Annotated in this window: 51 protein-coding genes (1 of these 51 running past the window's edge); 26 read left to right on the top strand and 25 right to left on the bottom strand. The window is 57.9% G+C overall.

The genetic code is table 11. The features are described 5' to 3' along the window. Nucleotides 1-83: 83 nt before the first annotated feature. The gene (gene tyrS, locus AC07UI_RS00005) at nt 84-1283 is read right to left on the bottom strand and encodes a tyrosine--tRNA ligase (protein ID WP_494990524.1); all 1200 of its coding nucleotides are present in this window, start codon (nt 1281-1283) and stop codon (nt 84-86) included. 210 nt (nt 1284-1493) lie between these two features. Between tyrS and AC07UI_RS00010 the strand changes: the two genes are divergently transcribed. Beyond that, a complete protein-coding gene (locus AC07UI_RS00010) occupies nt 1494-2915 on the top strand; it encodes a peptidoglycan DD-metalloendopeptidase family protein (RefSeq protein WP_494990525.1) in 1422 nt (473 codons plus the stop codon). A gap of 3 nt (nt 2916-2918) precedes the next feature. Further along, entirely contained in the window at nt 2919-4010 is a 1092-nt protein-coding gene (locus tag AC07UI_RS00015; protein ID WP_494990526.1) for an anhydro-N-acetylmuramic acid kinase, read from the top strand. Nucleotides 4011-4083: 73 nt separating this feature from the next. On the opposite strand, the gene erpA is transcribed toward AC07UI_RS00015, so the two are convergent. Both erpA and argC read right to left on the bottom strand, forming a co-directional pair. After that, nucleotides 4084-4434, bottom strand: coding sequence for an iron-sulfur cluster insertion protein ErpA (gene erpA / locus AC07UI_RS00020; protein WP_007906865.1), 351 nt, complete (start codon nt 4432-4434; stop codon nt 4084-4086). Nucleotides 4435-4547: 113 nt separating this feature from the next. Beyond that, nucleotides 4548-5582 carry an N-acetyl-gamma-glutamyl-phosphate reductase gene (argC, locus tag AC07UI_RS00025; RefSeq protein ID WP_494990527.1) on the bottom strand — a complete coding sequence of 345 codons (1035 nt, stop codon included), beginning with the start codon at nt 5580-5582 and terminating at the stop codon, nt 4548-4550. A 134-nt stretch (nt 5583-5716) separates the two neighbouring features. Between argC and hemJ the strand changes: the two genes are divergently transcribed. The 5 genes from hemJ to coq7 all read left to right on the top strand — a co-directional run bounded on the left by hemJ (nt 5717) and on the right by coq7 (nt 9401). Beyond that, entirely contained in the window at nt 5717-6148 is a 432-nt protein-coding gene (hemJ, locus tag AC07UI_RS00030; RefSeq protein ID WP_494990528.1) for a protoporphyrinogen oxidase HemJ, read from the top strand. 34 nt (nt 6149-6182) lie between these two features. After that, nucleotides 6183-7151: an NAD(P)H-dependent flavin oxidoreductase gene (locus tag AC07UI_RS00035; protein ID WP_494990529.1), complete on the top strand. Its 969-nt coding sequence runs from the start codon at nt 6183-6185 to the stop codon at nt 7149-7151. A gap of 267 nt (nt 7152-7418) precedes the next feature. Beyond that, nucleotides 7419-8207 carry an SDR family NAD(P)-dependent oxidoreductase gene (locus AC07UI_RS00040; protein ID WP_494990530.1) on the top strand — a complete coding sequence of 263 codons (789 nt, stop codon included), beginning with the start codon at nt 7419-7421 and terminating at the stop codon, nt 8205-8207. Nucleotides 8208-8287: 80 nt separating this feature from the next. Beyond that, nucleotides 8288-8626, top strand: coding sequence for a histidine triad nucleotide-binding protein (locus tag AC07UI_RS00045; protein ID WP_494990531.1), 339 nt, complete (start codon nt 8288-8290; stop codon nt 8624-8626). Nucleotides 8627-8753: 127 nt separating this feature from the next. Continuing rightward, nucleotides 8754-9401 (top strand): 2-polyprenyl-3-methyl-6-methoxy-1,4-benzoquinone monooxygenase, encoded by a 648-nt coding sequence (coq7, locus tag AC07UI_RS00050; protein WP_494990532.1) that lies wholly within the window; start codon nt 8754-8756, stop codon nt 9399-9401. A gap of 65 nt (nt 9402-9466) precedes the next feature. On the opposite strand, the gene speD is transcribed toward coq7, so the two are convergent. Both speD and AC07UI_RS00060 read right to left on the bottom strand, forming a co-directional pair. Continuing rightward, nucleotides 9467-10261: an adenosylmethionine decarboxylase gene (gene speD / locus AC07UI_RS00055; RefSeq protein ID WP_494990533.1), complete on the bottom strand. Its 795-nt coding sequence runs from the start codon at nt 10259-10261 to the stop codon at nt 9467-9469. A gap of 238 nt (nt 10262-10499) precedes the next feature. Next, nucleotides 10500-10922: an OsmC family protein gene (locus AC07UI_RS00060; protein ID WP_494990534.1), complete on the bottom strand. Its 423-nt coding sequence runs from the start codon at nt 10920-10922 to the stop codon at nt 10500-10502. Between the two features lie 238 nt (nt 10923-11160). On the opposite strand from AC07UI_RS00060, the gene crp reads away from it, so the two are divergent. Next, nucleotides 11161-11805 carry a cAMP-activated global transcriptional regulator CRP gene (crp, locus tag AC07UI_RS00065; RefSeq protein WP_494990535.1) on the top strand — a complete coding sequence of 215 codons (645 nt, stop codon included), beginning with the start codon at nt 11161-11163 and terminating at the stop codon, nt 11803-11805. On the opposite strand, the gene AC07UI_RS00070 is transcribed toward crp, so the two are convergent. The 4 genes from AC07UI_RS00070 to AC07UI_RS00085 all read right to left on the bottom strand — a co-directional run bounded on the left by AC07UI_RS00070 (nt 11802) and on the right by AC07UI_RS00085 (nt 15066). Continuing rightward, on the bottom strand, nt 11802-12503 hold the full coding sequence (locus AC07UI_RS00070) for a lipoate--protein ligase family protein (RefSeq protein WP_494990536.1): 702 nt from the start codon (nt 12501-12503) through the stop codon (nt 11802-11804). The two genes, crp and AC07UI_RS00070, sit on opposite strands and share 4 nt — an antisense overlap. Nucleotides 12504-12580: 77 nt before the next feature. After that, complete coding sequence (gene trpC, locus AC07UI_RS00075; RefSeq protein WP_494990537.1) at nt 12581-13417, bottom strand: indole-3-glycerol phosphate synthase TrpC; 837 nt, start codon at nt 13415-13417, stop codon at nt 12581-12583. After that, a complete protein-coding gene (gene trpD / locus AC07UI_RS00080) occupies nt 13414-14463 on the bottom strand; it encodes an anthranilate phosphoribosyltransferase (protein WP_494990538.1) in 1050 nt (349 codons plus the stop codon). The genes trpC and trpD overlap by 4 nt, the downstream gene beginning before the upstream one ends. Before the next feature lie 9 nt (nt 14464-14472). Then, nucleotides 14473-15066: an aminodeoxychorismate/anthranilate synthase component II gene (locus tag AC07UI_RS00085; protein ID WP_494990539.1), complete on the bottom strand. Its 594-nt coding sequence runs from the start codon at nt 15064-15066 to the stop codon at nt 14473-14475. A 410-nt stretch (nt 15067-15476) separates the two neighbouring features. On the opposite strand from AC07UI_RS00085, the gene estP reads away from it, so the two are divergent. After that, nucleotides 15477-17387: an esterase EstP gene (estP, locus tag AC07UI_RS00090; protein ID WP_494990540.1), complete on the top strand. Its 1911-nt coding sequence runs from the start codon at nt 15477-15479 to the stop codon at nt 17385-17387. A 149-nt stretch (nt 17388-17536) separates the two neighbouring features. Here the strand turns inward: estP and trpE are convergent, their stop codons facing one another. The 10 genes from trpE to AC07UI_RS00140 all read right to left on the bottom strand — a co-directional run bounded on the left by trpE (nt 17537) and on the right by AC07UI_RS00140 (nt 29903). Beyond that, nucleotides 17537-19012: an anthranilate synthase component I gene (gene trpE, locus AC07UI_RS00095; protein ID WP_494990541.1), complete on the bottom strand. Its 1476-nt coding sequence runs from the start codon at nt 19010-19012 to the stop codon at nt 17537-17539. A 70-nt stretch (nt 19013-19082) separates the two neighbouring features. Beyond that, nucleotides 19083-19901: a phosphoglycolate phosphatase gene (locus tag AC07UI_RS00100; protein WP_494990542.1), complete on the bottom strand. Its 819-nt coding sequence runs from the start codon at nt 19899-19901 to the stop codon at nt 19083-19085. Further along, the gene (gene rpe / locus AC07UI_RS00105) at nt 19898-20572 is read right to left on the bottom strand and encodes a ribulose-phosphate 3-epimerase (protein WP_494990543.1); all 675 of its coding nucleotides are present in this window, start codon (nt 20570-20572) and stop codon (nt 19898-19900) included. Before rpe ends, AC07UI_RS00100 begins: the two co-directional genes overlap by 4 nt. 81 nt (nt 20573-20653) lie before the next feature. Beyond that, nucleotides 20654-21802, bottom strand: a complete 1149-nt coding sequence (locus AC07UI_RS00110; protein WP_494990544.1) for an iron-containing alcohol dehydrogenase — start codon at nt 21800-21802, stop codon at nt 20654-20656. Between the two features lie 192 nt (nt 21803-21994). Then, nucleotides 21995-22819: an ABC transporter permease gene (locus AC07UI_RS00115; protein ID WP_494990545.1), complete on the bottom strand. Its 825-nt coding sequence runs from the start codon at nt 22817-22819 to the stop codon at nt 21995-21997. Nucleotides 22820-22832: 13 nt separating this feature from the next. Beyond that, a complete protein-coding gene (locus tag AC07UI_RS00120; RefSeq protein ID WP_494990546.1) occupies nt 22833-24080 on the bottom strand; it encodes an ABC transporter permease in 1248 nt (415 codons plus the stop codon). A gap of 185 nt (nt 24081-24265) precedes the next feature. After that, nucleotides 24266-25306, bottom strand: a complete 1041-nt coding sequence (locus AC07UI_RS00125; RefSeq protein ID WP_494990547.1) for an ABC transporter substrate-binding protein — start codon at nt 25304-25306, stop codon at nt 24266-24268. A gap of 50 nt (nt 25307-25356) precedes the next feature. Beyond that, nucleotides 25357-26481 (bottom strand): ABC transporter ATP-binding protein, encoded by a 1125-nt coding sequence (locus AC07UI_RS00130; RefSeq protein ID WP_494990548.1) that lies wholly within the window; start codon nt 26479-26481, stop codon nt 25357-25359. A gap of 404 nt (nt 26482-26885) precedes the next feature. Then, nucleotides 26886-27515, bottom strand: coding sequence for a response regulator (locus AC07UI_RS00135; RefSeq protein ID WP_494990549.1), 630 nt, complete (start codon nt 27513-27515; stop codon nt 26886-26888). A gap of 9 nt (nt 27516-27524) precedes the next feature. Continuing rightward, nucleotides 27525-29903 (bottom strand): PAS domain-containing sensor histidine kinase, encoded by a 2379-nt coding sequence (locus tag AC07UI_RS00140; RefSeq protein WP_494990550.1) that lies wholly within the window; start codon nt 29901-29903, stop codon nt 27525-27527. A 74-nt stretch (nt 29904-29977) separates the two neighbouring features. Here AC07UI_RS00140 and AC07UI_RS00145 point away from each other — a divergent pair, with 74 nt between their 5' ends. Then, nucleotides 29978-30973, top strand: coding sequence for an alpha/beta hydrolase family protein (locus tag AC07UI_RS00145; RefSeq protein ID WP_494990551.1), 996 nt, complete (start codon nt 29978-29980; stop codon nt 30971-30973). Between the two features lie 156 nt (nt 30974-31129). On the opposite strand, the gene AC07UI_RS00150 is transcribed toward AC07UI_RS00145, so the two are convergent. From AC07UI_RS00150 to AC07UI_RS00160, 3 genes are read right to left on the bottom strand one after another with little or no spacing between them, the layout of a single operon-like run. Continuing rightward, entirely contained in the window at nt 31130-31897 is a 768-nt protein-coding gene (locus tag AC07UI_RS00150; RefSeq protein ID WP_494990552.1) for a TerB family tellurite resistance protein, read from the bottom strand. A gap of 1 nt (nt 31898) precedes the next feature. Further along, nucleotides 31899-32573: an N-acetylmuramate alpha-1-phosphate uridylyltransferase MurU gene (gene murU, locus AC07UI_RS00155; protein WP_494990553.1), complete on the bottom strand. Its 675-nt coding sequence runs from the start codon at nt 32571-32573 to the stop codon at nt 31899-31901. Further along, on the bottom strand, nt 32570-33595 hold the full coding sequence (locus AC07UI_RS00160) for an aminoglycoside phosphotransferase family protein (protein WP_494990554.1): 1026 nt from the start codon (nt 33593-33595) through the stop codon (nt 32570-32572). The genes murU and AC07UI_RS00160 overlap by 4 nt, the downstream gene beginning before the upstream one ends. Nucleotides 33596-33725: 130 nt before the next feature. Between AC07UI_RS00160 and AC07UI_RS00165 the strand changes: the two genes are divergently transcribed. The 11 genes from AC07UI_RS00165 to AC07UI_RS00215 all read left to right on the top strand — a co-directional run bounded on the left by AC07UI_RS00165 (nt 33726) and on the right by AC07UI_RS00215 (nt 47933). Continuing rightward, entirely contained in the window at nt 33726-36539 is a 2814-nt protein-coding gene (locus AC07UI_RS00165; protein ID WP_494990555.1) for an LPS-assembly protein LptD, read from the top strand. Beyond that, nucleotides 36520-37836 carry a peptidylprolyl isomerase SurA gene (surA, locus tag AC07UI_RS00170; protein ID WP_494990556.1) on the top strand — a complete coding sequence of 439 codons (1317 nt, stop codon included), beginning with the start codon at nt 36520-36522 and terminating at the stop codon, nt 37834-37836. Before AC07UI_RS00165 ends, surA begins: the two co-directional genes overlap by 20 nt. Further along, on the top strand, nt 37833-38822 hold the full coding sequence (gene pdxA / locus AC07UI_RS00175; RefSeq protein WP_494990557.1) for a 4-hydroxythreonine-4-phosphate dehydrogenase PdxA: 990 nt from the start codon (nt 37833-37835) through the stop codon (nt 38820-38822). Before surA ends, pdxA begins: the two co-directional genes overlap by 4 nt. Then, nucleotides 38819-39637, top strand: a complete 819-nt coding sequence (gene rsmA / locus AC07UI_RS00180) for a 16S rRNA (adenine(1518)-N(6)/adenine(1519)-N(6))-dimethyltransferase RsmA (protein WP_494990558.1) — start codon at nt 38819-38821, stop codon at nt 39635-39637. The genes pdxA and rsmA overlap by 4 nt, the downstream gene beginning before the upstream one ends. A 123-nt stretch (nt 39638-39760) precedes the next feature. Continuing rightward, the gene (gene apaG / locus AC07UI_RS00185; RefSeq protein ID WP_494990559.1) at nt 39761-40141 is read left to right on the top strand and encodes a Co2+/Mg2+ efflux facilitator ApaG/CorD; all 381 of its coding nucleotides are present in this window, start codon (nt 39761-39763) and stop codon (nt 40139-40141) included. After that, a complete protein-coding gene (locus AC07UI_RS00190) occupies nt 40141-41022 on the top strand; it encodes a symmetrical bis(5'-nucleosyl)-tetraphosphatase (RefSeq protein ID WP_494990560.1) in 882 nt (293 codons plus the stop codon). Before apaG ends, AC07UI_RS00190 begins: the two co-directional genes overlap by 1 nt. Nucleotides 41023-41055: 33 nt before the next feature. Continuing rightward, nucleotides 41056-41385 (top strand): thiosulfate sulfurtransferase GlpE, encoded by a 330-nt coding sequence (gene glpE, locus AC07UI_RS00195; protein ID WP_494990561.1) that lies wholly within the window; start codon nt 41056-41058, stop codon nt 41383-41385. Between the two features lie 297 nt (nt 41386-41682). Then, the gene (locus AC07UI_RS00200) at nt 41683-43605 is read left to right on the top strand and encodes a PrkA family serine protein kinase (RefSeq protein ID WP_494990562.1); all 1923 of its coding nucleotides are present in this window, start codon (nt 41683-41685) and stop codon (nt 43603-43605) included. Between the two features lie 209 nt (nt 43606-43814). Beyond that, on the top strand, nt 43815-45086 hold the full coding sequence (locus AC07UI_RS00205) for a YeaH/YhbH family protein (RefSeq protein ID WP_494990563.1): 1272 nt from the start codon (nt 43815-43817) through the stop codon (nt 45084-45086). Next, on the top strand, nt 45083-46645 hold the full coding sequence (locus AC07UI_RS00210; protein ID WP_494990564.1) for a SpoVR family protein: 1563 nt from the start codon (nt 45083-45085) through the stop codon (nt 46643-46645). Before AC07UI_RS00205 ends, AC07UI_RS00210 begins: the two co-directional genes overlap by 4 nt. Before the next feature lie 64 nt (nt 46646-46709). Then, on the top strand, nt 46710-47933 hold the full coding sequence (locus AC07UI_RS00215; RefSeq protein WP_494990565.1) for a multifunctional CCA addition/repair protein: 1224 nt from the start codon (nt 46710-46712) through the stop codon (nt 47931-47933). Nucleotides 47934-48043: 110 nt separating this feature from the next. On the opposite strand, the gene folK is transcribed toward AC07UI_RS00215, so the two are convergent. Then, a complete protein-coding gene (gene folK / locus AC07UI_RS00220) occupies nt 48044-48562 on the bottom strand; it encodes a 2-amino-4-hydroxy-6-hydroxymethyldihydropteridine diphosphokinase (RefSeq protein ID WP_494990566.1) in 519 nt (172 codons plus the stop codon). Further along, nucleotides 48553-48906 (bottom strand): dihydroneopterin aldolase, encoded by a 354-nt coding sequence (folB, locus tag AC07UI_RS00225; RefSeq protein ID WP_494990567.1) that lies wholly within the window; start codon nt 48904-48906, stop codon nt 48553-48555. The genes folK and folB overlap by 10 nt, the downstream gene beginning before the upstream one ends. A 74-nt stretch (nt 48907-48980) precedes the next feature. On the opposite strand from folB, the gene plsY reads away from it, so the two are divergent. Further along, nucleotides 48981-49550 (top strand): glycerol-3-phosphate 1-O-acyltransferase PlsY, encoded by a 570-nt coding sequence (gene plsY, locus AC07UI_RS00230; RefSeq protein ID WP_494990568.1) that lies wholly within the window; start codon nt 48981-48983, stop codon nt 49548-49550. A 54-nt stretch (nt 49551-49604) separates the two neighbouring features. Here the strand turns inward: plsY and tsaD are convergent, their stop codons facing one another. Then, nucleotides 49605-50630, bottom strand: coding sequence for a tRNA (adenosine(37)-N6)-threonylcarbamoyltransferase complex transferase subunit TsaD (gene tsaD / locus AC07UI_RS00235; protein ID WP_494990569.1), 1026 nt, complete (start codon nt 50628-50630; stop codon nt 49605-49607). 199 nt (nt 50631-50829) lie between these two features. Here tsaD and rpsU point away from each other — a divergent pair, with 199 nt between their 5' ends. The 4 genes from rpsU to AC07UI_RS00255 all read left to right on the top strand — a co-directional run. Further along, the gene (gene rpsU / locus AC07UI_RS00240; protein ID WP_002551877.1) at nt 50830-51045 is read left to right on the top strand and encodes a 30S ribosomal protein S21; all 216 of its coding nucleotides are present in this window, start codon (nt 50830-50832) and stop codon (nt 51043-51045) included. A gap of 486 nt (nt 51046-51531) precedes the next feature. Next, the gene (dnaG, locus tag AC07UI_RS00245; RefSeq protein ID WP_494990570.1) at nt 51532-53493 is read left to right on the top strand and encodes a DNA primase; all 1962 of its coding nucleotides are present in this window, start codon (nt 51532-51534) and stop codon (nt 53491-53493) included. A 67-nt stretch (nt 53494-53560) separates the two neighbouring features. Beyond that, complete coding sequence (gene rpoD, locus AC07UI_RS00250; RefSeq protein WP_494990571.1) at nt 53561-55411, top strand: RNA polymerase sigma factor RpoD; 1851 nt, start codon at nt 53561-53563, stop codon at nt 55409-55411. Between the two features lie 122 nt (nt 55412-55533). Beyond that, nucleotides 55534-57671: the 5' portion of an EAL domain-containing protein gene (locus AC07UI_RS00255; protein ID WP_494990572.1), read on the top strand. 1606 nt of this gene lie beyond the right edge of the window; only the first 2138 of its 3744 coding nucleotides appear in the window; the start codon lies at nt 55534-55536; its stop codon lies off the right edge, out of view.

Below are 57671 nucleotides of genomic sequence, written 5' to 3' on the forward strand. Positions count from 1 at the left end.
CAAGGAGTTTTCCGTTTCGACTGCGCCGGAAGTGGGGCGAATTATAGGCTTCCAGATTCTGCCGTCAAGGGTTAATTGACGCTTTATTCAGGCTTTAGCGTAATACGCGCAAAAGCCTTCTTACCAGCCTGACAAACATGGGTCGCACCCAATGCATATATATAGGTACGATCAACCACCTCACCATCTATACGCACACCACCAGAACCAAGAAGGTCGCGCGCCACTGCCGAATTCTTCACCAGGCCCGCCTTATTAAGGACGGCGGCAATCGGCATATCTTCGGCAGCAGTCAATTCGATCTCAGGCAGATCATCCGGCAACTCACCATCCTTCATGCGATTGCCAGCCGCGCGATGAGCATTCGCCGCGGCCTCTTCACCATGGAAGCGCGCTACGATTTCTTCAGCCAGCTTGATTTTTATGTCACGAGGATTGGCGCCAGCCTCTACATCAGCCTTAAATACGGCAATCTCATCCATCGAGCGGAAGCTCAGCAACTCGAAGTAGCGCCACATCAGCGCATCCGGAATAGACACCAGCTTGCCATACATCACGCCTGGCGCTTCCTGAATCCCGACGTAGTTGCCCAGAGACTTGGACATCTTCTTCACGCCATCCAGACCTTCAAGCAAAGGCATGGTGAGGATGCACTGCGCCTCCTGCCCATAAGAACGCTGCAACTCGCGCCCCATCAGCAGATTGAACTTCTGATCTGTACCGCCCAGCTCGACATCGGCACGCAGCGCCACCGAGTCATACCCCTGAACCAGCGGATAAAGGAACTCATGGATCGCGATCGGCTGATTGGTCGAGTAACGATTGTTGAAGTCGTCGCGCTCAAGCATGCGCGCTACGGTGTACTGCGAGGTGAGACGAATGAAATCCGCCGGCCCCATCTTGTCCATCCAGGTGGAGTTGAACGCCACCTCGGTCTTGGCCGGATCAAGAATCTTGAATACCTGACTCTTGTAAGTCTCGGCATTTTCGAGGACCTGCTCACGAGTCAACGGAGGACGCGTTACGCTCTTGCCGCTCGGATCACCAATCATTCCGGTGAAGTCGCCTATCAGGAAAATCACCTGATGCCCCAAGTCCTGGAACTGACGCAGCTTATTGATAAGCACCGTATGACCCAGGTGCAAATCCGGCGCGGTCGGATCGAAACCAGCCTTAATACGTAGTGGCTGACCACGCTTGAGCTTTTCGACCAGCTCGGACTCGACCAACACCTCTTCCGCACCACGTTTGATCAGCGCTAGCTGTTCTTCAACCGACTTCATAACAGACCCGCAAGGCTCAGATTCAAAGGGAACCAACCATACAAGATCGCGGACTAATTACAAGTTTTGCCCGGCGTACGGAGGCCAATCCACGAACAGAGTGTCCGCGGGCTTGCTTCACAGATGATTTGGTTATATTTTATACAGTTATTTCATCTTCATCATGTCATTCATCTTTTCCAATTCATCTTTATCAAAGTCAAATTACCTATGCTCACAGAACCGACTAAGGCGCCGCCGCTTTATCCGAAGACCCACCTGCTCGCCGCAAGTGGTATTGCCGCTCTTCTCAGCCTGGCGCTCCTGGTATTCCCTTCAAGCGATGTAGAAGCCAAAAGAACGACTCTGAGTCTTGACCTGGAAAGCCCGGTTCAGCAACTGACACAAGATCAAGACGCTTCCGATGCGGAACAAGCCACAAATGAAGCGCTAGCGCCCCCATTTGCACAAATCGAAAACAGCCCCGAAGACAGCAAGGAAACCGCTCAGGCACGGCCTGTTCCAGCGGTTGTAGAAGAGAAAAAACCCCCTCTTCACAGGGAAGTTATTGTTGCCAAAGGCGACACGCTCTCCACACTGTTCGAGAAAGTCGGTCTGCCAACGACATCGGTGCATGAAGTCCTGGCCAGCGACAAACAGGCCAAACTGTTTACTCAGCTCAAGCACGGCCAGAAACTCGAGTTCGAATTGAGCCCCAATGGCCAGTTGAACAACTTGCACAGCAAGGTCAGCGACCTGGAAAGCATTAGCCTGACCAAAGGTGCCAAGGGCTTTGCTTTCAACCGTGTCACCACCAAGCCCACAGTACGCTCCGCCTACGTTCATGGCGTGATCAACAGCTCGCTCTCGCAATCCGCCGCACGTGCCGGTCTGTCTCATAGTCTGACCATGGATATGGCCAGCGTGTTCGGCTATGACGTCGACTTCGCCCAGGATATTCGTCAGGGTGACGAATTCGATGTGATCTACGAACAAAAGGTCATCAACGGTAAAACCGTCGGCACCGGCCCGATCCTTTCCGCACGCTTCACCAACCGCGGCAAGACGTACACCGCCGTGCGCTACACCAACAAGCAAGGCTCCAGCAGCTACTACACCGCTGATGGCAACAGCATGCGCAAAGCCTTTATCCGTACTCCCGTGGACTTCGCCCGCATCAGCTCGCGCTTCTCCATGGGGCGTAAGCACCCGATCCTGAACAAGATCCGCGCCCACAAAGGTGTCGACTATGCAGCCCCTCGCGGTACGCCGATCAAGGCCGCCGGTGATGGCAAGGTTCTATTGGCCGGCCGCCGCGGTGGCTACGGCAACACCGTGATCATCCAGCACGGCAATACCTATCGCACGCTCTATGGCCACATGCAGGGCTTCGCCAAAGGCATCCAGACTGGCGGCAACGTCAAGCAGGGCCAGGTTATCGGTTATATCGGCACCACCGGGCTCTCCACTGGTCCACACTTGCACTATGAGTTCCAGGTCAACGGTGTACACGTCGACCCGCTGGGCCAGAAGCTGCCAATGGCCGACCCGATCGCCAAAGCGGAACGTGCGCGCTTCCTGCAGCAAAGTCAGCCGCTGATGGCGCGGATGGAGCAAGAGAAAGCCACCATGCTGGCTTCGAGTAAACGCTAAGTCATGGCGCTCTATATAGGTGTGATGTCCGGGACCAGCCTTGATGGCCTGGATATCGCGCTGATCGAGCAAGCACCGGCGATCAAGCTGATCGCCACGCATTACATCCCCATGCCTGAAACCCTGCGCGCCGAGATGCTTGGCTTGTGTGCCAGCGGCCCGGACGAGATTGCCCGCTCCGCCATCGCCCAGCAGCACTGGGTGCAACTGGCCGCTCAGGGCATCCGCACCCTCCTCGCTCAACAGAAACTGAAGCCTGAAGATATTCGAGCGATTGGCAGCCACGGGCAAACCATTCGCCATGAGCCTGCACGGGGCTTCACTGTCCAGATCGGCAATCCAGCCCTGCTGACCGAGCTCACCGGCATCACCGTCGTCAGCGACTTCCGCAGCCGTGACGTTGCCGCTGGCGGGCAGGGCGCTCCGCTGGTTCCAGCCTTCCACGAAGCGCTGTTTGATGAGCGTGCAGGCAATCGCGCAGTGCTGAATGTCGGCGGATTCAGCAATCTCAGCCTGATCGAGACTGGCAAGCCCGTCGCGGGCTTTGACTGCGGCCCCGGAAACGTTTTGCTTGATGCCTGGATTCACTCGCAGCGCGGCGACAACTTTGATCGCGATGGCCAATGGGCCGCCAGTGGGAAGGTAGGGCCCGCGCTGCTGAAAGCCTTGCTCAGCGACCCCTTCTTCCTGGCCAAAGGCCCAAAGAGCACCGGTCGTGAAGTATTCAATCTTGAATGGCTCCAGCAGCATCTGCGCTGCCTGCCAGAGTTTTCCGCCGAAGACGTGCAAGCGACACTGCTTGAATTGACCGCACTGACCATCGTCGAGTCATTACAAGCAGCGCAAAGCGGGACGCAAGAGCTGCTGGTCTGCGGCGGTGGCGCCCACAACGCAGCATTGATGAGCCGCCTCGCCGCCCTGCTGCCAAACACCAAAGTCAGCAGCACCGCTGCTTACGGCGTAGACCCGGACTGGGTCGAAGCCATGGCGTTTGCCTGGCTGGCCCATTGCTGCCTGGAAGGCATTGCAGCCAATCGCCCCAGCGTCACCGGTGCTCAAGGCTTGCGTGTACTCGGTGCTATCTATCCCGCTTGATCGATAGACAGCAAAACGCCGCAGAGCTCTGAAGCCATGCGGCGTTGAGTGAAACGGGTACAGCGCTGATCGATCAGATCGAGAACGAAGAACCGCAACCACACGTCGTAGTGGCATTCGGGTTCTTGATTACGAAACGAGAACCTTCCAAACCTTCCTGATAATCCACCTCGGCGCCTGCCAGGTACTGGAAGCTCATCGGATCGACTACCAGACTGACGCCTTCGCGCTCAACGATGGTGTCGTCATCGGCCACTTCTTCATCGAAGGTGAAGCCGTATTGAAACCCTGAACAACCGCCGCCCGTAACGAATACGCGCAGCTTCAAGCGATCATTACCCTCTTCATCGACCAGGCTCTTTACCTTGTGCGCGGCACCGTGGGTAAATTGCAAAGCCGTGGGGGTGAAGGATTCGACGCTCATGCTGACTATCTCCCGGCGTTACGCCGCCATAATGCGTGATGACGCGCATTATCCGCTTCTCCTAGAAAAGCGGTCAACTATTGTTATGGTATAGCAAGTAGGAGATAACTCCCTTACGGCAGCATCCCGGCGTGGGACAGGCCCAAGCGCTCATCCAGACCGAACAGGATGTTCAGGTTCTGTACCGCCTGACCCGACGCTCCTTTGACCAGGTTATCGATCACCGACAACACCACCACCAGATCACCGTCTTGTGGGCGATGAACGGCGATACGGCAGACATTGGCGCCGCGTACGCTACGGGTTTCCGGATGACTGCCCGCTGGCATGACATCGACGAATGGCTCATTGGCATAGCGTTTTTCAAATAACGCCTGCAGATCCACCGACCTGTCCACAACGGTCGCGTAGAGCGTCGAGTGAATACCACGAATCATTGGCGTCAGATGCGGGACGAAGGTCAGGCCGACATCCTTGCCGGCTGCGCGACGCAGTCCCTGGCGAATCTCAGGCAAATGACGATGCCCTTTGACCGCATAGGCCTTCATGCTTTCGGAGGTCTCGGAATACAGCGAACCAACGCTGGCACCGCGACCGGCGCCGCTGACACCCGACTTGCAGTCAGCGATCAAGCGTGTGGTATCTGCCAGCCCAGCCTCAAGCAATGGCAGGAAGCCCAATTGCGTGGCCGTTGGATAGCAACCCGGCACCGCAATCAGGCGCGCCTGTTTGATTTGCTCGCGATTGACTTCAGGTAAACCGTAAACGGCTTCTTCCAGCAGCTGTGGCGCGCCATGAGGCTGGCCGTACCACTTGGCCCATTCATCAGCATCCTGCAAACGGAAGTCTGCCGACAGGTCGATAACCTTGGTGCCCGCTGCCAGCAACTCGCCCGCCAATGCATGAGCAACACCGTGCGGTGTGGCGAAGAACACCACATCACAGGCAGCCAATGTCTCGATGTCCGGCACGCTGAACGCCAGGCCGTCGTAATGGCCTCGCAGGTTCGGGTACATGTCGGCAACGGCCAGGCCCGCCTCGGATCGGGAAGTGATCACTACCACTTCAGCTTGCGGATGCTGTGCCAACAGACGCAACAGTTCGACACCGGTGTAACCCGTGCCGCCGACGATACCGACCTTGACCATATACCTGCCCTCAACGAACCACTGGAAAGCCGTCGATAATAGGGGCCGCGCAGGCCTGCGACAACCGTCAAGGTGACGTACGGAGGCTCAAGCCTCTACTATTCGGACTACCGTGAACCTGGGAATAACTAAAAATGCTGTATCTGTGGCTCAAAGCTTTTCACATTATCAGTCTGGTCTGCTGGTTTGCCGGCCTGTTTTACCTGCCGCGACTATTCGTCTACCACGCGCAAAGTGAAGACAGCGTTAGCAAAGAGCGCTTCAGCATCATGGAGCGCAAGCTATACCGCGGGATCATGGGCCCGGCGATGATCGCCACGCTGGCATTCGGGATCTGGCTGATAAGTCTCAACCCGAGCACCTACTTCGGCCAAGGCGCCTGGATGCACGCTAAGTTGACCCTCGTGGTAATCCTGATTGGCTACCATCATATGTGCGGCGCACAGGTAAAACGCTTTGCCCGCGGCGAAAACACCCGCAGCCACGTTTTTTATCGCTGGTTCAATGAAGTGCCTGTTCTGATATTGCTGGCAATCGTAATTCTGGTCGTTGTGCGGCCGTTCTAAATCCTACTAGTCGCAACTATTCGGGGTACTTTCAATGTCGCTGCCCGCCCTGCTAGAAGAACGCTTGCGTCTGCCTGTCGTGGCAGCGCCGATGTTCCTGATTTCCAACCCGCAGTTGGTACTGGCTTGCTGTCGTAACGGCGTGGTCGGGAGCTTTCCCGCTCTCAACCAACGTGAAAGCAGCGGTTTCAAAGCCTGGCTCGAGGAAATTGAAGCAGGACTGGCGGCGCTGGAAAATCCTGCGCCCTATGCCGTGAATTTGATCGTTCACCATAGCAACCCGCGGCTTGAGGCGGATCTGGCGATCTGTATCGAACACAAAGTGCCGATTGTCATCACCAGCCTCGGCGCGGTGAAAGAGCTCGTCGATGCGGTACACAGTTATGGAGGGCTGGTGTTTCACGATGTCACAACTCGTCGCCACGCTGAAAAAGCCGCTGAAGCTGGCGTGGACGGATTGATTGCGGTCGCCGCCGGTGCTGGCGGACATGCCGGGACCTGGAGTCCGTTCTCACTGATTGCCGAAATCCGCCAGTTCTTCGACAAGACCCTGCTACTGGCCGGTTGCTTGAACCACGGCCACGAGATTCTTGCCGCACAACTGCTCGGTGCGGATCTGGCGTATTTCGGCACACGCTTTATTGGCACAACCGAAAGCCACGCACCTGAAGCTTACAAAGAGATGCTACTGAGCTCCAAGGCCGCCGACATCATTCACACCCCAGCGGTGTCCGGCGTCCCCGCAAGCTTCATGCGCCAGAGCCTGGTAAATGCCGGTTTCGATTTGGGGGTGCTGCAGGGCAAGGGTGAGGTCAACTTCGGGTCGAAACTCAAGCCCCTCAGCGACGAAGCCAAAGCCTGGAAAACCGTTTGGTCGGCTGGCCAGGGGGTAGGTGAAATTGATGATCTGCCCAGCGTCGATCAATTGGTGGCACGCCTGGACGCCGAATACCGCAGCGCGCAAGAGCTTGCCACGCGATTGCCAAAACGCTGGCCGCGCTGAGGCCGTTGGACAGCACAACAGTCAAAGCGCTGTCTTCACTCTGGCTGGTCTTGCTTGCCGCGGTGCTCATCGACGCAATCGCTGGCGGCCTTACACTCTCAAAGATGAGTACGAGAGCAGCTCGCCGAGGAGCTACGAAAACATCGAACCAGCGACAGATGCAGCCCAATCAGCTCAGCCCCCTGTAGACTCTGCGCAAGAATGAAAAGCGCTCTGCGCCTGTGACACCTTTGTCCCAGGTGCGAAGCCGTTGCGATGGAGATTTGCATGACCCGTTACGCTCTGATCACTGGTGCTTCCAGCGGCATTGGCCTGGCCATGGCCGAAGCGCTGGCAAGACGTGGCCGCAGCCTGATTCTGGTGGCCCGCCAACGTGATCAGTTGGAAAGCATTGCGATAGAACTGACCCAGCGCTTTGGCGTGGAAGTATTGTTCCGTGCCTGCGACCTCGGAGAGCCGCTGCGCCTCTCCGGCTTTTTGCTGGAGCTTGAAGAAGGTGACCGTCAGATTGATTTGCTGGTCAATTGCGCCGGCATCGGCACCTGCGGTCCGTTTCTGGCCCAGGACTGGATGACGGAACAAGACCTGATCGAAGTGAACATTCTCGCCCTCACCCGTTTGTGCCATGCCGTTGGCAACACCATGGCTCTTTATGGTGGCGGGCAGATTCTGAATGTCGCATCGATCGCGGCCTTTCACCCAGGCCCCTGGATGAGTACGTACTACGCCAGCAAGGCATATGTCCTGCATTTCTCGGAAGGTCTGCGCGAAGAGCTGAAAAAATGCGCGGTAAAGGTATCGGTGCTCTGCCCTGGGCCGACGCGCACTGCCTTCTTCCGCACCGCTCAGCTCGACGCAAGCAAGCTGGAAAGCAGCAAACTGCTGATGAGCCCCGAGGAGGTTGCGCTCTACACCGTACGCGCTTTGGAAAAGAACCGCGCAATCATTATTCCCGGGCGTCGCAACCGCTGGCGCGCCTTTGTTCCACGCCTTGGCTCACGCTGGCTCATACGAAAAATTGCCGGTGTCATCAACAAGACTTACTGCCCGCGTTAACTCACAACCATGTAAAGGGCTGGGCGCAGGCAGGTCACCTGAGTACACTCAGCCCGGACCAACACAACGGAGCAACAGCTGTGGATACTCTGTTCACCAAGATCATCAACAGAGAAATACCCGCGAAGATCATCTACGAGGATGACCAGGTACTGGCCTTCCACGATATTGCCCCACAGGCACCGGTACACTTTCTGGTCATTCCGAAGAAACCGGTCCGCACGCTTAACGACCTCACAGAGGATGACAAGGCGCTGGCTGGACATATGCTGTTCACCGCCCAACGTCTGGCCAAAGAACTTGGCTGCGAAGCAGGCTTTCGTGTGGTCATGAACTGCAATGAGCTGGGCGGGCAGACCGTCTATCACATTCATATGCACGTGCTCGGCCAGCGTCAGATGCACTGGCCTCCGGGCTGATTGCTCTAGAACCCACCTTTGCCGCACACCCTTCGCACCATTGCAGCCAAGGGTGTGCTGATCCAGCGCAGGCTTCGCCTCATCGATTGGGGTAAACTGGCCACCGTGATTCTTCCCGGAGGTAAGCATGACTACCCAACGTCACTACTCGCCGATTGACCGTCTTTTGCTGCAAGCCGACGCGGCCATGCGCACCCTGCTGCCTTTCAGCGGCCAGCCCTATCGCCCTTCACCGGCCATCGTGCAGCCTGACGCGCAGTTGAGCGATGCGGACGCCCGGCACGTTGCCGGCCTGATGCGCATCAACCATACCGGCGAAGTCTGTGCCCAGGCGCTGTATCAGGGCCAGGCCCTGACCGCCAAGCTGCCGCAGGTGCGGGCCGCGATGGAGCATGCCGCCGAAGAAGAGATCGACCACCTGGTCTGGTGCGAACAACGCATCCGCCAATTGGGAAGCCATACCAGCCTATTGAACCCGTTGTTCTACGGCATGTCGTTCGGCATTGGCGCGGTTGCCGGGCTGATCAGCGACAAAGTCAGCCTCGGCTTCGTGGCCGCGACTGAAGATCAGGTATGCAAACATTTGAATGAACACCTGGAGCAACTGCCTGCCGAAGACGAGAAGTCCCGGGCAATTCTCGAGCAGATGCGCATCGATGAAGAGCTGCACGCCGAAAGCGCCCTGGATGCCGGTGGTTTCCGCTTCCCGGCGCCAGTCAAGTTCGGCATGAGTCTGATGGCCAAGGTCATGACCAAGAGCACCTATCGGATCTAGTCTGTAACCAAAACTGCGGGCACAAAAAAGGGCGCTGAATTAGCGCCCTTTTTTTGCTTGGCAGATCAGCTCGACATGTTGCGAGCGTAGAAGATCTCCAGCATTTCGTGCTTCACCCGCTCAGTAACCTGAGCGCGCTGTTCGACCGACAAGTTGCTGGTGGCGTCGCCGAACAGGTAGTTATCCAGTTCGAAGTTCTTGAGCAGCATCTTGGTGTGGAACAGGTTCTCTTGGTACACATTCACGTCGGTCATCTGGTAACCGTCGCGGGTGTCCTCGGAGAGGTAATTCTGAATCGAGTTGATCTCGTGATCGATGAAGTGCTTCTTGCCTTCAACATCACGGGTGAAACCGCGCACGCGGTAATCCACGGTAACGATATCCGAGTCGAACTGGTGAATCAGATAGTTGAGCGCTTTAAGCGGTGAAATAACCCCGCACGTCGACACATCGATATCCACACGGAAAGTCGCGATACCGTCCACCGGATGAATCTCCGGATAGGTATGTACGGTGATGTGGCTTTTGTCGAGGTGAGCCAGGATGGTCTCGGGCAGTGGCCCCGGGGATTCTTCGATCTGGCTGTCGGTAGGTGTCACCGGCTGCTCGGAAATCAGAATGGTCACGCTGGCGCCTTGCGGATCGTAATCCTGACGGGCGATGTTCAGGATGTTGGCACCAATGATATCGACAACATCGGTAAGAATCTGCGTCAGGCGTTCGGCGTCGTACTCTTGGTTGATGTACTCGACGTAAGCCTGTTGGTCCTGCGGGGTTTCCGCGTAGCAGATGTCATAGATGTTGAAGCTCAAGGTCTTTGTCAGGTTATTGAACCCGTGGAGCTTGAGTTTGCTTTTCACCGTTAAAAACTCTCTTTGTATTGCGGCCCGGCCGCGTGATCAAGCATGCCCGTCAGATGCGAACGACGCACCTGCGTAGGACGGTTAACACCTCTTCGCGATGGCGATTTTGGTTGTCTGCTCGGGCAAGTGACCTGCCTTGAAAGCGATCACTGCCCTGAAAAAAGTGGCGCATTATGCAGACCTCGGCCAATGATCGCCAGAGTCTGCACTGCTTTTATGATACTTGAATGTCGATTCAACCGAGTTCGACAATCTCATAGTCGTGAGTAATGGCGACGCCGGCGGCACCGAGCATGATCGACGCCGAGCAATACTTCTCGGCCGACAGCTCGATCGCGCGTTTGACCTGAGCTTCTTTCAGGGCCCGCCCCTTGACCACGAAATGCAGGTGAATTTTGGTGAAGACTTTAGGGTCTTCATTGGCGCGCTCAGCCTCAAGGAAGGCTTCGCAGCTTTCCACTGCCTGGCGAGACTTCTTCAAGATGCTGACCACATCGAAATTGCTGCAACCGCCAAGGCCCAGCAGGAGCATTTCCATGGGCCGCACACCCAGGTTGCGACCGCCGCTTTCTGGCGGACCATCCATTACGACCACATGACCGCTGCCCGATTCACCGAGGAACATGGCTTCGCCAGCCCATTGGATGCGTGCCTTCATCGCCAAGACTCCACTGCTAAAAAAGGGTCGCCAGCTTAGCACAGGGCTCAGAAAGGACAGCGTTTTGCATCCAGGTCAGAGACTGCCGCTTCCGATAGGTAAATTCCCGAATCTCTACAGAATGCGTCTGTTAAGCTGGCGCCAAATCAATGGCGTTTGGCCAGCTATTTGCAGCATCTTGCGCTCGATAAAAAAGCTAAAACGAAACCACACCGTGCAGTCTTTTCGGGATTCAACCATGGTTGCTATTACCCCCACACCCAAGATCAAGAACCTCGACAAGTTGTTGATGCACTGCCAGCGCCGACGCTATCAGGCCAAAAGCAACATCATCTGTGCTGGCGATCGTTCGGACACGCTGTTTTTCATCATCAAAGGTTCAGTCACCATCCTGATCGAGGACGACGATGGCCGGGAAATGATCATCGCCTATCTCAACTCAGGTGACTTCTTCGGTGAGCTGGGCTTATTTGAACAAGCCGGTCATGAACAGCAACGCAGCGCCTGGGTACGGGCCAAGATCGAATGTGACGTGGCGGAGATCAGCTACAGCAAGTTCCGCGAACTGTCCCGGCAGGACCCGGATATTCTCAACGTCGTCAGCGGCCAGATTGCCCAGCGCCTGCGCGATACCACGCGCAAGGTCGGCGACCTGGCGTTCTTCGACGTCACCGGCCGGGTAGCCCGTTGCCTGCTGGAGTTGTGCAAGCAACCGGATGCCATGACCCATCCAGACGGTATGCAGATCAAAGTGACCCGTCAGGAAATCGGTCGGATCGTCGGCTGTTCACGAGAAATGGTCGGGCGCGTACTCAAGGACCTGGAAGAGAGCAACCTGGTAAATGTCAAAGGCAAGACCATGGTGGTATTCGGCACTCGTTAAGCCGGCAGCAACTTCGCCAGTAGCTGTCGATACAGGGTATCCAGCCGCTTGATTGCATCCGGGGCGGCGAATTGCTCATGTAAGGCGATGTGGCTCTGAGCACGAACACGCTGTTCAAGACCACAGGCTTCATTGAAACGGTTGACCGCCGCGACCATCGACTCGCGCTCGTTGTCCAGTAACAGCGCACCGTGCACCAACCCCACCGGACGCTGGCCGCCCTTGCTCTGACGCCAACGCTGAGCGGTGCCCACCATCTTGCGACCATCGAGATTGACGTTAAAACGCCCGTCGCAGAATGCGCCGTCGACTTCTCCCAGAGAAGGTGTGCCGCCGAGTTCAGCGAGCAGCTCACAGATCGGATCGCACAACCGGCGATAGGCGACTTCGATCCGGCCCTGATCACCTTCACTGCGTGGCGGCGCGTAGACCAGTGCAATATTGATGGTTGCCGAAGATTGCGGCACCGGCTCACCACCGGTCTCACGCAACAACACCGGCCAGCCGCTGGCGGCCAGCTCAATACTTGCCGCCTCAAAGCCTGGCAGGCGGCTCAAACGTCTGGGCATAACCAGCGCTCGATCACTCGGCTGCCAGAACAACAGGCCAAACTCGAGTTCGCCAGCGCAAACAGAGGCCAGCAAATCCTGCTCGGCGCGCAAACCGGCTTCAACGGTCAAGGCAATGGGCTGAGTCATGGCAGTACGAATCCTTTGCAATGGCGCACGTATGTATAAAAAAAGCCGGCATCGCCGGCTTATTCACTCAATCAGGTTTAGTCGAGAGTGGAGCCGCTCACCGGCACACCACGCTCAGGGAAAAACAACCGTTGCAGCTCAGTCCCTGGATTCTCCGCGCGCATGAACGCCTCGCCAACCAGGAACGAATACACTTCGCTGATTTCCATCAGCTCGACATCGGCACGATTGAAGATGCCACTCTCGGTAATCACCAGGCGATCACGCGGGATACGCGGCAGTAGATCCAGGGTGGTTTCCAGGTTGACGTCGAAAGTATGCAGATTGCGGTTGTTAACGCCCACCAGCGGTGTGTCGAGGGTTTTCAAGGCGCGCTCCAGTTCGTCACCGTCGTGCACTTCAACCAGCACATCGAGGCCAACGCTTTTCGCCACGGAGGCCAGCTCGGCCATTTTCACGTCATCCAGAGCGGAAACGATCAACAACACGCAATCAGCGCCCAGCGCCCGGGCCTCAACGATCTGATACGGATCGACCATGAAATCCTTGCGGATAACCGGCAACTTGCACGCTGCCCGCGCCTGTTGCAGATAAGCGTCGGCACCCTGGAAGAAATCGATATCAGTGAGCACTGACAGGCAAGTCGCGCCGCCTTTCTCGTAGCTCCTGGCGATATCTGCCGGCACAAAGTTCTCGCGGATCACGCCTTTGCTTGGCGAGGCCTTTTTGATCTCGGCAATCACTGCCGGGTGTTTGAGCTTGGCCTGGGCGATCAGCGCCTTGGCAAAACCGCGAGGCGCATCAGCTACCTTGGCCAGTGCTTCCAGCTCGGCAAGCGTCACGCGAGCGCTGCGCTCAGCGACTTCTTCAACCTTGCGCGCGAGAATCTTTTCCAGAACCGTCGGCACACTCATCCTTCATTCTCCATCTTGAATACCGCGGTGAACGCGCCCAACTCTTCGAGCTTCTCCCGAGCCAGCCCGGTGTGCAGTGCATCGTGAGCCAGGGCAACACCCTCTTTGAGGCTACTCGCATGATCGGCGGCATACAGCGCGGCGCCGGCATTGAGCACGATCATTTCCGCAGCTTTGTGGCCGTTCTCGGTTTTACGACGCCCAAGGGCATCGCGAATCAATTCAAGCGACGCCGCCGGGCTTTCGACCACCAGGCCGAACAGACTCTGACTTTTTATACCAAGGTCTTCAGGCTGGACCCAGTACTCGGTTATTTCGCCATCTTTCAGTTCAGCAACAAAGGTCGGTGCCGCGAGGCTGAATTCGTCCAGACCATCCTGGGAATGCACCACCAGCACATGCTTGCTGCCCATACGCTGCAATACTTCGGCCAATGGACGGCACAACGCCTGAGTAAACACGCCAACCACCTGATGCTTCACGCCGGCCGGATTCGTAAGCGGGCCAAGCATGTTGAACAGCGTACGCAGGCCCAAATCGCGGCGCGGCCCGGCGGCGTACTTCATTGCGCCGTGATGGGACTGAGCGAACATGAAGCCGATGCCGACGTTATCGATGCAACGGGCTACTTGAACGGGTGTCAGGTTCAGGTAGATGCCGGCTGCCTCCAGCAAATCGGCACTGCCGCTTTTTCCGGAAACCGCACGGTTACCGTGCTTGGCCACAGTACAACCGGCCGCGGCGACCACGAACGAGGCCGCTGTCGACACGTTGAAAATGTTCGCGCCGTCACCGCCGGTGCCGACCACATCGACCACGCCATCGAGGGTTTTCAGTTCGACCTTGTCCGCCAGCTCACGCATGACCGACACCGCCCCGACGATTTCGTCGATGCTCTCGCTTTTCATGCGCATGGCCATCATAAAGGCGCCGATCTGCGCGTCAGTGCATTGCCCGGTCATGATCTCGCGCATGACATCGCGCATCTCATCAGTACTCAGGTCCAGGTGGCCGACGATACGGCTCAGGGCAGTCTTGATATCCATGGAAAGTCCTTAGCGCGTGCCGCCGCTCTGTTTGAGGAAATTGGCGAACAGCTCGTGGCCCTGCTCGGTGAGGATCGACTCCGGGTGAAATTGCACACCCTCAATGTTCAGCGTTTTGTGGCGAAGGCCCATGATCTCGTCGATGGAGCCGTCTTCACATTGCGTCCAGGCAGTCAGTTCCAGGCAATCGGGCAGGGTTTCGCGCTTGACGATCAGCGAGTGATAACGCGTAACCGTCAGCGGATGATTCAAGCCTTCGAACACACCCTTGTCCTCGTGGAATACCGGGCTAGTCTTACCATGCATGACTTGACGGGCGCGCACCACATCGCCGCCAAAGGCCTGGCCGATGGACTGATGTCCAAGGCACACACCCAGAATGGGCAACTTGCCGGCGAAGTGCTTGATGACTTCCAGGGAAATGCCGGCTTCAGTTGGAGTGCACGGGCCTGGGGAGACAACGATGCGCTCGGGTTTGAGGGCTTCGATTTCGGCAATGGTGAGTTCATCGTTACGCACCACTTTGACGTCTGAACCCAGCTCGCCGAGGTACTGCACAACGTTGTAGGTAAAAGAGTCGTAGTTATCGATCATCAGCAACATGTGGGTTACAACCTCTTGAATTCACTGACTTTTAATACGGCCTTCGTATGATTTACCCGCAGCGTCTCCCGCTCTGTCAGTCGCTGGACTTCAACCAGCACAAGCGGTGTTTTACACGGGCAAAGAAGGCAAATCGGTACAGGTCCGGCCGGGCCGGCAGAGAAAAGTTAGGCGCGCCAACGCCAACGGGCGTGGGCCTTAACAACTCGCATCAAGAGTTTGCTGACGATCAACACAGGGAAGGTCTCATTCATACGTCCCGGCACAGTAACTTAGCTGAGCAGAGGGTGCAATATGGCGCAGCCCAAGCCTGAACAAACAATCGATGCGGCCTTTGGCCATAGCTTAAGCGCAAAAGTTTTTGGTACTGTCGTTTCGTTCTCTACAACAATAAATAAATGGACTTGCTCATGATCAAACAGACGTTGTTCGTACCGCTCGCCGGCTGTCTTCTCGCGCTGGTTTGCGCTCAAGCGATAGCGGCTCCCTCCCCCTATTCCAAATTCATCGTGTTCGGCGACAGCCTGAACGATGCCGGGCAGTTCACCGATCCGGGTGGCCCGGCCGGTGCGACGTTGCGCTTCACCAACCGCACCGGCCCGATCTACCTGGATGGCAGCGGTGAAATTCGCGCCGCCAATTCGACGCAGCTGCTGGGGGGAAAACTGGGGTTTTCGCCTGACCAGACGGCTGCCTCGACCTCGGCAGTACGCGCCAACCAGGGCCTGCCTGACGGCAACAACTGGGCTGTCGGCGGCTACCGCACCGACCAGATCCTCGACTCGATCACCACCACATCAGACACAGGCGAACGCAGCCGCGCGGGTTACCTGCCGACGAATAACTTCCGCGCCGACCCGAATGCACTGTATTACCTCTCGGGCGGTGGCAACGACTTTCTCCAGGGTCGAGTGACCAGCCTTGACGGGGCTAACGCCGCCGCCGATCGCCTGGTCAGCAGCGTGCAAACCCTGCAACAGGCCGGTGCCCGCTACATCATGGTCTGGCTGCTGCCAGACATCGGACTGACCCCGGCTATCAACGGCACACCGCTGCAAGCGTTCACCTCCCAGCTCAGCGCCCAGTTCAACACCGAACTGGTGAGCCGACTGCAGAGCGTCAACGCCGAGATCATCCCGCTCAACATTCCGCTGCTGCTTAAAGAGACGTTCGCCAACCCGGCACAGTTCGGCTTGGCCACCGACCAGAACCTGACCGCCACCTGCTTCAGCGGCGACAGCTGCACCGAGAACGCCCGGTACGGCATCAACAGTGCCACCCCTGACCCGACCAAGCTGATCTACAACGACTCGGTCCACCCGACCGAAACGGGGCAACGCCTGATTGCCGATTACGCCTACTCCCTGCTGGCCGCGCCATGGGAGCTGACGTTGCTGCCGGAAATGGCCCAGGGCACCCTACGCGCGCATCAGGATGAATTGCGCAACCAGTGGCTGGCTGACTGGGAAAACTGGCAAGGCGTTGGCCAATGGCGAGCAATTGTCGCTGGTGGCGGCCAACACCAGGACTTCGACACCCAAAGCAGCGGCGCAAGCGCCGACGGCAACGGCTACAACCTGAACATCGGCGGCAGCTACCGTCTCGATGAAGCCTGGCGCGTCGGTGTGGCTGCCGGTTTCTACCATCAGAAGCTTGATGCAGGTCAGGACGACTCGGAATACAAACTCAACACGTACATGGGCACAGCGTTCGCCCAGTACCAGCAGAACCGCTGGTGGGCTGACGCCGCAATGACCGCCGGGCATCTGGACTACGACAGCCTCAAGCGCAAGTTCGACCTTGGCGTTAACGAACGCGGGGAAAAAGGCGATACCAGCGGCTATGTGCTGGGCATCAGCGGTCGCCTGGGTTACGACATCGCGCAACAGGCAAGCAGCCCATGGCACCTTTCGCCGTTCGTGAGCGCCGATTTCGCCAAGGTAAAAGTCGATGGTTACTCGGAAAATGGCACCGACGCTACTGCGCTGACGTTCGATGACCAGTCCCGCAACTCCAGGCGCCTTGGCGTCGGTATCCAGGGCAAGTATCAGGTTACCCCGCAGACGCAAGTGTTTGGCGAGTTTGCCCACGAACGCGAGTACAACGACGACACCCAGCACCTGACCATCAACCTTAACAGCCTGCCGAACAACCGGTTCACCCTGGCCGGTTACACCCCGCAGACCAACCTGAACCGCCTCAACCTGGGCGTGAGTCACAAACTCACTCAGGACGTGGCACTGCGGGCCAGCTACAACATCCGCAAGGATGACGACTTCACCCAACAAGGCATCAACGTGGGTGTCAGCCTGGACTTCTAAAGGGCAAACGAAGGTTGTTGCCTGGACGGTCGACAAGATCAAAAGATCGTCCGAACGCGGCCCGAACCTCCGGCAGCTCCTACATGGGGAATTGAAGGCAATAAAAAACGCGGCGCCCTCGCAGGCACCGCGTTTTTTATGGATCAGCGTTAAGGCGTCTGTTCGGCGAGGGCAACAGCGCGAAACATTGCGCGGCGCTTGTTCAGCGTCTCTTCCCACTCCAGCGCAGGCACTGAGTCAGCGACGATACCGCCACCGGCCTGCACATGCAGTTCGCCGTTTTTGATCACCGCCGTGCGAATCGCAATCGCGGTGTCCATGTTGCCGTTCCAGGCGAAATAACCCACCGCGCCGCCGTAAACGCCGCGCTTGACCGGTTCCAGTTCATCGATGATTTCCATCGCACGGATCTTCGGCGCGCCGGACAAGGTGCCCGCCGGCAGAATCGCCCGCAGCGCGTCCATTGCCGTCAGGCCCGCTTTCAGTTGGCCGGTAACGTTAGAGACGATATGCATGACGTTGGAATAACGCTCGATGACCATCTTCTCGGTGAGCTTCACTGATCCGATTTCCGAGACCCGGCCAGTGTCGTTGCGACCCAGGTCAATCAGCATCAGGTGCTCGGCGATTTCCTTGTCATCGGACAGCAAGTCTTCTTCCAGCGCCAGGTCGGCCTCTTCATTGGCCCCGCGTGGGCGGGTGCCAGCGATGGGCCGGACGGTGATCAGATTGTCTTCGACCCGTACCAACACTTCCGGCGAGCTACCGACGACATGGAAGTCGCCGAAGTTGAAGAAGTACATATAAGGCGTCGGGTTGAAGCAACGCAGCGCCCGATACAGATCAATCGGCGCCGCCTTGAAGTCGATGGACATGCGTTGCGACGGCACGACCTGCATGCAGTCACCGGCGAGGATGTATTCCTTGATGGTGTCCACCGCCCGCTCGTAATCGTCCTGGGTGAAGCTGGAACGGAATACGGGATCTGCGGCCTGTTGCTTGCTGAAGTCCAGACCGCGACGCGGGGTGATCGGCTGGCGGAGTTTTTCCAGCAGCTCTTGCAGGCGCGCCTGCCCATTCTCGTAAGCGTTTTCCTGGGAAGGATCAGCCAGGACAATCGCATGCATCTTGCCAGCGAGGTTGTCGAACACCACCACGGCATCGGAAACCATCAGCAGAATGTCCGGTACGCCCAGTGGATCCGGGTTCGGGCATTTACCCAAACGCTTCTCCACATAACGCACGCAGTCATAGCCGAAGTACCCCACCAGCCCGCCGTTGAAACGCGGCAATCCAGCGATGCTCGGCACGTTGTAGCGTGCCTTGAACGCTTCAACGAATGTCAGCGGATCTTCGGATTCATGGCTTTCGATCTCCACACCATCGTGGGTGACACTGATGTGATGATCATGGACACGCAACACGGTGCGGCATGGCAGGCCGATGATCGAATAACGCCCCCACTTCTCACCGCCCTGCACGGACTCCAATAGATAGGAGTTCGGCTGATCGGCCAGTTTCAGGTAGATCGACAGCGGTGTGTCGAAGTCGGCAAGGGTTTCACAGGCAAGCGGGATGCGGTTGTAGCCGGCAGCGGCCAAACGCAGGAATTCTTCGCGGATCATGAGTAGCCTCGTGGCTTGAGGGTCTAACGGTCAGTAATGCAAACACGCCGGATAGCCGGCCAGAATCAAGTCAGACGCGCCAACGCCAGCGGGCCAGGGCCTTGATGACTTTCATCCAGAGCTTGCGAGTGACCACCACGATGGAATCTCTTGGAGGGGGTTGAGCAACGTCGGGCAACGTTATCTCAGCGGCAGGATCCAGGCAACCGGGAATTAAAAAGCGCAGATCATCGATCACCAGCGCCGGCGACTCTTCGGCAATCGGTCGACCGTGATTGTAGCCATAGCTAAGCGCGACACACTTCACACCTGCCGCTTTCGCCGCCAGTACATCGCTGCGCGAATCACCGATGAACAGCGATTGGGAGGCTGGCACGTTGGCCATTTTCATCACGAAAAACAGCGCCGCAGGATCGGGTTTCTTCTGCGCCAAGGTGTCGCCGCCGATGATCCAGCGGAAATACCGGCCGATCTTCATCTGATCCAGCAGCGGCGCGACAAAACGCTCAGGCTTGTTGGTGATCAGGGCCATTTCCACACCCTGTTTGTGCAGCCATTTCAAGGTTTCGCGCGCGCCGGGGTAGACCACGGTCAGTTCATGACCGTCCGCATAGGCCTCCATGAAAATCTCCAAAGCCTGTTCGGCTTCGGCATCGTCGACGTCAGCATGATCAATGCTTTCGGCAAGCGCGCGACGAACCAGCACTTGCACGCCGTTACCGACCCACTCACGCACAGGCTCAATACCGACGGGCGAGCGTCCCAGTTTGAGCAGCATGTTATCCACAGCCACCGCGAGGTCAGGGACCGAATCGATCAACGTGCCATCCAGATCGAACATCACCAGCCGTGGCAAACGCCCGGGAAACAGCTGCTCAAAGCCATTCATGGGCGAGCCAGTGCCAGTTCGGAACGCATCTTTTCAATTACCTCCTGGTAATTCGGAGCATTGAAGATCGCCGAGCCAGCGACGAAGGTGTCAGCACCCGCCTCGGCGATTTCGCGGATGTTGTTGACGTTCACCCCACCGTCGATTTCCAGACGAATGTCACGCCCGGACGCATCGATCAGCGCCCGCACTTCACGCAGTTTGTCGAGGGTGGCGGGAATGAACTTCTGCCCGCCAAAGCCCGGGTTGACGCTCATCAGCAGGATCATGTCGACCTTGTCCATCACGTACTTGAGTACGTCCAGCGGGGTCGCCGGGTTGAACACCAGACCCGCCTTGCAACCGCCTTCGCGGATCATTTGCAAGGAACGGTCGACATGCAGTGTGGCTTCCGGGTGGAAGGTGATGTAGGTCGCACCGGCTTCGATGAAGTCGCCGATAATGCGATCCACCGGGTTGACCATCAGATGCGCGTCGATTGGCGCGGTGATGCCGTATTTGCGCAGCGCGGAACAGACCATCGGGCCGATGGTCAGGTTCGGCACGTAGTGGTTGTCCATGACATCAAAGTGGACGATGTCGGCGCCAGAGGCGAGAACGTTATCCACTTCCTCACCCAGACGGGCGAAATCGGCGGAGAGAATCGACGGAGCAATAGCGAAGGGCTGCATGACGCACCTTTTCTGAGCAGAATCACGATGGCGCGCATTGTATACCTCATGCTTTCCAACGCGCACTGTGGCCTCAATGATCTAGTACGCGGTGCGATAGATTTTCTCGATATCGACAGCGCTCAGTTTACGCGGATTGTTGCGCATCAAACGCTCGATCCCCGCGGCCTCCACAGCCATGGCCGGTATCGCCTCCTCAGGCACCCCGAAACTACGTAACCCTTGGGGTATCTCCACGGTGGCACACAACTCGGCCATCGCCTCCACGGCCCTATCGGCCGCTTGATTGGCACTCAGCCCGGCGGTTTTCACGCCCATGGCCTGGGCAATATCCTGCATGCGCTCGACGCAGGCCATCTTGTTCCAGGTCATGACATGCGCAAGCAACAAGGCATTGCTGACGCCGTGGGCGATATTGAATCGCCCGCCCAGCGGATAGGCCAACGCATGCACCGCGCCGACTCCGGCATTACCGAACGCCATACCGGCCATCAGGCTGGCGGTGGCCATGTCTTCGCGGGCCTGCAGATTGGAAGGATTGGCGTAGGCCTTGGGCAGCGCTTTGGTGATGAGTTTTATCGCGCCGATGGCCAGTGAGTCGGTGATCGGCGAAGCGTTCAGCGACAGGTAGGACTCAATGGCGTGAACCAGCGCATCCATACCGCTGGCGGCGGTGACGCTGCGCGGACAGGTCAGGGTCATCTGCGGGCTGACCAGCGCCACATCCGGCAGCAGGTAATCACTGATGATGCCTTTCTTCAATTGCGCGACCTTGTCGGTAAGAATCGCCACATTGGTGACTTCCGACCCCGTACCGGCGGTGGTCGGGATCGCGATCAGCGGCGGGCCTTTGCGCGGCACTTGATCAATGCCGAACAGATCCTCGAGGGCACCGTGGTAGCCGGCGTACGCGGCGACACTTTTGGCAATATCGATGGCACTGCCGCCGCCCAGGCCGATCAGACCGTCGTGCCCGCCTTCGCGGTAAACGCGCATGCAGTCTTCGACAATGGCGATTTCCGGGTCAGGCAGAACCCGGTCGAAAATTTCATAAGAGCGTTCACCCAGTTGCGCCAGCGCAAGCTCCACCGTGCCGGATCTCACCAGCGCGGCATCGGTGACAATCAATGGGTGGTCAATGTCCAGGCGGGTCAGCTCGGCGGCCAATTGCTCGATGGCGCCAGCGCCGGTGATTAGCTTGTGGGCGATTTTGAAGGAAGACAGACTCATCGGCTCGGCCTCTTATAGTTTTGGGGGCTGGGCACAAGAGTAGCTGGGGATTGGGGTTTGTCTGCTATTGATCCGGTGAATGTAACAACGATCCAATGCGGGGACTTGCTCGCTATGACGGCGAAACATTCGACATTTATGCCGACTGACAGACCGCTGTCGCGAGCAAGCCCGCTTGAAAAACTTCTACCTTCAGACTGGCGCCGTACGCAGCTTCTCGCTGCGCCCACGCAACCATTCCAGGGTCAGCAGCAGGATCACCGAAAAAGCAATCAGCAGCGTCGCGGCGGCGGCGATGGTCGGGCTAAGGTTTTCGCGGATGCCGCTGAACATCTGCCGAGGCAACGTCGCTTGCTCCGGGCCGGCGAGGAACAGCGTTACCACTACCTCATCGAACGACGTCGCGAAGGCAAACAGTGCCCCGCTGATCACCCCAGGCGCGATCAACGGCAACGTCACCCGACGGAAAGCCGTCAGCGGTGATGCGCCCAGACTGGCGGCAGCACGCACCAGGTTTTGATTGAAACCTTGCAAAGTAGCCGACACGGTAATGATCACGAACGGCACACCCAACACCGAATGCACGACGATCAGCGAGGTATAGCTGTTGCCAAATCCCAGCGGGGCGAAGCACAGATAGCTGGCAACACCAATGATCACCACCGGCACCACCATCGGCGAAATCACCAACGCCATCACCAACGGCTTGCCGGGGAAATCGCCGCGCGTCAGGCCGATGGCCGCCAGCGTGCCGAAAACCATCGCCAATACAGTCGCCGCCGGGGCGACGATGATGCTGTTCTTCAGGGAGCGCATCCACTCCGCCGAGGCGAAGAAATCCTGGTACCAATGCAGCGAGAAACCTTGCAGCGGGTAAACCAGGAAGCTGCCCGAGTTGAACGACAGCGGAATGATCACCAATACCGGCAAGATCAGGAACAACAGAACCAGCCCGCAGAGAATGCGCAAGCTGTAGAACCAGACCCGCTCAACGGGCGACTTGTAAGGGCTCAACATTTCGATTCTCTCCTTAGCTCAGGCGCAGGCGACTGGCGCCCACCAGCCAGCTGTAAATCAGGTAGAGCACGATGGTCGCCAATAGCAGCAAGCCACCGAGCGCAGTCGCCATCCCCCAGTTGATACTGGTGTTGGTGTAGAAGGCGACGAAGTAACTGACCATCTGATCGTTCGGGCTGCCGAGCAGCGCCGGGGTGATGTAGTAACCAATTGCCAGAATGAACACCAACAGGCAACCGGCGCCGACACCGGCATAGGTCTGCGGGAAGTACACCCGCCAGAAGCTGGCAAACGGATGGCAACCGAGGGAAATCGCCGCCCGCATATAGGTTGGCGAGATGCCTTTCATCACGCTGTAGATCGGCAGAATCATGAACGGCAGCAGGATGTGCACCATGGAGATGTAAACCCCGGTACGGTTGAACACCAGCGCCAGCGGTTTATCAATCACACCCATCGCCATCAGCGCGCTGTTGATCAGGCCACCCGACTGCAGCAAGACAATCCACGCCGCGACCCTAACCAGAATCGAGGTCCAGAACGGCAACAGCACCAGAATCATCAACAGGTTGCTTTGCCGGGACGGCAGATTGGCCAACAGATAAGCCAGCGGATAAGCCAGCACCAGGCAGATCGCGGTAATGATCAGGCCCATCCAGAAGGTGCGGGCGAAGATATCGAGGTATATAGCCTGGTCTGGTGTGGCCGGGGCCACTTCGCCCAGGTCGTCGATGCGGTGATCGACAGCCGCCAGCAGGTAATAGGGTGTAATGCTGCTGGTGTTGCGGCGGATCGCCTGCCAGTACGCCGGATCGCCCCAACGCTCGTCGAGACTTTCCATCGCGTCTTTATAAGAGGCCGGTTCAGTCTTGAACGGCAGCGCTCGCGCGGTTTTGGTCAGCAGGCTGCGATAGCCGGCCAACTCCATGTTCAGTCGCTTGGACAGATCGCCCAAGGTTTGATTCTTGCGGGCTTCGGCCAGGTCTTCGCTGACGGCCTTGTAAACCGGCTCAGCCGGCAAACCTCGACCATCCCAGGCAGTCACCGCCGCCACAGTGCGCGGCATACCACCGACCACTTCCGGGTTACCGACGCTCTTGTAGAGCAGCGCCACAATCGGCACCAGGAACACCAGCAACAGAAACAGCACCAAGGGCGCGATCAAGGCCTGGGCCTTCCAGCGGTTGACCCGCTCGGCATGTGCCAGACGCTGCTTCAAGGTGGGGCTGGTGACCTCGTTCAGGGGAACGGTGATGGCCATAGCAAACTCCGGAAATCTTTAAACGTTTCAGAGGGCGGCATCCCGTTTCGGAATGCCCCCCCTGCTCATCTGAAAATACACAACTGTTGCAGGAGCAAGGCTAACTCGCGATCGAGATGATGCGGTCTTTCAGCAAAACCGCGTGTACCTCATCGCGGGCAAGCCCGGATCCCACAGGAGCGTGATTACTTCGCAGCCCACGAGTTGAAGCGCTGCTCCAGTTGCTCACCGTTATCAGCCCAGAAGCTGACGTCGATCTGCACCTGGTTGGCGATGTTTTCCGGAGTGGTCGGCATGTCTTTCAGAACATCTTTGGCCAACAGCGGTACGGCTTGGGTATTAGCCGGGCCGTAGGCAATGTTTTCCGAATAAGTCTTCTGCTGCTGCGGCATGACCGAGAACGCGATGAATTTCTTCGCAGCTTCGGCACGGGCTTTATCCAGACCTTTTGGGATCGCCCAGGCGTCGAAGTCGTAGATACCGCCGTTCCATACGACTTTCAGGTTGCTTTCTTTCTGCACGGCAGCGATCCGGCCGTTGTAGGCCGAGCTCATCACGACGTCACCAGAGGCCAGATATTGCGGCGGCTGAGCGCCCGCTTCCCACCACTGAATGCTTGGCTTGAGCTCATCGAGCTTCTTGAAGGCACGGTCCTGACCATCTTTGCCGGCCAGCACTTTGTAGACATCTTTGGGCGCGACGCCGTCGGCCATCAAAGCGAACTCCAGGGTGTACTTGGCGCCTTTACGCAGGCCACGCTTGCCCGGGAATTTCTTGGTGTCCCAGAAATCCGCCCAACTGGTCGGTGCGCTTTTCAGCTTGTCGGCGTTGTAGGCGAGCACGGTCGACCAGACGAAGAAGCCAACGCCGCAAGGCTGAATAGCACCTTTGACGTAGTCTTCGGATTTGCCGAACAGGGCTGGATCGAGCTGCTCGAACATGTCTTCGTCACAGCCGCGGGACAGCTCTGGCGACTCCACTTCCACCAGGTCCCAGGACACGCTCTTGGTGTCGACCATGGCTTTGACCTTGGCCATTTCACCGTTGTATTCGCCGGCGACGATTTTGCCGTGGCCCGCGGCTTCCCAAGGTGCGTAGAAGGCTTTGGCCTGAGCCGCCTTGTTCGCCCCGCCGAAGGACACCACCGTCAGGTCCGCGGCCGCCATTGCGTGTGCCGCACCCATCATGCCCAAAGCCAGGGCGGTGAATTTCAGGGATCTCAACATTTATTGTTCTCTCCACGTGCAGGGTTTGTGTTGGTGAAGCAAGGGGGCGATCAGTTCGCCTCTAGAAGTGGGTCGAGCGCGCGAACGTGTTCGACCTGCCAGCCAAGCGGTACCACATCACCAACCGCCAGAGCCGGATCCAGCTCGGCGATCGGTTGTTTCACGAAGAAGTCGGTCTTGCCGCAGACTTCCAGGCGAACGCGGACGTGGTCGCCCAGATAGATGAATTCCGCCACGCGCCCCGAGAAGCGGTTGACGCAGGATTCGCTGGAGCCATTGAGGCTCACGCGCTCCGGACGAATGGACAGGGTCACTGGCTCGCCGGTCTTGCCGACATTCACCGCCAGCGCTTCGACCTTTTCACCACGCCCCAGCTCAACCACGCAGCGATCGCCGTTGTGGCTGTGCAAACGGCCGTTGAGACGGTTGTTCTCGCCGATGAAGTTGGCGACGAAGGTATTTTTGGGCTTTTCATAGAGCTCGCGCGGTGGCGCAATCTGCTGGATTTCGCCTTGATGGAATACCGCCACGCGGTCGGACATGGTCAGGGCTTCGCCCTGGTCGTGGGTCACGTAGACCACGGTCACGCCCAGGCGTTGGTGCAGGTGTTTGATCTCCATCTGCATGTGTTCACGCAGTTGCTTATCCAGTGCCCCCAGTGGTTCGTCCATCAGCACCAGTTGCGGTTCGAACACCAACGCCCGGGCCAGCGCCACACGCTGCTGCTGACCACCGGAAAGCTGCGCCGGATAACGCTTGGCGAATGCATCGAGCTGAACCATGCTCAGCACGCGCTTGACCCGGTCACTGACGTCGCTTTTGTTCAGGCCACGCACGGTCAGCGGGAACGCCAGGTTCTCGGCCACTGTCATGTGCGGGAACAACGCGTAGTTCTGAAACACCATGCCGATGTCGCGCTTATGCGGCGGCACGTTGTTGATCGAACGCCCGGCCAGCTGGATTTCACCGGCGGTCGGGGTTTCGAAACCGGCCAGCATCATCAGACTGGTGGTCTTGCCGGAGCCGGAAGGCCCGAGCAGTGTGAGGAATTCGCCTTTGCGAATCTCCAGGTTGAGGTCTTTGACGATCAGGTTCTCGCCGTCGTAGCTCTTTTGCACTCCACGAAAGCTGACCAGAACATCATTTGCCCCAGCACTTGAATCAACCTCGCTCATACCCACACCTTTTGTTTTTGACTGCCGTGGACTAAGCCTAGTGGAGCCTCACAACCACGCAAATCGGGGGGTATGAGAGATTCGCCTAAGCCGGATGGAAGGTTCGGGGTAGGGATTGCCCTACACGAATGGCGTGATTGGGCATGTCACGAGGGAATGGGCGCGATGGCCTGTATTGGAAGCCATATAACGCGGGAATCGGACCTTACAGGCATGTCGTAAATGGGTATGGCTACACGCACTTCGTAGCAGCTGCCGAAGGCTGCGTTCAAGTGCGAAGCGCTCGCAAGTCAGGCAATCGAGATTTATCCGGGTAAATCGCGTTTGGAGTTTTTACGACCGCTTCGCGGCCGAACGCAGCCTTTGGCAGCTGCTACGGTTATGTGGCGTCCAAAGGAGACGCGTTACAGGAGCTTGTGTTTCATTGCGTATTTCACCAGCTCGGCCAGCGAAGTGATATTGAGTTTTTGCATCAGCCGCGCCTTGTGGGTGCTGATGGTTTTGCTGCTCAATGCCAATTGCTGGGCAATGTCGTTAACGTTCGCGCCTTGGGCCAGCCGTTCGAACACCGAAAACTCGCGTTCAGACAGCAACGAGTGCAACGGCCGCGAGTCAGTCAGCCCCACTTCAAACACCATCCGGTCGGCCAGATCCGGGTCGATATAACGCCCACCTGCCGCGACCTTGCGGATCGCGGTCAGCAGCAGTGCCGGATCGCTGTCCTTGGTGGCATAACCGGCAGCCCCGACTTTCAACGCACGAGCGGCCATTTGCGCCTCGTCATGCATCGACAGCACCAGAATCGCCGGAGGATTGTTCAGCGCGCGAATCCGCGGGATTGCCTCCAGGCCATTGACGCCGGGCATGGAGATATCCAGCAACACCACTTCACAAGGGACATGTCGCAAAACGTCCAATAGCTGCTCGCCATTGCATGCCTCGCCCACCACCAACAGGTCCTTGGCCAGGCCAATCAACTGTTTGATGCCTTCGCGGACGATGGTGTGGTCTTCGGCTACCAGTACACGGATCACGCATCTCTCCTAATCCAACGGCACTCGCACGCTCAATGTCGTGCCTTCGCCCAGCTCACTTTCCAGCGACAGACTGCCGCCCATGATCAACACCCGCTCGCGCATACCCACCAGACCAAACGAAGTCGGGCGGCCTGTCGCCGGGACAAATCCCTGACCATCGTCGCTGACAGTCAGGCATAAATCGCCACCTTCGCGGGTCAGTGTCAATTCAACAGTATGCGCCTGAGCATGGCGCATGACATTGGTCAGCGCCTCCTGAAGGATACGGAACAGGCCAATGGCCTTGGCGTCGCTAAGGACCGGCAAATTTTCCGGTACCTGGACCAGACACGGAATCTGCGTACGCGCCTCGAAACGTCGCGCCTGCCACTCGATGGCCGAGGCGATGCCTGCATCAAGAATCGGTGGGCGCAGCGCCGTGGCAACATCGCGCACCAACTGGAACAGCTGTGCGATCAGCCGCTTCATGCTGTTGAGCCGTTCGTTCAAACCCGGGTCAAGATGCGCGTAAGCCAGCTCGCACATAGAGGTTTCCAGTTTGAGCACGGTCAGCATCTGCCCCAACTCATCGTGAACCTCCCGGGCAATGCGGGCCTTTTCCTCTTCCCGCACACTTTCCAGGTGAGCGGACAACTCGCGCAGTTGCTCGCGAGAACCGGCCAGCTCCAGCTCGATACGCTTGCTTTCGCTGATGTCCCACACAATCCCGTCCCAGACCGCCGCGCCGTCCTCGAGACGACGGGTGATCGCCTTGATTTCCGCCCAACGCTGCTCGCCCTGACGCGTCACAATCCGCCCTTGCCAGGACCAGTCGCTATCCGTATCCAGCGCTTGATCCTGGGTCTGGTGATAGCTGGCTTTGTCGTCGGGATGGACCAGGCTGCGCAAGCCTTTGTCGCGATGGCTCAACGTCGCCGGCGAATAGCCCACCAGGTTTTCACTGCCTTCACTGATATAGGCGAAGTCGATCTGCCCGGTGACCGGCGCCCGCTCCAGGCGAAACACCAGTCCCGGTACGTTGGCGGCGATGCCTTGTAGTCGCGCCTCGCTTTCCTGCAAGGCGGCCAGGGCACGTCGACGCTCAGTGACGTCGTTGAGATAGACCACCAGATACTCACTATCGCGAAAGCGCAGGAAGCTCAGCGACACGTCAGCAGGCAGGATGCTGCCATCGGCACGAACACAGCTGGTTTCGAAGCTCTGCGGTCCGTCGTCACTGGCACGGGCGCGCTTCCAAAGCGTCAGCCAACGGTCCATATGCAGGTCAGGCTCGAAGTCGATCAAGGGTCGGTCGATGACGCAGCCCGGTGCATAACCGAGCATTTCTTCGGCCGCCCGATTGGCGTAGCGGACATGGCTGTCCCAGTTGACCCAGAGGATCCCCACGGTGCTTTGGTCGATGGAAAACTGCGTCAGGCGCAAGGCTTCTTCGCTGGCCTCACGATGGGCGATGTCCTCTCTGGCTGCCAACAAACGCTGCTCAAGGCATCGTCGCTGGCGACGCAGCCAGGTGACGATGGCCATGCTGCTGAGCAACAACACCGCCAGCAATAGACAGAGGTTCTGCCAAAAACCCGGCGACTCGACCAGACGCGGGTATTTGGGTTGCAGCCAGCGACTGTGTAGCTGTTCCAGATCTCGCGCCGGAATCGCATGCAGCGCCCTTTCAACGATCCCCGCCAGCTCAGGCCAGTCACGTCGCGTGGCGACCCGCAGCAATTGCGGCAGGCCGATATCACCGACCACCGCCAGACCGGTGAACTCCGGCTCGGCCGACAAACGACTGAGCTGCGCTTCATCCACCACGGCATACCGGGCTTGCTGGCTCAAAAGCAACTGCAAGGCCTGGCGCTCCATCGGTACCCCCTGCAAATTGAGATGGCCGTAAGTGCTGCGCAGGTAGTCGGCAACCGCACTGGGCATGCGTACAGCGACACGGGACTGGCTGTCGAGCTTCTCCAGGTCCACCGCACCGGCGCCTTTACGCTCACTGACTACCAGTTGTGGTACACGCATATAAGGATCGGAAAACTGCCAGAGTCGCAGCCCCGCCGGGGTTTGAGTCAGGCCGGGGGCAATGTCGACTTCACCGTCACGCACGGCGGCCTCCAACTGTTCCTGATCTGCAAAGTTGCGCCAACTCAGCTCGACCTTGAGGGCTTGGGCCAGCCACTGCATGAGCTCGACATTGGCCCCGGACAATCGCTGCAAGCGGCGATCAAATTGGGCGTATGGCGCTTGCATCACTAGCCCGACACGCAGCTCGGCGTGTTGCTCAAGCCATTGACGCTGATCGACATTCAACTGCGCGGGCGCAGGGGCCGCCAACGCGATCAAGGGAAGGCAAAAACAGCCGATAACCAACAGGCAGCGAAAACGCATCATCTGAAGTCTCACACACTGACAAATACTGACCAACCCATTAGGCTGCCGGGATTACTTCTGGCCTGGAATATCCGATGCCCCCTGTCTACCGCTTGGCACTGCACGCATTGTGCCTGTCGCTGATCCTGCCTTGTGCCTTTTCAGTCGAAGCTGCCGATCCTACCGGCGCCACGGCAAAAAACGCAGAAGAAAAACCGGTAGAGCGCCAGCTGCTGCTTGAGCGTAGTCAGGAAGAAGCGACGGCCCTTGAGCGACAAATCCCACAGCAGGAGCAGCAACAGTTGCAGGCCGGCAGCGACAGCTTCCTCACACTCTGGAAACCGGCCAATGCCAGTGAACCCAGCGGTGCGGTCATTATCATCCCCGGCGCCGGCGAAACCGCTGACTGGCCTCAAGCAATCGGTCCATTGCGGCAAAAATTGCCAAACGCCAACTGGGGCAGCCTGAGTATTACCTTGCCCGACCTGCAGAGCGACGCCAGCCAGCCGCGCATTGTCGAAGCCGCGCCCGCGCCTGCCCCTGTGGACACTAGCAGCAAAGACGCCAGCACCGCTGCACCCAAACCCATCGAACAAGCGGCTGGCGGTGAGGCTGACATCACTGATCGTGCCGCCGCCGATAGTTCTGAGGAGAAAATCAAGGCTGACGCCGAGCGGATCTTCGCCCGAATCGATGCGGCAATTGCCTTTGCGCGGCAGCAAAACGCTCGCAGCATTGTCCTGCTGGGACATGGCACCGGGGCTTATTGGACCGCGCGTTACCTGAGCGAGAAACAACCGCCGCACGTAGAGAAGTTCGTAATGGTCGCCGCGCAAACGCCACTTAACGGAAAACCTGAGCTGGCACAACTGACGCCGACCTTGAAAGTCGCAACTGCCGACTTTTTCTATAATGACAAGGAGCTGGCACGCAGCGCCGCTTTGGCACGTCTGCAGGCGAGTAAACGCTTGAAGAGCGCACGCTTCACTCAGGTGTCTTTGAAGGCGTTGCCTGGAAACAGCGCCGCCGAACAAGAGCAACTGTTTCGGCGCGTTCGCGGCTGGTTAAGCCCACGGAACACCGGCAACTGAACGGCCCTATTCGCGGGCAACCCGCCAGGATCGCAGCCAGCGGCAGCTCCTGCGCCGAGCGGATCTCGACCTGGCACCGAGGATATACACCGAACCGTAGGCGATGCCAAAGGTTCGGGTCGTGCTCGGATGATCTTTTCAGGGTCACCTGAATGCCTAACGAAAATCCCGCCGCTCACGGATCAACGCATAAGCGTTGTGCAGCTCGCGAGTTTTCTCGGTTGCCTCGCGCACTTGAAACGGGGTCGCGCCAGTGCCGGCAATCTTGTCCGGGTGATGGCGGCTGAGCAGGCGCCGGTAAGCACGCTTGATCTGCAATGGCTCGCTGGTGGCCGTCACACCCAGCACCTGCAAAGCCTCTTGATAAGCCCTGCCACTGTTGGCCAGGCTTTTTTTATGCGGCTCGTAGTCACTGGCCAGCGCTTGCACCTGTTGAGGTGTCCAGCCCAGCCATTTACCCCAGAGATTAATCAGCTCTCGTTCGGCGCCGCTGGCTCGACCATCAGCCCAGACCATACGCCAGCAGGCGCGCAAAACGCCCTCGGCTGCATGCGGTTGGGTACTCAAGCGGCGCAAATACCCATGCAAGCGATCATGCCCGGACTTACCCCGATTGAATGCAGCAATGGCTCGCTTTTGCGCCGGTCCACTCATATCGAGTGAACGCATTTCCTGACGAGCCTGCTGGATATGCCCCTCAACCACCTGGCCATCGCTCTTGGCCAGTCGCCCTAACAATACGAACAACAGCTCATCATTGCGCAGCGCCGAACGCCCGCTCAAACGTTGGCGCAAATGGTCCCAACTCTGCAGTTGCAAGCGCCGATCCAGCGCCTGCCCCAACAATGCACCTAACATGGCCCCCGGAATGCTGGCTATGGCAAAGCCCGCTCCGGCTCCGATCAGAGTCCCTGGCCACAACATATCAGCGGCTCGCTTCCAGCAATTGTTCTACTTGCGCCAGACGTTCAAGGGTTCCGACATCAATCCAGCATCCATGCATGTGTTCGCCCGTGACCTGCCCTTGAGCCATGGCTTCGCGCAACAGCGGCGCCAATTTGAAGGAACCGGCGACGCACGTAGAGAACAGCCTTGGATGCAAAACCGAAATACCACTGTAAGTCAGCGCGGCTGAACCCGTCCCGGCGTCGTGTATCTGACCGTCCACCAGACAAAAGTCCCCCCCTGTCGGGTGATGCTCCGGGTTGTCGACCATCACCAGATGAGCAAGTCCGGCAATCGGTTGGCGCAAAGCCGTGAAGTCGTAATCAGTCCAGATGTCACCATTGACCACCAGGAACGGTTCATCACCCAACAGCGGCAATGCCCGAAAAATACCGCCTCCGGTCTCCAGCGGTTCCCCCTCCGGCGAATACTGAATGCTCACACCAAACTGCGATCCATCGCCCAGATAGTCCTCAATTTGCTGACCCAGCCAGGCATGGTTGATGACGATCTCGGTAAAACCTGCCACCGCCAATGCCCGAATGTGGTACTCGATCAATGGCACACCCGCGGCACGAATCAATGGCTTGGGCGTCGCCAGGGTCAGCGGACGCATGCGCTCACCTTTACCGGCCGCGAGAATCATTGCTTTCATACGGGCGCTCCAACCGGCTGGCGCAGGCTCGCCAACAGCTCACCCAACTCCGCCAGCTCTGGCCTGCGGGCCAGCACTGCTTCTATATAGGCAAAGAAACGCGGTACATCGCCCAGATAACGCGGCTTACCGTCACGGTGGCAGATGCGGGCAAAGATCCCGATCACCTTCAAATGACGCTGCACGCCCATCAGATCGCTGGCACGCAGGAAGTCTTCAAAATCAGACTGTACCGGGATACCCAATTTACCCGCCTGGTGCCAATAATCTTTCAGCCAGCCATGCACGCGAGCGTCAGGCCAACTGAGGAATGCATCCTTGAACAGGCAGGTCACGTCATAAGTGACCGGACCGTAGACTGCATCCTGGAAGTCCAGCACGCCCGGGTTCTGCTCGCTCAACATCAGGTTGCGCGGCATGTAGTCGCGATGTACCAGCACCTTGGGTTGGGCCAGAGCGCTGTCGATCAATAGATCGCTGACCCGTTGCCAGAGCGCCAGTTGTTCCTGGTCAAGCTTGATACCCAGCTCACGGCCCACGTACCACTCGGGGAAGAGTTCCAGTTCGCGGCGCAGCAACGCCACGTCATAACTGGGAAGCACGGCATCCATTGGCAACTGCTGGAAGGCCAGCAATGCCTGCAGCGCGTCCTTGAACAAATCGTCGGCATTTTCGCCGTCGATCACGTCCAGATAGGTCTTGTTGCCCAGGTCATTGAGCAAAAGAAATCCGCGCTCGAGGTCCTCGGCATAAATTATCGGGACGTTTATTCCGGATTTCGCCAGCAATAAAGCGATATCCACGAAGGGTTTACAGTTTTCCTGGGGCGGTGGAGCGTCCATCACGACGAAGCTACGACCCTCCCCTTCCCAGCGAAAATACCGCCGAAAACTCGCGTCGCTGCTGGCCGCAGTCAACGTAGCCGGGGGCACGGCGCCCCAGCCGCGTGCTGTAAACAGAGTTGCCAATTGCTCATCGAGCCAAACTTTCAGGTGTTGCAAGCGTACATCTTGGTCAGGCATTGCAAGGGTCTCCGACGGCGCTAGCCGTCAAGCGGGTCATGCTTTATTATCCAGCATCTTTTTCAGACCATCGAGAGGCGTGCGGCCCACACCGCGGGCAGATGGCACGCAGGAAGCCCGGACTAATAAGATGGCATTGAAATCCCCCGCGTTTCGTAAAAAATTTCCGTTGTTGGTTACCGGCAGTTTGCTGGCCCTGCAACCTTTAGCCACTCAGTACGTGGTCGCCGCGGAACAGTATGACTGCTCAGTGTCTACTTCGGGTGCCTGGGACTGCGCACCAAAATCCAACGCTGCTCAATTGCCTCCGCGCCCTGTGCATGACGCGAATGCAGTCAGTTCCAACGGCGAGAGCCCGGCAGCCAACAGCGCCAGCAACGAAACCGCTACCAAGAGCACGCTCGTCACCGAGGCCAAGGGCCGCGGCCTGCAGTCGCGCAGTGCCGACTACAGCCACCTTGACTGGGTGCCTCGTGAGAAGCTGACTGCTGCGCAATTGGCCGAGACCGGTCCTTATTGCTCTGGTTCCTATATCGAACCGATTCGTCCGGGCATGAATGACACGACGAATAAAAGTGACGCTCCAACGTTTATCGGCGCCAAAGCATCGCGCTATGAGCAAGAGCAACAGGTCGCGACCCTGGCCGGTGACGTGGTCATGCGTCAGGGCAGCATGCAGGCCGAGGCCGACGAAGCCAGCCTGTATCAAGCTGAAAGCCGTGGCGAGCTGAGCGGCAATGTCCGCATTCGCGACAACGGCGCGCTGCTCGTCGGCGATCACGCCGATGTGCAGCTCGATACCGGCGAAGCCAAAGTCGATAACGCTGAGTACGTGATGCACAAGTCGCGCGTGCGCGGCAGCGCGCTGTACGCCAAACGTGCCGAGAACGCCATCATCCGCCTCAAGGATGGTACGTACACCACGTGCGAACCGAACAGCAACGCCTGGCAGCTCAAGGGTAACAACATCACCTTGAACCCGGCGACCGGCTTCGGCACCGCGACCAACGTGACGCTGCGGGTCAAAGACATTCCGGTGTTCTACACCCCGTACATCTACTTCCCGATCGATAACCGTCGCCAGTCCGGCTTCCTGCCACCGACCATTGGCAGCGGTACCAAAACCGGCCTGTTGCTGGTCACCCCGTACTACTTCAACCTGGCACCCAACTACGATGCCACGTTGTATCCGCGCTACATGAGCAAGCGCGGGATGTTGATGGAAGGCGAGTTCCGCTACCTGACCAAGAGCAGTGAAGGTCAGTTTGGTGCTGCTTACTTGAATGACGACGACACTGAACGCAGCAAGCAGACCGGTTACGAAAAAACCCGCTACATGCTCAACTGGCAGCACAAGGGCGGACTTGATTCGCGCACACTGACAGAAGTCGACTACACCAAGATCAGCGATCCGTATTATTTCCAGGATCTGGAAACCGATCAGATTGGTGTCAGAACTGCCGACTACGTGAACCAGCAGGGTGTCGTCACCTACCGCGGCGACGATTACGTCGCGCGAATCAACGCACAGGCCTATCAGCTGGCAACCGTCTCCAATATCACACCGTACAACCGCTTGCCGCAGATCACCTTCAACGGTGCGCTGCCGTACCATCCAGGCGGGCTGAATTTCGCGTACAACACCGAAATCGTACGCTTTGACCGTAATTTGAAAAACGGCGACTTTATCGATGAAAACGGCAATGCCTCGCCACGGCTAGATACAAACGTTGTGGGTCTGGCGCGTGCAAACGGTGACCGCCTCGATCTTGAGCCGGCTGTCAGTCTGCCGCTCAACTGGACTTACGGCTTCCTGAAACCATCGCTCAAGTACAAGTTCACCCAGTACGATCTGAGTCTCGACGGAACAGGCAAGAGCCAGATCGTTGCGCAACAGCAAGCAGCGGCAGCGGCCGGTACCGATAACATCAATGGCGACTTCAACAACAATCAGAACCGCGGCGTGCCTATCGCTAGCATCGACAGCGGTCTGTACTTCGATCGCAACACTCAATGGTTCGGCAAAAACTACCGCCAGACCCTTGAGCCGCGCCTGTTCTATCTCTATGTCCCAGAGAAAGACCAGACCGACATCCCGGTCTTCGACACTGGCGAGTACACGTTCAACTACGCTTCGCTGTTTCGCGACAACCGTTTCTCTGGCTCTGATCGTGTCGGCGACGAGAACAAGCTGTCGCTGGGCGTGACCAACCGCTGGATCGAAGACAATGGCTTTGAGCGCCAACGCATCAGCGTCGGCCAGGCCGTTTACTTCAAGGATCGCGAAGTCCAGTTGCCGGGCATCGATGCAACCACCCGCAACGATGCACACTCCAAGGTTTCGCCTTACGCGCTTGAGTACGAATACCGCTTCAACCGTGACTGGCGCACCACCGCCGACTACAACTGGGACCCGGACAGCCGCAGCCCTCGCTCCGGCAGCGCGATGTTCCATTACCAGCCGGAAGACAACCCGAACAAGGTCATCAACGCCGGTTATCGCTATCGCAATGATCAGGTCCGTTATGACCAGACCACCGGTAAGTGGACAGTGGGTGGTGGCGACTACGGCACTCCAGGCACTCCGGGATTCGTGAAAGACTATTACAAGATCAAGCAGCACGATTTCTCGGTGATCTGGCCGGTCGTGCCGCAATGGAACGCCATCAGCCGCTGGCAGTACGACTACAACCGCAACCGCACTCTGGAAGCCTTCGGTGGTTTCGAGTACGACAACTGCTGCTGGAAACTGCGCCTGATCAACCGTTACTGGGTTTCCTATGACGAGTTCAGTCAAGAAGCCCCGCAAAACGAGAAAGGCGACCATGGCATCTTCCTCCAAATTGTTCTGAAGGGTCTCGGTGGCGTTACTGGCACCAAAGTAGAGAGCTTCCTTAACAAAGGCATTCAAGGTTATCGTGAACGTGAAGACCAAGCTTTCTGATTGTCTGCGCCCGCTGATGCTGGGCGCGCTGTTACTGGGTACCGCAGCGAACGCTGCGGTGCAGCCCATCGATAAAGTGGTGGCCATCGTCGATAACGACGTAGTCATGCAGAGCCAACTGGACCAACGGGTTCATGAAGTTCAACAAACCATCGCCAAGCGCGGTGGCGGCATGCCGCCAACCGGCGTGCTGAACCAGCAGGTGCTCGAACGCCTGATCGTCGAAAACCTGCAACTGCAGATCGGCGAACGTTCCGGCATCCGTATCACTGATGAAGAGCTGAACCAGGCGATCGGCACCATTGCCCAGCGCAACAATATGACCGTGGACCAGTTCCGCGCCGCCCTGACCCACGACGGCCTGTCTTATGAAGACGCTCGTGATCAGGTTCGCCGCGAGATGATCATCAGCCGTGTACGTCAGCGCCGTGTGGCTGAGCGTGTTCAGGTATCAGAGCAGGAAGTGAAGAACTTCCTGGCCTCGGACCTGGGCAAAATGCAGCTGTCCGAAGAGTTCCGTCTGGCCAATATCCTGATTCCTACTCCGGAAAGCGCAAACTCTGAAGCGATTCAGAATGCCGGACGCCAGGCTGCCGATGTCTATAGGCAACTCAAGCAAGGCGCCGATTTCGGTCAGTTGGCAATCGCCAGGTCCGCCAGTGAAACCGCGCTGGAAGGCGGCGAGATGGGCTGGCGTAAAGCCGCGCAACTGCCACCACCGTTTGATCGCATGCTGAGTTCGATGTCTGTCGGCGAAGTGACCGAGCCGATGCGTACTCCAGGCGGCTTCATCATTCTGAAGATCCTGGAAAAGCGTGGCGGCCAGACTCAGGTGCGCGACGAAGTGCACGTGCGCCACATCCTGATCAAACCAAGCGAAATTCGTAGCGAAGAAGAAACCAAGCGTCTTGCCCAGAAACTCTACGACCGGATTGAAGCCGGCGAAGACTTTGCTGAACTGGCGAAAAGATATTCGGAAGACCCGGGCTCCGCGCTTAACGGCGGCGACCTGAACTGGATCGACCCGAACGCCCTGGTGCCCGAGTTCCGCGCAGTGATGGCCAAAACCCAACAGGGCCAACTGTCCAAACCGTTCAAGAGCCCTTACGGCTGGCACGTCCTGGAAGTCCTTGGCCGCCGCGCCACCGACAGCACCACCCAGGCCCGCGAGCAGCAAGCGATGACTGTACTGCGTAACCGCAAATACGACGAAGAGCTGCAAACCTGGTTGCGTCAGATCCGTGACGAAGCCTACGTAGAGATCAAACTCCCTGGCGCTGACCGGGCATCGCAGTGAAACCCAAACGTTTCGCGCTGACACCGGGCGAGCCTGCCGGTATAGGTCCCGACCTGTGCCTGCTGCTCGCCGCGCACCCCCAGCCGCATCCCCTGATTGCCATTACCAGCCGCGACCTGCTCCTTGAGCGGGCCGTGCAGCTGGGTGTGGTTGTCGACCTGCTACCGGTTACCCCGGATAGCTGGCCGGATCAACCCGCCCCAGCTGACAGCCTGTATGTCTGGGACACCCCACTGCAGAGCAAGGTCATCGCCGGTCAGCTGGATAAATCCAATGCATCGTTTGTACTGGAAACCCTGACCCGCGCCGGCCAAGGCTGTCTGGACGGGCACTTTGCCGGAATGATCACCGCACCTGTGCATAAGGGCGTAATCAATGAGTCGGGAATCGCTTTCTCCGGCCACACCGAGTTTCTCGCAGACCTGACCCACACCCCTCAAGTGGTGATGATGCTCGCCACACACGGCTTGCGGGTCGCGCTGGTCACCACGCACCTGCCACTGCGGGAGATTGCCGATGCAATCACCCCTGAACGCCTGGAGCGGGTCACGCGGATTCTGCACACCGACCTGCAACAAAAATTCGGCATCGCCCAGCCACGCATCCTCGTCTGCGGACTCAACCCGCATGCCGGCGAAGGCGGACACCTGGGCCACGAAGAAATCGACATCATTGAACCAACCCTGGAGCGTCTGCGCGCTGAAGGCATGGACCTGCGTGGTCCCTTGCCCGCCGACACTCTGTTTACCCCCAAGTATCTGGAGCACTGCGACGCGGTGCTGGCGATGTACCACGACCAGGGCCTGCCCGTGCTGAAATACAAAGGCTTCGGCGCGGCAGTCAACGTGACCCTCGGTCTGCCGATCATCCGCACTTCAGTCGACCACGGCACCGCCCTGGACCTGGCTGGTAGCGGAAAAATCGACACCGGCAGCCTGCAAGTCGCCCTGGAAACCGCCTACCAGATGGCCGAGACCCGTTTATGACCGAGCATTACCAACACCGGGCGCGCAAGCGTTTCGGCCAGAACTTCCTGCACGATGCCGGCGTTATCGACCGTATCCTGCGCTCTATACACGCCAAAGCCGAAGACCGCCTGCTGGAAATCGGCCCGGGCCAGGGTGCGCTCACCGAAGGCCTGCTCAACAGCGGCGCCCAACTGGACGTGGTTGAACTGGACAAGGACCTGATCCCGATCCTCAACCAGCAATTCGCCGGCAAGAGCAATTTCAACCTTCACCAGGGCGATGCACTGAAGTTCGACTTCAGCAGCCTGAATGCCGCCCCCAACAGCCTGCGCGTCGTCGGCAACCTGCCGTACAACATCTCCACGCCGCTGATCTTCCACCTGCTGAACAATTCAAGCCTGATCCGCGACATGCACTTCATGCTGCAAAAGGAAGTGGTCGAGCGTCTGGCCGCAGGTCCCGGCGGTGGCGATTGGGGCCGTCTGTCGATTATGGTTCAGTACCACTGCCGGGTCGAACACCTGTTCAACGTCGGCCCCGGCGCGTTCAACCCGCCACCAAAAGTTGACTCGGCGATCGTCCGCCTGGTGCCGCACACCGTGCTGCCGCACCCGGCTAAAGACCATCGTTTGCTGGAGCGCGTCGTTCGCGAAGCCTTCAACCAGCGCCGCAAGACCCTGCGCAACACCCTCAAAGCCTTGCTGAGCAATGCTGAAATCGAAGCCGCCGGCGTTGATGGCAGCCTGCGCCCAGAGCAGCTCGATCTGGCGGCCTTTGTCCGTCTGGCCGACAAGCTCAGCGAACAAGTCGCCGAGCAACCTGCCGACATCTGACAGGCCAGAAGCGTTATCGGGTAGGACACCGGCCCTCATGTCTGGTTTACTACCCGATACTTGGCCTAGACTGACCTCAATCAGTTACGCCCCGCGTCCCGCTTTGCTTTTAAGGCCTTTTGCATGTCCGATCCTCGTTATCAGGTCGACGTCAGCGTCGTCACTCGCTATCTGGCAGAACAGTCACAGCCCGAGCAAGACCGCTTTGCCTTCGCCTACACCATTACCGTAAAGAACAATGGCCTGCTACCGGCCAAGTTGCTCTCTCGGCACTGGGTCATTACCGATGGCGACGGGCATGTCGAAGAGGTTCGCGGTGCAGGTGTGGTTGGCCAGCAACCGCTGATCGACGTCGGCCAGAGCCACACCTACAGCAGCGGCACCGTGATGACTACCCGCGTGGGCAACATGCAGGGGACTTATCAGATGCTCGCCGAAGACGGTAAACACTTCGACGCCATCATCGCGCCTTTCCGCCTGGCGGTGCCCGGAGCCCTGCACTGATGGCGACGTACGCCGTCGGCGACCTGCAAGGCTGCCTCGAACCACTGCAATGCCTGCTCAAGCGGGTCGCCTTCGATCCCGCCAAAGATCGCCTCTGGCTGGTGGGTGACCTGGTCAACCGCGGCCCGCAGTCGCTGGAAACCCTGCGTTTTCTCTACAGCATCCGCGAATCGCTGGTTTGCGTTCTCGGCAATCATGACCTGCACTTGCTGGCCGTCTGGCAGGACATCGAGCGTCTGAAGAAAGCCGATACCTTGCGCGAGATTCTCGAAGCGCCGGATCGCAAAGAGCTGCTTGAGTGGTTGCGCCAGCAAAAGCTGATGCACTACGACGAACAGCGCGAAATAGTACTGGTCCACGCCGGCATACCGCCGCAATGGACGCTGAAGAAAGCCCTGAAGTGCGCAGCCGAAGTCGAAGAAGCGTTACATGACGACAACCTCTTCGCCCCTTATCTGGATGGCATGTACGGCAACGAACCGGTGAAATGGGACAGCGACCTCAAAGGCACTGCTCGCCTACGGGTGATCACCAACTATTTCACTCGCATGCGCTTCTGCACCAGCGAAGGCAAACTCGATCTCAAAGGCAAGGAAGGCATAGATACAGCCCCGCCAGGTTATGCACCCTGGTTCCAGCACAAGGAACGCAAGACCAAAGGCCTGAAGATCGTCTTCGGTCATTGGGCCGCCCTCGCAGGCCAATGCAATGAGCCAGGCCTCTTCGCCCTCGACACCGGCTGTGTCTGGGGCGGCGCCATGACGCTGCTGAATATCGACACCGGTGAACGCCTGGAGTGCAAGTGCGATGCTCAAGGCCACGTCAAACCGCCTGCCACCGACTCCACCCCCGAACAATTACTGACCACCGAAAAGCGCTGAACCGCGCTTTTAGCCAGGCCACAGGAGCCCGCCATGAGCGAATTCAAACGCATCCCCCCCGAACAAGCCCATGCCCTGCGTGAGCAAGGTGCAGTGGTGGTCGACATCCGCGACCCGCAGACCTATGCCCTGAACCACATTAGCGGCTCACTGCATTTGGACAACCACTCCATCTCCGACTTTATCCGCGCTGCGGACCTGGATGCACCACTGGTCGTAGTCTGCTACCACGGCAACTCCAGTCAAAGCGCGGCCGCGTATTTGATCAGCCAAGGCTTCTCCGACGTCTACAGCCTGGACGGCGGCTTTGAGCTATGGCGCACAATTTACCCCTCGGAAATCGCGCAAGGCGTTTCTGAATAATTTTTTTCTAAAGCTCTAGCCCGCGCCCCCCGTGGGCTTGCGCCCTTGCTGACGAACGGTCGACCAGAACTAATTGCGCATTGCGCCTTGACCTCTCTGATTCCGAACTATCCTTAGGCACAGGCCATCCAAATTAGGGGAGAGCCGGTACACCGGCGTTCGGGTCATCGGTATTAGCTTTCAAGGTCAATAGCTTTGAAAGTGTTCTGGGGGGGTACAAGGCAACTGGATTTCAGTTGCACCAGCACTCGACTGACTGATCCGGCGTCGGCTCCACGTATCGAGCGAGGTGACGTCATGAGCATTTTTAGCCACTTCCAACAACGTTTCGAGTCCACACGCCAGGAAGAACTTACGCTGCAAGAGTATCTAGAGCTCTGCAAAAAGGATCGCAGCGCCTATGCCTCTTCAGCCGAACGCCTGCTACTGGCAATCGGCGAGCCGGAATTGCTGGATACTTCTGCCAACTCGCGGCTGTCTCGAATCTTTTCCAACAAGGTGATCCGCCGCTATCCGGCCTTTGAAGACTTTCATGGCATGGAAGAGTGCATCGATCAGATCGTCTCCTACTTCCGCCACGCCGCTCAGGGCCTGGAAGAGAAGAAGCAGATCCTCTATCTGCTTGGCCCCGTCGGTGGCGGTAAATCGTCCCTGGCCGAGAAGCTGAAACAGCTGATAGAGAAAGTGCCCTTCTACGCAATCAAGGGCTCGCCTGTTTTCGAGTCACCTCTTGGGCTGTTCAACTCCACAGAAGATGGCCAGATCCTCGAAGAAGACTTCGGTATCCCACGGCGCTACCTCAGTACCATCATGTCGCCTTGGGCAACCAAGCGCCTGGCCGAATTTGGCGGTGACATCAGTCAGTTCAGGGTGGTCAAGCTCTACCCATCGATCCTCAATCAGATCGCCGTCGCCAAGACCGAGCCTGGGGATGAAAACAACCAGGACATTTCTGCCTTGGTGGGCAAGGTCGATATCCGCAAACTGGAAGAGTTCCCGCAGAACGACGCAGACGCCTACAGCTACTCTGGAGCTCTGTGCCGGTCCAACCAGGGCCTGATGGAGTTTGTCGAAATGTTCAAGGCACCGATCAAGGTGCTGCACCCATTGCTGACGGCAACTCAGGAAGGCAACTACAACAGTACCGAAGGCTTGGGCGCCATTCCGTTTACCGGCATCTTGCTGGCGCACTCCAATGAATCGGAATGGCACACCTTCCGCAACAACAAGAACAACGAAGCGTTCATCGACCGGATCTACATCGTCAAAGTGCCATACTGCTTGCGCGTCAGCGATGAAGTGAAGATCTACGACAAGTTGCTGTTCAACAGCTCTCTGGCCAAGGCCCATTGCGCGCCCGACACCCTGAAAATGCTTGCGCAATTCACCGTTCTTTCGCGACTCAAGGAGCCGGAGAACTCCAATATCTACTCGAAAATGCGCGTGTATGACGGCGAAAACCTCAAAGACACGGACCCGAAAGCCAAGTCGATTCAGGAGTACCGCGATAACGCAGGGGTCGATGAGGGTATGAATGGGCTCTCGACCCGATTTGCGTTCAAGATCCTGTCCAAGGTCTTCAACTTCGACCCCCACGAGATCGCCGCCAACCCCGTACACCTGCTCTATGTGCTCGAACAACAGATTGAACAGGAGCAATTCCAGGCGGAAACCCGCGAGCGCTACCTGCGTTTCCTCAAGGAGTATCTGGCACCACGTTATATCGAGTTCATTGGCAAGGAGATTCAGACCGCCTACCTCGAGTCCTACAGCGAGTATGGCCAGAACATCTTCGACCGGTACGTGCTCTACGCTGACTTCTGGATTCAGGATCAGGAGTACCGCGATCCGGAAACCGGAGAAATCCTCAACCGCGTAGCCCTGAACGAAGAACTGGAGAAAATCGAGAAACCGGCCGGCATCAGCAATCCCAAGGATTTCCGTAACGAAATCGTCAACTTCGTGTTGCGCGCCCGGGCCAACAACAACGGCAAGAATCCAACCTGGCTCAGCTACGAGAAGCTACGGGTGGTGATCGAGAAGAAAATGTTTTCGAACACCGAGGATCTGCTGCCGGTTATCAGTTTCAACGCCAAGGCCAGCAAAGAGGACCAGCAAAAACACAACGACTTCGTCACACGGATGGTCGAGCGCGGCTACACCGACAAACAGGTACGACTGCTCTCCGAGTGGTACCTGCGGGTCAGAAAATCACAGTAACCCGCTGCCGGTCGCACCGGTTGTCGTTAGCCAGAGGCCTGTGTCAACGATTTCTGTTACACAGGCTTCAGGGAGGTGTTTGAAAGTCGGTAGCGAGGCTCAGACAGAGAACGGGTGGCCCGCACGACGCAGAAATGCGCGTGGCGCCACCCCACTCGACACAGCCCGACCCGCTCTCGGCTTTTCAAGACAGCTTCTAAGGAGCAGTCATGAGCTATGTGATCGACCGACGTCTCAATGGCAAGAACAAGAGCACGGTTAACCGCCAACGGTTTCTGCGGCGTTACCGTGATCACATCAAGAAGGCAGTTGAAGAAGCCGTCAGCCGTCGCTCCATCACCGACATGGAGCATGGCGAACAGATCAGTATTCCCGGCCGCGATATCGACGAGCCGGTGCTTCACCATGGGCGCGGCGGCAAGCAAACGGTGGTTCACCCCGGAAACAAAGAGTTCAGCAGCGGTCAGCATATCCCTCGCCCACCTGGTGGAGGTGGCGGAAAAGGCCCTGGCAAGGCCGGTAATTCCGGCGAAGGGATGGACGAATTTGTCTTCCAGATCACCCAGGAAGAGTTTCTCGAATTCATGTTCGAGGACCTGGAACTGCCCAACCTGGTCAAACGCAACCTGGCCGGAACCGACACGTTTAAAACCGTCCGCGCCGGCATCAGCAATGAAGGCAACCCTTCGCGGATCAATATCATCCGCACGCTGCGCTCAGCCCACGCCAGACGTATTGCGCTGTCCGGCAGCAGTCGGGCAAAACTGCGTGAGGTAAAAGACGAGCTGGAGCGCCTAAGACGCGAAGAGCCAGATAATTTCGGCGATATTCAGGAAATGGAAGCGGAAATCGAGCGTCTTAGCGCCCGCATCAATCGTGTACCGTTTCTCGACACCTTCGACCTCAAGTACAACCTGCTGATCAAACAGCCCAACCCCAGCTCAAAAGCCGTCATGTTTTGCCTGATGGATGTCTCCGGCTCCATGACACAAGCGACCAAAGACATCGCCAAACGCTTCTTTATCCTGCTGTACCTGTTCCTCAAGCGAAATTACGAAAAGATCGACGTGGTGTTCATCCGCCACCACACCAGCGCCCGGGAAGTCGACGAGGAAGAGTTTTTCTATTCCCGCGAAACGGGCGGCACCATCGTTTCCAGCGCCTTGAAGCTGATGCAGGAAATCATGGCCGAACGCTATCCAAGTAATGAATGGAACATCTACGCGGCCCAGGCTTCCGACGGCGACAACTGGAACGATGATTCGCCGATTTGCCGCGACATCCTGATCAACCAGATCATGCCATTCGTGCAGTACTACACTTATGTTGAGATTACCCCGCGCGAACATCAGGCTCTATGGTTCGAATATGAACGGATCGCCGAAGCCTTTGTAGACACTTTCGCCCAGCAACAATTGGTCTCGGCCGGAGATATCTATCCGGTCTTTCGTGAACTCTTCCAGCGCAGGTTAGTGACATGACCGCCAGAGAGCAGAAACGTATCCCTATATCCACCGGCTCAGAATGGACGTTCGAGCTGATTCAGGCCTACGACCGCGAAATCAGTCGTATCGCGAATCGCTACGCGCTCGATACCTATCCCAATCAGATCGAAGTGATTACCGCCGAGCAAATGATGGATGCCTACGCCTCTGTCGGCATGCCACTGGGCTATCACCATTGGTCCTATGGCAAACACTTTCTCAGCACTGAAAAGTCCTACACTCGCGGCCAGATGGGGCTGGCCTACGAAATCGTGATCAACTCAGACCCGTGCATCGCCTACCTGATGGAGGAAAACACCATCTGCATGCAAGCACTGGTGGTTGCCCATGCCTGCTACGGACACAACAGTTTTTTCAAAGGCAATTACCTGTTCCGCACCTGGACCGATGCCAGCTCAATCATCGATTATCTGGTGTTCGCCAAGCAGTACATCATGCAATGCGAAGAACGCCACGGGATCGATGCGGTAGAAGACCTGCTGGACTCCTGCCACGCTCTGATGAACTACGGCGTCGACCGCTACAAACGCCCGTATCCGATCTCGGCGGAGGAAGAACGGCGCCGGCAGAAAGACCGGGAAGAACACCTGCAAAAGCAGATCAACGACCTCTGGCGCACCATTCCCAAAGGGGCGGATAAATTCAGCGACAAGGATAATGCGCGCTTCCCCGCCGAACCTCAGGAAAACATCCTCTATTTCATCGAAAAACACGCGCCATTACTGGAGCCATGGCAGCGGGAAATCGTGCGCATCGTTCGCAAGATAGCGCAGTACTTCTACCCACAACGCCAAACCCAGGTGATGAACGAAGGCTGGGCTACGTTCTGGCATTACACCTTGATGAACGACCTGTATGACGAGGGGCTGGTCACCGATGGGTTCATGATGGAGTTCCTGTCCTCCCATACCAGCGTGGTCTTTCAACCTGGATTCGACAGCCCCTATTACAACGGGATCAACCCCTACACCCTCGGTTTTTCCATGTACCGCGATATCCGGCGGATGTGCGAAGCGCCCACCGAAGAAGACTACCGCTGGTTCCCGGAAATCGCCGGTACCGACTGGCTCTCCAGCATCAAATTCGCCATGAGCAGCTTCAAGGACGAGAGCTTCATCCTGCAGTACTTGTCACCCAAGGTGATCCGCGATCTGAAGCTGTTCAGCATCCTGGATGACGATCAGAAGGAAGATCTGCTGGTTCCGGCGATACACGACGAAGACGGCTATCGGATCATCCGCGAAACCCTGGCGGCGCAATACAACCTGGGCAATCGCGAGCCTAACATACAGATCTACAGTATCGACCGGCGGGGAGACCGCTCGCTTACCTTGCGTCACCAGCAGCACGACCGTAAACCGCTGGGAGATTCCACCGACGAAGTACTCAAGCATCTGCACCGGCTCTGGGGCTTCGATATCCACCTGGAAACCCTGCAAGGCGACCAGGTGATGAAAACCCATCACGTACCGCCGAAAGGCGAGCATAGCGAGGGCGATTACGGCCGACTGGACCTGGCAGTCATCCACCTTTGATTCCCCCAAAACCTCCGTAAGTTCGACGCAAGGGTTATCCTGTCGAGCTAACGGAGGTTTTTTTATGCAGATTTATAAAGTCGGCGGCGCAGTGCGTGATCGCTTGTTGGGCAGGCCTGTCACCGACATCGACTGGGTTGTGGTGGGCGCCACCACGGAAGAAATGCTCGCGAAGGGATATCGCCCGGTAGGCGCCGACTTCCCGGTATTTCTGCATCCGCAGAGCGGTGAGGAATACGCGCTCGCCCGGACCGAACGCAAAAGTGGTCACGGCTATTGCGGCTTCACTTTTCACGCAAGCCCGGAAGTCACGCTTGAAGAAGACCTGATCCGCCGCGACCTGACAATCAACGCCATGGCCGAAGATGACCAAGGCGCCTTGACCGACCCCTATCATGGTCAGCAAGATCTTGATGCCCGCGTACTTCGTCACGTTTCACCCGCATTCGCCGAAGATCCGCTCCGGGTTCTGCGGGTAGCCCGCTTTGCCGCACGCTATGCCGAGCTTGGTTTCAGCGTCGCCCCCGAAACCCTCGAACTGATGCGCCAGCTCAGCGAATCAGGCGAGCTTGAAGCACTGACGGCGGAGCGCAGCTGGAAAGAAATTTCCCGCGCCCTGATGGAAAACCAGCCTCAGGTGTTCATTCAAGTGCTGCGCGATTGCGACGCACTTAAAGTATTGCTTCCCGAAGTTGATGCCCTGTTCGGCGTGCCGCAACCCGAAGCTCATCACCCGGAAATCGACAGCGGCGCGCACACCCTGAGCGTCCTCAAACAAGCTGCACTGTATGCTCAACCACTGACAGTACGCTGGGCGTGCCTGCTACACGACCTTGGAAAAGGGCTGACACCAGAAAGTCAGTGGCCGAAACACATCGCCCATGAACACAAGGGATTGCGCCTGATCAAGGCGGTGAACGAACGCTTCAAAGCGCCAAGGGATTGCCAGGAGCTGGCCTTGCTGGTCGGCGAGTACCACACTCACGGGCATCGCGCCCTTGAACTCAAGCCCTCGACATTACTGGAGCTGCTGCAAAGCTTTGATGTCTATCGTCGACCGCAGCGCTTTGAAGAGTTCATCGCAGCCTGCGAAATGGATGCACGGGGTCGCAACGGCTTCGAGCAGAGAAGTTATCCACAGGCGCAATATTTGAGAGGCGCAGCGAACGCAGCGCGGAACGTGGCGGTTCAGCCGTTATTGGAGCAAGGTTTCAAAGGGCCGGAACTGGGCGAAGCTTTGAAACAAGAACGCCTTAAGGCGCTGAAGAATTACAAAGAGCAGCAATAAGCAAAATCAAAAGATCATCCGAACGCGCCCCTAACCTTCGGTAGCCCCTACACGGATCAGCGTAGGAGCTGCTGAGGGCTGTGATCTTGTCGACCCTGCCTTGCACCCCGTCACAACAGATTCGAAGGCGTTAGCTGCTCACCACGCCACTCAAATGCCACTGGCGCCAAAACCTGATCTATTCGCGCTTCGCTCCACAGTGAAGCAAAGCTCTTGCCGACACCCGGATGCAGTCTGTCGGGCGCGATCAACGACAACGGCCACAGTACAAACGCGTTTTTCAGGATTTCTGCGCGAGGCAGGATCAAACCGTCGAAATTGCCCACCAGATCACCATAAAGCAGCACATCGATGTCCAGCGGCAAGCCCTTGCGATCCGGCGCATAACGACCGTTGTCCGCCTCGATGAATTTCAGTCGACGATCCAGCTCCACGAGTGGCAGATCGGTGTAGGCCGATACCACCAGATTGAAGAACGGACCGCTCTTGATGCCCACCGGCTGGCTTTCAAACACCGCCGAACAGCGCACATCCACCAGAAAACCGGCTAGAGCATCCAGCCCCGCCTGCAAATGAGGTTCGCGCGCGATATTGCTACCGAGACCTAGAAACACCTGAATTAGCGACATCCGCGCTCGATCTCCACACCCACACCCGCGGCGGCGGCAACTGCGCCTGGCTTGGTCAGCTTGAGGTGCAGCCAAGGGATTTGAAACTCACTCATCAACACTTGCGCAAGACGCTCGGCAAAGGTTTCCACCAGCTGGAACTGCGCCTCTTCGGCAAACGCCTGAATGCGCGAGGACACACTCGCATAATCCAGCGCCAGAGTCAGGTCATCGCCTGCGGCTGCCGGGCGGTTATCCCAGGCGAAGCTCAGATCAAGACGCAGGCACTGTCGGATACCCCGCTCCCAGTCGTAGGCACCGATCACCGTGTCGACTTCCAGGCCCTCGATAAATACTCTGTCCAAGCACTCTTCTCCGCAGCACGACAAGGGCGCAATGCGCCGTTAGAATCAGGGCGTCCTCGCCCGGAATAGTTAGCATGTTTTGGTTACTGGCAATCCTCGCCTACCTGCTTGGCTCTCTGTCCTTTGCCATTTTGCTCAGCCGCCTGACCGGTAACCCCGATCCGCGAATGAGTGGCTCGGGTAATGCCGGCGCAACCAACATGCTGCGCCTGGCCGGTAAAAAGCTGGCCGTCCTGACCCTGCTCGGTGACCTCTGCAAGGGCCTGCTGCCGGTACTGATCGCCAATCTGGCCGGCTTGCCGCTACAGCAACAGGCCTGGGTCGGATTATGCGCCGTCATCGGCCACTTGCTCCCGCTGTACTTCCGCTTTCGCGGCGGTAAAGGCGTCGCCACTGCCGCCGGGATGCTGCTGGGGCTGTACCCGCCTGCTGCACTCCTGGCCATCACTGCCTGGCTGCTGACCTTCTACCTCACCCGCACCAGCTCGCTGGCCGCCTTGATCGCGACACCGCTGAGCCTGCCGCTGCTCGCCTGGCGTGAGCCTGCCGCCTTGCTGCCCATGAGCGTGCTCACAGTGCTGATCGTCTGGCGTCATCGGGGCAATCTACGCGACCTGCTTGCCGGGCGCGAACGGCATTTTTAAATCCCGATGGTGAAGCGACCCAGGATCATCGGCCGCTCCCAACAGGACACAAGCTTACAAAGGCGACAATTGCTCCATCGGCCAGCGGGCCTGCACGCTGATTGCCAGACTTTCCCGCTGTCCGGCCTGTAAACGCTGACAACCGGCAAATGCGATCATCGCGCCGTTATCTGTGCAGAACTCCGGGCGTGCGTAGTAAACATCGCCCTTCATGTCGCCGAGCATTTTTTCCAGTGAAACCCGCAACGCCGTGTTGGCACTTACGCCACCCGCGATGACCAGGCGCTTGAGACCGGTCTGCTTCAAGGCTCGCTTGCACTTGATGGTCAAAGTCTCCACCACTGCCTGCTGGAAGGCCAGCGAGATGTCGCAACGGGTTTGCTCACCGTCGTCCCCAGCGCTGACAAACTGTTGCCAGGTGTTCAAGGCAAAGGTTTTCAAGCCGCTGAAACTGAAATCCAGACCCGGGCGATCGCACATCGGGCGCGGGAAGACGAAACGTCCGGCAACGCCTTGCGCCGCCAATCGAGCGATCTCCGGTCCACCCGGATAATTGAGCCCCATCATCTTCGCCGTTTTGTCGAAAGCCTCACCGGCGGCATCATCGAGCGTCTCGCCCAATAGTGCGTATTGGCCGATCCCGTCGACCCGAACCAGCTGGGTATGCCCTCCAGAAACCAACAAAGCGACGAACGGAAACTCCGGAGGCTGCTCCTCCAGCATCGGCGCCAGCAAATGACCTTCCATGTGATGCACGCCAAGGGCTGGAATACCCCAGGCAAACGCTAGCGCCTGAGCGCATGAGGCGCCGACCAGCAACGCCCCGACAAGCCCGGGCCCCGCGGTGTAGGCGATGGCATCGATCTCGGTCGGCACGCAATCGGCCTCTGCCAAAACCTGACGAATCAAGGGCAGCATGCGCTTGACGTGATCGCGTGAAGCCAGCTCTGGCACCACGCCACCATAGGCACGGTGCAGGTCGATTTGACTGAACAGCGCATCGGCCAGCAGGCCGCGTTCACTGTCGTAAAGTGCGACGCCGGTTTCATCGCAGGAGGTTTCTAATCCCAGTACTAGCATGGGTTTGCGCCTTGTAGAGGCTAAATTCGAAGGCGCGCATAATAGTCGTCACTTCCGGCCCCTACCAGCGGTTTTCGATCAGAGGCTTTGCATTCCTAGCGATGAGGGGTTAACATCCGCAACCCTTAAAAACCGACGTCTTCAAGTGCACTTTTGCCGCGAGGATGTTGACCCCGGTAATGAATGAAGGTAGCTCTGGATGCCAGCCGTCAAAGTTAAAGAGAACGAACCCTTCGACGTAGCTCTGCGTCGTTTCAAGCGCTCCTGCGAAAAAGCCGGTGTTCTGGCTGAAGTTCGTAGCCGCGAATTTTACGAGAAGCCGACTTCTGAGCGTAAACGTAAGGCAGCAGCCGCTGTTAAGCGTCACGCCAAGAAAGTTCAGCGCGAGCAGCGCCGCGCCGTTCGTCTGTACTAATACGCAGACGTTCGTAGCAAGCTTCTGCCAAGCCCGGCCCTCAGCCGGGCTATTGGCATTTGCGGATATCGCTTGATGCTTCACCGTCAAAGCCGCCGATGCGACCGAGACAAATCTGCTTCATCACGTCAGGCCTGGCTTTTTGCCAGCGGTGCACGTCTTTTCTGACGAGCCTTACAAGGCTACCGACGAGCACACCTTACCTGATTCCTCGACAGACGATCAGCCCAAGGCACGCTCTCCTGTGCCCGCTTATGAGCTATCCGAGGCCTGCCATTGGCCGCTGCCGGACTCAGAGCAACACATTCAAGTAGTCGAATACTGATTGGAACTAACGTCAGTGGATTTTCGGCAGATACACTTCCCGACAGCGATCACGCAGACGACATCCGGTCGAGCCGCATACTGTTGCGCCTCGAAACAACGACCAGACATCGACCGCCCTTCGCTTGGGTTTAATTTCCGCGCAGTGATGACGAGCACGCCATGGCCGGGCTAATTCCCCAGAGCTTTATTGACGACCTTCTGAACCGCACCGACATCGTCGACGTGGTCAGCTCGCGCTTGCAAATGAAAAAGGCCGGCAAGAATTACACCGCCTGCTGCCCGTTCCACAAAGAAAAAACCCCCTCCTTCAGCGTCAGCCCCGACAAGCAGTTCTACTACTGCTTCGGCTGCGGCGCTGGTGGCAACGCCCTCGGCTTCATCATGGACCACGATAACCTGGACTTCCCCCAGGCCGTCGAAGAGCTGGCCAAAGCCGCTGGCATGGAAATACCCCGAGAAGAAAGTGGCCGACCACACAAACCCCGGCAACCGACCGACTCACCGCTCTACCCGCTGCTCACCGCTGCTGCCGATTTCTACCGCCAGGCGCTGAAAAGCCATCCCGCGCGCAAAGCCGCCGTCGATTACCTCAAGGGCCGCGGCCTGACTGGTGAAATTGCCCGGGACTTTGGCCTCGGATTCGCCCCGCCCGGCTGGGACAATCTGTTCAAGCATCTGAGCAGCGACACACTGCAACAGAAAGCCATGATCGATGCCGGCCTGCTGATCGAGAATGCTGAAACCGGCAAGCGCTACGACCGCTTCCGTGATCGCGTCATGTTTCCGATCCGCGACAGTCGCGGACGGATCATCGCTTTCGGCGGTCGAGTACTGGGCGACGACAAACCCAAGTACCTGAACTCACCGGAAACTCCGGTATTCCATAAAGGCCAGGAACTCTACGGCCTGTTCGAGGCGCGCAAGAACAATCGCAACCTCGATGAAATCATCGTCGTCGAAGGCTACATGGATGTCATCGCTCTCGCCCAACAAGGCTTGCGCAATGCCGTCGCCACGCTTGGCACCGCCACCAGCGAAGAACACCTGAAACGACTGTTTCGCGTTGTCCCCAGCGTATTGTTCTGTTTTGACGGCGATCAGGCGGGACGCAATGCCGCCTGGCGCGCGCTTGAAGCCGCCTTGCCGAGCCTGCAGGACGGACGGCGTGCGCGCTTTCTGTTCCTGCCCGAAGGTGAAGACCCGGACACTCTGGTCCGCTCCGAAGGCACTGACGCCTTCCGGGCGCGCATCAACCAGCACGCACAGCCTTTGGCCGATTATTTTTTTCAGCAGTTGACCGAAGAATCCGATCCGCGCTCCCTGGAAGGCAAGGCCCATATGGCCACCCTCGCAGCGCCGCTGATCGACAAGGTTCCCGGCGCCAACCTGCGCACGTTAATGCGTCAGCGACTCACTGAAATCACCGGACTCAACAGCGAGGCGGTCAGCCAATTGGTGCACAGCGCACCACAGGAAGCTCCGCCCGCCTACGACCCTGGCATTGACTATGACGCCATGCCTGATTACGCCGATTACCACCAACCTCAAGAGGCATATGCACCTCAACAGGAGTGGACGCCGAAAAAATCAGGGACTGGCGGCAAGAAATGGGAAAACAAACCCTGGGACAAAAAGGGCAAGCGTCAGGACGATCGCGACCAGCCTCGCGGCCCACGTACCCCGGCAGCCGTGGAGCCGCCAACGCTGGCAGCACTGCGCACGCTGCTTCATCACCCGCAACTGGCCGAAAAAGTTGAAGACGCCGGGCACTTTGCTGCCGAGGACCACACTAATACACAGCTGTTGGTAGCACTGCTCGAAGCCGTACAAAAGAATCCTAAGCTAAACTCATTTCAACTGATTGCGCGTTGGCATGGCACCGAACAGGGGCGCCTGCTCAAAGCGCTGGCAGAAAAGGAATGGTTGATTGAGGGCGATAACCTTGAACAACAGTTTTTCGACACCATTACTAGGCTATCTGCACGTCAACGCGAACGAAACCTGGAACAACTTATCAAAAAAGCGAACCAATCTGGGCTAAGTCCAGAAGAAGCAAACCAGATGCGCGACCTGCTCCGTCAAAAGGTTTCCGCATCAAACCCGACCTCAACTGGCGCGTGAGGTCATAGCTCAGGTATAATCCTCGGCTTGTTTTTTGCCCGCCAAGACCTTCAGTGGATAGGGTGTTATGTCCGGAAAAGCGCAACAGCAGTCTCGTATCAAAGAGTTGATCACCCTGGGTCGTGAGCAGAAGTATCTGACTTACGCAGAGGTCAACGACCACCTGCCGGAGGATATTTCAGATCCGGAACAGGTGGAAGACATCATCCGCATGATTAATGACATGGGGATTCCCGTACACGAGAGTGCTCCGGATGCGGACGCCCTTATGCTGGCCGACGCCGATACCGACGAGGCAGCCGCTGAAGAAGCGGCCGCAGCGTTGGCAGCGGTTGAGACCGACATTGGCCGCACCACTGACCCCGTGCGCATGTATATGCGTGAAATGGGTACAGTTGAGCTCCTCACACGGGAAGGCGAAATCGAAATCGCCAAACGTATCGAAGAGGGCATCCGTGAAGTGATGGGCGCAATCGCGCACTTCCCTGGCACGGTTGACCACATACTCTCCGAGTACACTCGCGTCACCACCGAAGGTGGCCGCCTGTCCGACGTTCTGAGCGGTTATATCGACCCGGACGACGGCATTGCGCCGCCTGCCGCCGAAGTTCCGCCGCCTGTCGATTCGAAAACCGTGAAAGCGGATGACGATTCCGACGACGACGACGCCGAAGCCAGCGCTGATGACGAAGAAGAAGCCGAAAGCGGTCCGGATCCGATCATCGCTGCACAGCGTTTCGGCGCAGTGTCCGATCAGATGGAAGTCACTCGCAAGGCGCTGAAGAAGCACGGTCGCGACAACAAGCTGGCAATCGCCGAAATGTTGCTCCTGGCTGAGCTGTTCATGCCGATCAAACTGGTTCCGAAGCAATTCGAAGGCCTGGTTGAGCGTGTTCGTAGCGCCCTGGATCGTCTGCGTCAGCAAGAGCGCGCGATCATGCAGCTCTGCGTTCGTGATGCACGCATGCCGCGTGCCGACTTCCTGCGCCAGTTCCCCGGCAACGAAGTTGACGAAAGCTGGACCGACGCACTGGCCAAAGGCAAAAGCAAATACGCTGAAGCCATTGGTCGCTTTCAAGCCGATATCGTTCGTTGCCAGCAGAAGCTGACTGCGCTCGAGGTAGAAACCGGTTTGAAGATTGCCGAGATCAAGGACATCAACCGTCGCATGTCGATCGGTGAGGCCAAGGCCCGCCGCGCGAAGAAAGAGATGGTTGAAGCGAACTTGCGTCTGGTGATCTCCATCGCCAAGAAGTACACCAACCGTGGCCTGCAATTCCTCGATCTGATCCAGGAAGGCAACATCGGCTTGATGAAAGCGGTGGACAAGTTCGAATACCGTCGCGGCTACAAGTTCTCGACTTATGCCACCTGGTGGATCCGTCAGGCGATCACTCGCTCGATCGCCGACCAGGCCCGCACCATCCGTATTCCGGTGCACATGATCGAGACGATCAACAAACTCAACCGTATTTCCCGGCAGATGCTGCAGGAAATGGGTCGCGAGCCGACTCCGGAAGAGCTGGGCGAACGCATGGAAATGCCTGAGGACAAAATCCGCAAGGTATTGAAGATCGCTAAAGAGCCGATCTCCATGGAAACCCCGATCGGTGATGACGAAGACTCCCACCTGGGTGACTTTATCGAAGACTCGACCATGCAGTCGCCAATCGATGTCGCCACTGTTGAGAGCCTTAAAGAAGCGACTCGCGAAGTACTGTCCGGCCTCACTGCCCGTGAAGCCAAGGTTCTGCGCATGCGCTTCGGCATCGACATGAATACCGACCACACCCTTGAGGAGGTCGGTAAACAGTTCGACGTTACCCGCGAGCGGATTCGTCAGATTGAAGCCAAGGCGTTGCGCAAGCTGCGCCACCCGACGAGAAGCGAGCATTTGCGCTCCTTCCTCGACGAGTGATCACAAAACCCCCAGCCCTGCTGGGGGTTTTGCTTTCAACAGATTAAATCCCCCGCACTTCACTCCCGCCAAAATGCCCGTCTACACTCGAAACAATCCCCCCGAGCCATAACGAGACCGTTATGCCCAGAATGCTGGCCGTGCTTTTGCTGTCACTGCTTGCCTGGACCTCAACGGCCGGCGCGTTGACGCTCACCGACGAAGAACGTAGCTGGCTTGCGACCCACCCGGAACTGCGTCTGGGTGTCGATGCGTCCTGGCCACCTTTCGAGTATCGCGATGAAGAGGGCCGCTACCAGGGGCTGGCGGCGGACTACATCAAGCTGATCAAGGAACGCCTGGGCATCAAAGTCATCCCCATTGAGCCAGTCAGCTGGACCGAGGTGCTGGAACAGGCCAAACAAGGCAAGCTGGACCTCTTGCCAGGGATCATGTCGACGCCTGAGCGCCAGCGCTACCTGTCCTTCACCCGCCCCTATCTGGACTTTCCGATCGTGATTCTTGCTCACGAACGTGGGGCACAACCACAAAAAATCGAAGATCTGTACGGCCTGAAAATTGCCGTGGTGGAGAACTACGCCCCTCATGAACTATTGCGCGCACACCATCCAGACCTGAATCTGGTCGCTTTGCCAAATGTCAGTTCAGCGTTGGAGGCGCTCGCTACCGATCAGGTGGATGCGGTCGTGGGCGATCTCGCCTCCAGTATCTGGAGTCTGCGGCAGCTCAAACTCGATGGGCTCTACGTCAGCGGCGAAACGCCTTATCGCTATCAATTGGCGATGGCCGTACCACAAGGCAATAAGATTCTGATCGGCATCCTCGATAAAGTAATGGCGGATATGAGCCCTGCAGAAATCAACGCCATTCAGGAACATTGGGTGGGGAACGTCCTCGACCACCGCACTTTCTGGTCCGACCTTTTGCTCTACGGCCTGCCCGGCGTCCTTCTGCTGTTCACCGTGTTGGCGGTAGTGATCCGCATCAATCACCGACTCAGCTCGGAGATCTCCCGCCGGGTTGCGCTGGAACAAGAGCTGCGCAGCAGCGAATACCATTACCGCGGGCTGGTAGAGAGCCTTTCAGCGATTGCCTGGGAAGCCCGTATCAGCGACTTCACTTATAGCTATGTATCACCCCATGCCGAAGACTTGCTCGGCTATCCCCTGTATCAATGGCTGATTCCAGGCTTTTGGCGCAACATCATTCATCCCGCCGACCTGACTCGAGCCCAGGCCTTTTGCGACCATGAGGTATTGCTTGGCCGCGATCACAGCCTCGACTACCGCGTCATCACCGCCGACGGCCGCTGCCTGTGGGTACGCGATATCGTCAGCCTGATTGAACATGGCCATGAACCGGTTCTGCGCGGCTTGATGATCGATATCAGTGAAACCAAGAGAACCGAAGAGGCCTTGCGTCTGTCCGAGCAGAAGTTCGCGTCGGTATTTCAGCAATGTCCGGACATTCTGGTGATCGCACGGCTGTCCGACGGCTGTTTGCTGGAGGTCAATGAAGCCTTTGAGGAGCAGATAGGCCTGAGTGCCGAGGAAGTCATCGGCCAATCCGCCACCGACCTGAATATCTGGGGGATAGAGGGCGTCGGCCCCGTTCTCTTGCAGCGTTTGCAGGGCGGTAGTCTTCGCAATCTGGAGATGCCATTCAGACGTAACAATGGGCAGGTGTTCACCGGTTTGATCTCCGCCGAACCGTTCGAACTCGACACTACCCCCGCACTGGTGGTGGTGGTGCGCGACATCAGTCAACTCAAAGAAACCCAGCAACAACTGCAAACCTCCGAAGAGAAATTCGCCAAAGCCTTCCATGCATCGCCCGACGGCCTGCTGCTGAGCCGCCAGCGCGATGGCCGGTTGATTGAAGTCAATGAGGGTTTCAGTCGCATTACTGGCTTCAATAGTGCGACGTCCCTGGACCGTTCCACACTGGAACTGGGTATCTGGGTGAACCTGAACGAACGCAAACAGTTGCTGGAGATGCTGCAACGAGACGGCTTTGTACGCGACTTCAGCTGCCACATCCGCCGAAACGACGGGCAGATCCGTTTATGCGAGCTTTCCAGTCGCCCACTGCCTATTGCCGGCGAGGACTGCATGCTGACGATTGCCCGAGACATCACCGATCGCCACCTGATGCAGGAAAAACTGCAACAAGCCGCCACGGTGTTCGAAAGCACCGCCGAAGGGGTTTTGATCACCGATACGCAACAACACATCAGCGCGGTCAACCGGGCCTTCACGCA

The sequence above is a fragment of the Pseudomonas sp. GW821-FHT04C07 genome, assembly GCF_059420325.1.

Bases quoted from the DNA above. Each gene is read 5' to 3' on its own strand.
- erpA (WP_007906865.1), bottom strand. From the start codon at position 4,434: ATGAGCGTCGAATCCTTCACCCCCACGGCTTTGCAATTTACCCACGGT.
- AC07UI_RS00120 (WP_494990546.1), bottom strand. From the start codon at position 24,080: ATGGCCATCACCGTTCCCCTGAACGAGGTCACCAGCCCCACCTTGAAG.
- trpD (WP_494990538.1), bottom strand. From the start codon at position 14,463: ATGGATATCAAGACTGCCCTGAGCCGTATCGTCGGCCACCTGGACCTG.
- tsaD (WP_494990569.1), bottom strand. From the start codon at position 50,630: ATGCTAGTACTGGGATTAGAAACCTCCTGCGATGAAACCGGCGTCGCA.
- AC07UI_RS00060 (WP_494990534.1), bottom strand. From the start codon at position 10,922: ATGAAGGCACGCATCCAATGGGCTGGCGAAGCCATGTTCCTCGGTGAA.
- folK (WP_494990566.1), bottom strand. From the start codon at position 48,562: ATGTCGCTAATTCAGGTGTTTCTAGGTCTCGGTAGCAATATCGCGCGC.
- murU (WP_494990553.1), bottom strand. From the start codon at position 32,573: ATGAAAGCAATGATTCTCGCGGCCGGTAAAGGTGAGCGCATGCGTCCG.
- AC07UI_RS00140 (WP_494990550.1), bottom strand. From the start codon at position 29,903: ATGATGCGTTTTCGCTGCCTGTTGGTTATCGGCTGTTTTTGCCTTCCC.
- glpE (WP_494990561.1), top strand. From the start codon at position 41,056: ATGAGCGAATTCAAACGCATCCCCCCCGAACAAGCCCATGCCCTGCGT.
- AC07UI_RS00035 (WP_494990529.1), top strand. From the start codon at position 6,183: ATGTCGCTGCCCGCCCTGCTAGAAGAACGCTTGCGTCTGCCTGTCGTG.
- rsmA (WP_494990558.1), top strand. From the start codon at position 38,819: ATGACCGAGCATTACCAACACCGGGCGCGCAAGCGTTTCGGCCAGAAC.
- crp (WP_494990535.1), top strand. From the start codon at position 11,161: ATGGTTGCTATTACCCCCACACCCAAGATCAAGAACCTCGACAAGTTG.
- hemJ (WP_494990528.1), top strand. From the start codon at position 5,717: ATGCTGTATCTGTGGCTCAAAGCTTTTCACATTATCAGTCTGGTCTGC.
- AC07UI_RS00190 (WP_494990560.1), top strand. From the start codon at position 40,141: ATGGCGACGTACGCCGTCGGCGACCTGCAAGGCTGCCTCGAACCACTG.
- estP (WP_494990540.1), top strand. From the start codon at position 15,477: ATGATCAAACAGACGTTGTTCGTACCGCTCGCCGGCTGTCTTCTCGCG.
- AC07UI_RS00040 (WP_494990530.1), top strand. From the start codon at position 7,419: ATGACCCGTTACGCTCTGATCACTGGTGCTTCCAGCGGCATTGGCCTG.
- tyrS (WP_494990524.1), bottom strand. From the start codon at position 1,283: ATGAAGTCGGTTGAAGAACAGCTAGCGCTGATCAAACGTGGTGCGGAA.
- dnaG (WP_494990570.1), top strand. From the start codon at position 51,532: ATGGCCGGGCTAATTCCCCAGAGCTTTATTGACGACCTTCTGAACCGC.
- rpe (WP_494990543.1), bottom strand. From the start codon at position 20,572: ATGCAGCCCTTCGCTATTGCTCCGTCGATTCTCTCCGCCGATTTCGCC.
- AC07UI_RS00100 (WP_494990542.1), bottom strand. From the start codon at position 19,901: ATGAATGGCTTTGAGCAGCTGTTTCCCGGGCGTTTGCCACGGCTGGTG.
- coq7 (WP_494990532.1), top strand. From the start codon at position 8,754: ATGACTACCCAACGTCACTACTCGCCGATTGACCGTCTTTTGCTGCAA.
- AC07UI_RS00215 (WP_494990565.1), top strand. From the start codon at position 46,710: ATGCAGATTTATAAAGTCGGCGGCGCAGTGCGTGATCGCTTGTTGGGC.
- AC07UI_RS00200 (WP_494990562.1), top strand. From the start codon at position 41,683: ATGAGCATTTTTAGCCACTTCCAACAACGTTTCGAGTCCACACGCCAG.
- trpC (WP_494990537.1), bottom strand. From the start codon at position 13,417: ATGAGTGTGCCGACGGTTCTGGAAAAGATTCTCGCGCGCAAGGTTGAA.
- rpoD (WP_494990571.1), top strand. From the start codon at position 53,561: ATGTCCGGAAAAGCGCAACAGCAGTCTCGTATCAAAGAGTTGATCACC.
- argC (WP_494990527.1), bottom strand. From the start codon at position 5,582: ATGGTCAAGGTCGGTATCGTCGGCGGCACGGGTTACACCGGTGTCGAA.
- AC07UI_RS00145 (WP_494990551.1), top strand. From the start codon at position 29,978: ATGCCCCCTGTCTACCGCTTGGCACTGCACGCATTGTGCCTGTCGCTG.
- AC07UI_RS00210 (WP_494990564.1), top strand. From the start codon at position 45,083: ATGACCGCCAGAGAGCAGAAACGTATCCCTATATCCACCGGCTCAGAA.
- plsY (WP_494990568.1), top strand. From the start codon at position 48,981: ATGTTTTGGTTACTGGCAATCCTCGCCTACCTGCTTGGCTCTCTGTCC.
- AC07UI_RS00085 (WP_494990539.1), bottom strand. From the start codon at position 15,066: ATGTTGCTGATGATCGATAACTACGACTCTTTTACCTACAACGTTGTG.
- AC07UI_RS00015 (WP_494990526.1), top strand. From the start codon at position 2,919: ATGGCGCTCTATATAGGTGTGATGTCCGGGACCAGCCTTGATGGCCTG.
- trpE (WP_494990541.1), bottom strand. From the start codon at position 19,012: ATGATCCGCGAAGAATTCCTGCGTTTGGCCGCTGCCGGCTACAACCGC.
- AC07UI_RS00130 (WP_494990548.1), bottom strand. From the start codon at position 26,481: ATGAGCGAGGTTGATTCAAGTGCTGGGGCAAATGATGTTCTGGTCAGC.
- AC07UI_RS00165 (WP_494990555.1), top strand. From the start codon at position 33,726: ATGGCATTGAAATCCCCCGCGTTTCGTAAAAAATTTCCGTTGTTGGTT.
- AC07UI_RS00010 (WP_494990525.1), top strand. From the start codon at position 1,494: ATGCTCACAGAACCGACTAAGGCGCCGCCGCTTTATCCGAAGACCCAC.
- AC07UI_RS00115 (WP_494990545.1), bottom strand. From the start codon at position 22,819: ATGTTGAGCCCTTACAAGTCGCCCGTTGAGCGGGTCTGGTTCTACAGC.
- AC07UI_RS00070 (WP_494990536.1), bottom strand. From the start codon at position 12,503: ATGACTCAGCCCATTGCCTTGACCGTTGAAGCCGGTTTGCGCGCCGAG.
- apaG (WP_494990559.1), top strand. From the start codon at position 39,761: ATGTCCGATCCTCGTTATCAGGTCGACGTCAGCGTCGTCACTCGCTAT.
- AC07UI_RS00160 (WP_494990554.1), bottom strand. From the start codon at position 33,595: ATGCCTGACCAAGATGTACGCTTGCAACACCTGAAAGTTTGGCTCGAT.
- AC07UI_RS00205 (WP_494990563.1), top strand. From the start codon at position 43,815: ATGAGCTATGTGATCGACCGACGTCTCAATGGCAAGAACAAGAGCACG.
- AC07UI_RS00110 (WP_494990544.1), bottom strand. From the start codon at position 21,802: ATGAGTCTGTCTTCCTTCAAAATCGCCCACAAGCTAATCACCGGCGCT.
- AC07UI_RS00125 (WP_494990547.1), bottom strand. From the start codon at position 25,306: ATGTTGAGATCCCTGAAATTCACCGCCCTGGCTTTGGGCATGATGGGT.
- AC07UI_RS00150 (WP_494990552.1), bottom strand. From the start codon at position 31,897: ATGTTGTGGCCAGGGACTCTGATCGGAGCCGGAGCGGGCTTTGCCATA.
- rpsU (WP_002551877.1), top strand. From the start codon at position 50,830: ATGCCAGCCGTCAAAGTTAAAGAGAACGAACCCTTCGACGTAGCTCTG.